Below are 57,671 nucleotides of genomic sequence, written 5' to 3'. Positions count from 1 at the left end.
CGTTTAAAACTGGCTGAAGCAACCCGTGCCTTTATGGCAGGTAAGGAAAAGGATCCAGAAAAGAAAAAAGAAGCCGGACAGCGCGGATATAATAAACTAATAGATGTTCCAATGTTTGTCGCGGTAGTAATGGAAGAAAACCCTAATCCGATGACTCGCGAAGAAGATTATGCAGCTACAAGTGCCCTGATTCAGAACTTCAGCCTGCTTGCCTGGGAACAAGGAATCGGAATGATTTGGGAAACATACGGCATGATTCATAGCACAGAGTTCCGTGAAGCTTTAGGCGTAAATCCTGGTGAAAAAATCGTCGGCAGTCTGCACGTTGGCTACCCCGATATGATTCCCACTCCACGTCCACGGAGATCGATTGAACAACTACTAACAGTTATGAACTAACTAAAAAGGAAAGCCTCCAATCTTCAATTTGGAGGCTTTCCTTTTCTTCATTATAGATGTCGATGACCTTTTATAAATAAAACGTCATATGAGACTTTTCCTGTTTATAATAATCCAGCCTCTCTTGTAGTGTTCCCGTATGGAATTCGAACTTATGACCATCTAAATCGGTAAAATAAATAGACCTTTTATCTCGCTCATTTCTCTTTCTGCCTTTAAGGATATTCACCTGTAAGCCTTCCAGCTTCTCATAGATTTCGTCAAAGTCTTTTTCATCAATTGAAAACGCCACATGTGTATATGAATCTTTTATTTCATTTCTTGATATATCCTTTTCTAAATTAAGAGCCATCCACATACCATTCAAATCGAAGTAGGCCGTGGAGTTTCCCTTAACTAGCAACTTCGCTCCAAAAACAGCTTCGTAAAATTCAATAGATTTGTCTAAATCAGAGACAGAAAATAAAAAGTGATTCAACCCTTTAATATTGATAATCTTCCTCTCCCTTCGTGTAGAAAAACATTTGCCACAAAAAGACTATTACATAATCGGATTTTCAATATTTTTGCTCTCTTTAAAGATTGATTTATGGCGTGATTGATTATCAAAACATCTTCCTTACAACTAGTAGCCTCATTGTCTCAATTGCTTTATTCTTTGCTGTATCAAGGATTTTATTTTTAAAGGACAAATGGATTTTGAATTAAAGTAGACGCGCTGAACTCTCAGCGCGTCTTTTACTTACTCGAACTTTATTTTCCTCATTCCTATAAATAAAAACACCAGTGCAAACACAAGTAAAATAGCTATCGACTCAAAAGGCAGCACGCCATTTCCAGCAATATCCTTTAATCCCTTCATGGCCCATGTCTGCGGCAAGAAATTAGCCATTTTCTGCATAAAGACAGGTTCTATCTCAAGGGGCCAGTAGACTCCAGCAATCATGCTGGTGGAAACGACAATGAGACTTCCGGCTGCAGACTGCTGCTCCACTGTTTTTGCTAATCCAGCAATCATGAGCCCAAGACCCACAATCGCGAACAGCATCACCGAAACAAAAATCATCAAAGAAAATGGATTCCCCCACTTCACGTCAAAAAAGAGAGTCGTAGCAACAATCAAGATTCCGAATTGAATCCAGCCAATCAAGAAAAAGGATAATAGGTAACCAGCTGCAATCTCAAATCGAGATGCTGGAGTAGAAATTAGCCGGTACCACACCCCATTGTTTCTTGCTTCTAAAATCGTACCTGTTACGCTCATCATCGTAATCATCAAGAACATGATGGAAAAACCGGCAGCACTGCCAGATAAACCACTCTGTTCCGAAACATTTCCTTCATCTGTGATAACCTTTTTGAGCTCTGTATTTTCTAATATCGAATTCAATTTTAATTTTTCATACATGACTTGCCAAGCTTCTCCGGTTTGTTCACTCCAGGCGAAGGCAGCCGTCGTTTCAATATTCAGCTTTGAAAGCTTATTTGATAATAATCCGGTAATCGCTTGATTCGAGGTGAATTCAGGAATATGCTGAAAATTAATCTTCGGAACCTCCCCCTCAGCCATTTCAGTCTCAAATCCCTTTTGGATGTGGATGACTCCCACGATTTTTTTTTCTTCAAGTTCATGAAGCGCTTGTTGATTCGTACCCTTTTCTAATTTAAACAAAGAGTTATCTTTGTGAAGCTCTTCAAATAACGACTTTGATAATATCGTGTCATCTTCATCAACTAATACAATGGCCGGCTTATTTTTCTCTCCATCTCCTAATAATGTGCCAAACAACATCGTAAACAGAAGAGGCATGGCAAACATAATCAGGTAGCTCTGAGGTTTTTTAAAAATCCTTTGAATTTCCCAGCTACAGATGTTCCAAATTTTCCTCAAACATATCTCCCCCTTAAACGCCAAGCCCCAATAAGCAACGACACGAACCCAATGACACCTAACACGAAGAATGGCAACAAAAGCTCACTCCACCCTACACCAGACATAATGTCAAGGAAAGTTGTCAATGCCCAATTATTAGGCGTGAAAGCAGAGATAATGTTAAACCCCTCTGGAAACGCGTAAATTGGCAGCATCGAACCTCCAATTATCGCTAAAATTTGGATACCAATTCCACTGATCATATCGGCTGTTTTCTCTTGTGTGATAAATCCAGCCAACAACATCGACAGACCTGCAACTGCCACAGAATAAGCAAATCCGGTCGCAATGACCTGACCTTTGTTTTCACCCCAGTTCACGTTAAATAGAACTGAAGTTGCTGTATAAAAAAGAAAAAACTGTATAAACGCAAAATAAAGTGTGCCCAAAAACTTCCCAAAGAGGATACTGTATATGCTCGTCGGTGTACTATTTAATCGTGCAAGAGTCTCTGTGTGGCGCTCCTGAATCATAGACTTGGCACCAAGTGTCACATTAAAAAGTAAAAACATCGCAAGCATCGCGGCTGCATAATATTGCTTCGAAGACACCGATTTTGCACCGATAGATTGATGGCTGATTTCCACATCTTCTTCACCACTATCCGTTAATGCCCTGATTACATTCTCGGATACTTCTCCTCTATTTTCTTCACTTGTTGAAACAGCCTGTGCAGCAGCTAAATCTCCCATTACAACTTGGGAAGCTGTTGAAACCATCTGTACCCGATCTGTAAAGGAAGTGATGATGGACTCGACGACCGCTGCCTTTATCTGTTTATCTTGATTCGTAAAAAGGACTGCTTCTTCAAGATTTGTACTCCACTCAGCAGGGATGGAGATTCCTACCTCTAGGTCCCCGGCTTTCACCATCTTTTCAAGCTTTTCTTCACTGTCTACACTTTTTACCGTAATGAATTTCGTCTTCTCTAACACATCGCGTTTCAATAATTCCGCCATATGATTTTTTTTCGCCACGTACAAACCGACTGACGTTTGCGGAAACCCTTCATCGCCGCCGACGATATCTTTCAGCGCTGCTCCAAGAATCATTGTTAAGATAATTGGCATGATCAGCATCATGGTAAATCCACGTTTATCAGTGGCCCGAACTTTAAAATCCTTCCACGCTATAAGAAAACCTTTCATTTCCATACCCCCTAATCACGCAGTGAACGCCCTGTTAATTGTAAGAAAAGACTTTCTAAGTTCGGCTCCTTCCTTTCAAAGGCCAACACCTTAACATTTGCCTTCACCGCACAGGAAATAATATCGGAAACAATATTAGGATGATTATTGACGACGATTTCTAACGTGTTTTTTTCCGAATTTGCGACGACCTTATCGACATTCGCTATATGTTCAAGTTCCTTAAACCAATTACCTTCAATGGAATCAACGTGCAATATAATTACGATTCCATCTGTTAACAAATCACATAACTCACCTTTCCTTCCAAGAGCAATAATTTTACCTTCGTCCACAATGCCTATACGGTCGCATAGATATTCTACTTCTTCCATATAATGACTTGTGTAGATCACCGTCATCCCGTCCGCATTCAGCTTCTTTACCGTTTCTAAAATATGATTGCGCGATTGCGGATCAATACCCACCGTCGGTTCATCCATAATCAAAAGTTCAGGCTCATGCATCAAGGCAGCCCCGATATTGATTCGTCTTTTCATCCCACCGGAGAACGTCTCGATTTTATGTTTGGCCCTATCCCGTAAACCGACGATTTCCAGTACCACTTCCGCCCTTTTCTTAGCCTGTACTCGCGTTAACCCATACATCCTCGCCCAGAAAAGTAAATTATCAACTGCAGACATCGTTGGATATAAAGCAATCTCCTGCGGAACAATCCCAATTTTCTTTTTGACTTTACGGGGTTCCCTTCTCACAGAAAGCCCATTGATAAGGATTTCTCCCGCTTCATAAGGTAACAAACCGCAAATCATTGCAATCGTTGTAGACTTTCCAGCCCCATTTGGCCCCAATAAACCGAATGACTCTCCTTTTTTCACTGAAAAAGAAACACCTTCAACAACCACATTCTTTCCAAATGATTTTTTAACCTCTTTCACCTCGAGCACCTATTCATTCCTCCCCATTTACCAATTTCTCTTAATCATATGTTGAAAGTAAAAATAAACCATCTACCTCAGGGTAGAACTTCAAAAAAAAAAATGACCTTCAGCTATGCTAAAAGTCATCTATATTTTGAAAGGTTTTACTTTCACTCAGAAAACGTGGTAATCCTATACCGAACAGCAAAGACGGCTGCCTGAGTTCTGTCACGTAATTCAAGTTTACTAATTATATTCGAAACATGGTTTTTCACGGTACCCTCGGTAATAGACAATGTAGCTGCAATTTCCTTATTATTTTTACCATAACCAAGATTCCTCAGGACATCATACTCCCGTTTTGTCAGATTCTTGAGGACAGCAGGCTTAATGCTCACCTTCGTTTCCCTTTTTCTCTTTAACTCTTGTAGCATTTGGGCGGTGATTTCCGGAGGAAGCACCACTCCGCCTGATTGAACGGTCTTGATTGCATTTGTAATCATGTCCGCTGACATATCTTTTAGCAAATACCCGCTTGCCCCTTCTTCCAACGCAGAGAAAATGAGCTCACTATCTTGAAAAGTAGTCAGCATCAGCACTTTCGTATTTGGAAGCTGGGATGTGATCAACCTCGTACCTTCTACACCATTTGTCCCAGGCATCCGAATGTCCATTAAGACGATATCAGGTTCCATTTCCAAAGAGCTCTCATATGCTGCCAATCCATTACTCTCCATCCCAATCACTTCAATCTCCGAACGTAAATTCAAAAGCGCCGCCAATCCCTCTCGAATGAGTGGTTGATCATCAACAATCAATACCGTTATCATGATGTTCCTCCTATCACCCATTTTTTCTCGGTTAGCGGAAACTCTACAAATATACGAAATCCCTCGTTCTCTACGCTTTCGTATAATAATTCTCCACCCATTTCAATGATTCGGTCTTTCATGTTTTTTAACCCGAACCCTGGAATAATCATGCTTGCACCTTTACCATTGTCTTCAATATTTATCATCACCTTTTCTGGCAAACAATCGAGTTTAATTGAACTTATCGATGCATCCCCATGGCGCTTTGCGTTCGTTAAACCCTCTTGTATCAACCGAATAATCGTTAGCTGAAGTGCGGTTGGAACATTGCTCGGGTCACCTCGAAGTTCAAGAGTCGACTGCAAGCCTGTTGATTGATAAAAACCATCAAGCAGTCTACGTACATTGGGTAAAAAGACTGCCTCTTCTTCCTCCTTCAATGCCCGGACGGAAAAACGGACCTCTTCCAATGCCCCCTGAGCCAAATCCATACAAACGTTCAATGTATCCTTCGTTTTTACCAAGTCATACTTGAGTAGCTCATTCGCAAGTTCCATTTGAACAAATAATGCCGTCATTTTATGTCCGACCGTATCATGAATATCCCGAGCAATTCGATTTCCTTCTCTGATTTTAGCTGCTTCCTCAACTTGGTGAGAATACGATTGTAGTTGCTGATGGGCCAATGATAGCTCTTCATGCGCCATATTCAATTGCAAGAATTGTTCGCTCATCACATCGCTCGCTTCAATAAGTTTCCTAATCAAATCACCGACCACAGCTGAAAAAACTACAAACGAGATACTCATCAAGTTATCAATGATATCTAGCTTCCCTGTTTGCAAGTAGGTTGCAGCCATAACCATAAACCATAGCAAAACAAAAATCAGACCATATATTCTATGTTTCTTAGATTCTGTGACAACAATAAATAAGGTAACGGTTATCACTCCAACTAGAATTAAATAGAGAGTTGAATTCGGAAACAAAAAACCGAACCCAAAACTAAGCAATCCATCCAGGTAGATGATCCGCAGCTTATAAGCGAATGATTCATTATGAAAAATCAAATAATGATTCAGCATAAACCCTACAGCAGCCACTATGACAAACCCTTTAAAAAACACATCAGAATCAGGGATTCTCCAGTAATAGAAAAAGCTAATCATCAAGAACATAACAATTCGTAGATTTATTAACCACACACCCATATCGTCAGCCCTCTTTCGTTTCCTCTCCCTTCATCATGCCTAAATTATGGGAGGAAATAAAGGGTTTAATGAAATAACCTCACTGGTTTTGCTTATTTGGGATATAAAATTGAAAATCCATCTTCCACACATCTCTCGTTAAGATCTCAAATCGCTATTCAAAGTCATCCTAATAAGACCTTCTATAGTTAGATTATTGAAGTAGTGTACAAAAAATTCTCGAATCTGAAGACCTAAAACTTCTTCCTTACAGACTCGCTTATTAAAATCTTCTTTAAAGCCGAAATTTGAAGTCAGTAAGATGGGAGCGTAAATATGTTGGCGAGAATTTTTGATTAACAGTAAAAAAACCTCCCTCTTCAAGGAGGTTTCAGACTGTAGACAAACTCGATGAAAATCGAGTTTGCCTACAGTTTTTTTATGGCTTGTACAATTTGAACGTTGATTTCCACTCCAGGCACTCGCTTTCCGCGGGCGGTCCGGGAGCCTCCTCGGCTTGCGCCTGCGGGGTCTCCCCAGACGCGCTTTTCCCGCAGGAGTCTCGCACCTTCCGCTCCAATCAAATTTGTTATAAAATTTAGATAGAACCTCTTTTGCCTACAGTCTTTTTTCGATGCAGGCGATGCTCACTTTCGCTGCCATGAATTTAAAGAAGATGGCCAATTGGACATGGCAAGGTCCAAAAATGGACTAACATAGTGGGCTCGTAGAGACCCATTTCCTTATTATTGAGCAAAATTCAAAGGAAATTTCAAAAGGGGTTCGGAATGTTTTAATTCCGAACCCCTTTTGTCTACAAACTGAAACCTCCCTTTTCAAGGAGGTTTCTAAAATCTCATTCTCAAAAAAACTCGTGATATAAAGCCTGAATTGCCGTCTCTTCACTATGAACTTTCACACCAAACATCATGCTCACCTCAGAAGAACCTTGGTTGATCATTTCGATGTTGACCTTAGCTTCAGCCAGCGCTTTTGATGCTCTTGCAGTTGTACCAACATTATGACGCATTCCTTCACCGACAACCATAATTAATGCAAGGTTATGTTCCACAATCACTTCATCAGCATGAAGCTCCTTCTTAATGCGCGAAACGATCTTCGCCTCAGCTTCCTCTGTCATTTGATCCTGTCTTAGTATAAGCGTCACATCATCTATACCGGATGGAATATGCTCATAAGAAACCCCGAAATCTTCAAGAATATGAAGCAGTTTGCGTCCAAATCCGACTTCACGGTTCATCAAGTATTTGCTAATGTAAATACTGCAAAACCCTTTGTCACTCGCAATCCCAATAACCGGGCCATTCGTATTATCTCGCGTGCTCACAATACGCGTCCCCTGAGCATTGGGGTTGTTTGTGTTTTGGATATGAACCGGAATTCCGGCACGAAATGCAGGAATTAACGCCTCATCATGGAACACCGAGAAACCAGCATAAGAAAGCTCACGCATTTCACGATACGTTAACTCTCGGATCCCCTTTGGATTGGAAACCACGTTTGGATTCACGGCGAAAACGGCATCCACATCTGTAAAATTCTCATACAATTCGGCCTTAACCCCATTGGCAAGAATCGAACCTGTAATATCCGAACCACTCCTTGAAAACGTTAAAACATCGCCATCTAACGTGTAACCGAAAAAACCTGGGAATATTACAATTCCCGGCTCATCACGTAGAGCATATAACCGATCATATGATTCGGGAAGCACTTGAGTATATCCATCTACATCTCTTACGATCAAGCCAGCCTTCCTAGGATCCATATACTGCGCCTCTACTCCACGGCTTTGAAAATAAGCTGCAACCAGCTTCGCATTATTATCTTCACCGCTTGCCTTTAATGCATCCAAATAACGCTTCGGATTATTTTGATCCGCACGTAACAACGTGTGCAAATCTTCACGAATCTCTTTAATGATATCCTCTGAAATATCTAATTCTTCAGCAATACTTGCATATCGAGTGACCACATCTTCTATCAAGAGCTGGCCGTTCTCCCCGCGAAGCTGCTGTTCAGCAACTTCGATCAATAAATCCGTCACCTTTATATCATCGGAATTGCGTTTTCCTGGAGCCGAAACAACAACAATCTTCCTCTCAGGATCAGAAACCACAATTTCGAATACCTTTTTTAACTGTTCACCTGACGCAAGTGAACTCCCGCCAAACTTAGCAACTTTCATCCCGACATCCCCTATTTTCAAAAATATTCTGTCAAAATCAACTCTCCCTATTATTACGTGTTTTGACAAAACAATCAAGAGTTAATTCCGTTATACAAGGACACTTGTATTTTTGATAAAGACAAAATTGATAAAATTATTGAATGAGAATGCAGAAAAACGTATAATAATCCCTCTTCTTTGTAGCACTTTTCACATTTTAAACGGTTCATTTTCAAAAAAAAACGTCAAAACAAAATACCTAGATTCTGTTTTGACGGGTTAAATTAAATATTTTAGGATCAGTGAATCCATGGAATCACTCGATAGGTTTCATCCTTGCAGCTGTGTTTTTCTGTGGAGCTTTCCCCTAACCTAGTACCTGTCAATAACTGCATAAGAGCCCCTTTCTTACTGAGCTCTGATTACAGAATGAAGAACCTCTTCTTCTGCATTCGGTGGTAGGTACATTGCAACTGCCAGGCATAGGCTTCGTAACAGTCATTTTCGAAAGATGACTAGGGGCTCCAACCACATTAGAGGCTCCTCTAATGTTTAGCGATTATCTACAGTTTCAGGATACAAGTCGTGATTCATCAAGCGAAAATTCGCCATTTCCTCAAACTTCGTCCCTGGTTTACCGTAGTTTGTGTATGGATCAATAGAAATTCCGCCCCTAGGTGTGAACTTGCCCCAGACTTCAATATATTTCGGATCCATCAACTCGATTAAATCGTTCATGATGATGTTCATGCAATCTTCATGGAAATCACCATGATTGCGGAAGCTGAACAAATAGAGTTTCAAAGACTTGCTTTCGACCATCTTCACACTAGGAATATAGCTGATGTAAATGGTCGCAAAATCCGGCTGGCCAGTAATTGGACATAGGCTTGTAAACTCCGGACAATTGAACTTTACAAAGTAATCCCGGTTCGGATGCTTGTTATCGAACGACTCTAAAATTTCAGGCGCATAGTCGAATGTATATTTTGTCCCTTGATTTCCAAGTAGTGTGATATCTTTTTTTAATTCTTCTTCTTTTCTTCCAGACATAAAAAGTCCTCCTCTTCCACGTTTCAGGGAGATTCATAAAATGGGCCTCTATATAACAAAAACCATATCTCCTCAAAGATATGGTTGATTCGCGAAAAATATCAAAGCCATAGTTTTTTTAAGAGGGTGATGCTATGAACCTCTCCCGTTTATCGGGAAATATTTTAAAATTGTCATAGTAAATATAGAAAAAAATATCTAATCTGTCAATCTTACTTTTTAAATTTGGTTTGATTCCTACATGCATTCAGCTTAAAATGTAGAAGAAGTTTATCCTATATGAAAGAAGAGATTACGTCAATGTGGATTTTTGCAGCCCTCATCACGAGTTTATGTTTCGGAATCAATAACAGCATTTTTAAATGGAGTAGCGGAAAGGGTTACTCAAAAGTACATATCCAATTTTTCTTTTATTTTTCAGCTTTTATTTTAGCCATATCTTATGGAGTATTTGTGGATGGTTTACAGTTTAACTGGCTGTCCATCATGCTTGGTGGAGCCATTGGGGTACTGAACGCTAATGGTAATATCCAGATGGCAAGCGCCTTTGAAAAAGGGCCGGCAAGCTTGACATCCCCATTAATCGCAGCGAATGCAATATTCCCCATTCTCTGTGCAGCTTTAATTTTTCACGAACATATTTCTACTTTGCAGTGGAGTGGAATTGTCTGCATGTTTCTTGCTACATTAGTCATTCAGTATACACCTAATGCTAAAGGTAACCATCAATATGTCCCTTGGATGATGCACACATTATTATCCATTTTATCTTTTGGTGTGCTCGGCATTCTTATGACGACATCAACACGTCTTCATTTAAATTCCCTTGATATCCTGGTATCAATGTATGGAGGCGGAACTCTTTATCTTCTTTCGGCTCTGGCCTTTAAAAAGGAAAAAATCAAGCTACAGGAAGTCAGAATCGGTTCCTTAGTAGGCCTTTTAAGCACTATAGGCTATGGATGTTATTTCTTTGCGTTGAACACCGGAATCGCAAGCATCATCTTCCCTGTCGTCAGCCTGAACTGTTTAGTTGTCGTATTCGCAGGATGTTATTTATTCAAGGAAAAACTAAAATCCTATCAAATTGCCGGAGTATTTGCAGCCTTAATCGGAATTATTTTAACTAAAATATGAATAATTAATTTACAATAACAACCTGGCTGTCATGCAAACTAGCCAGGTCATCTTTATTTAGCTGGGATATGGGGCCTGTCTCCAAAAAGTGTTGACATCTCTTTTTAAATATCAGATAATTATGAATATTAAATCTTCAACTTCACAATGTTTGAAAAACCTTCTTCTTTGGGAATAAAAGAAGTACGTACAACACTCCCATTTAATACTGAATTAAGAAAGGAAGGATGCATAATGGTAAAAGTTACAGTAACAGTTGATTTCCAAGGAAAATCCTATCAAACTAACGTCCTTACTAAACCAGGTACTAATCAAGAAGAAATTTTACAACAAGCCCTTCATCAAGTGGAAAAACAATGGAAAGCATAAAGAAGCAGGCCTCGTTTTAAATACCTGCTTTTTTTATTACAAAAAAACTTTTCACATGCACTTCGTTTTTATATTAATAAACAAATTAAACCCTTTTTAATCCTGATTTAGCAAATTTCCTCCCACTTAAAATCCACTTTTAATTGTTTTTTTCATATGATTTCAATACAAAGAAGTCAGTTCGTGAACGTTTAAGCACTCAATCTTAATAGCTGTAATTTAGAATTTTTACTAAAGAAGGAAAGAAAGATGTACCTAAATGAAAATGGTTTTATTACCTATAATTTTTACCATCGAATAAAAAAATGGATTTTACAATAAAAGATTTATAAAAAAAGACAGCCTTTTTAAAGACCGTCTTTTTTATATTCCTTTTAAACTGCATCCCTTATTACTGGCATACGGCGTTCTTGGAGGCTATCGGAAAGCAGACTATACGAAACTATTTTCTTCTTGTACTGTTTGACTACATCTACGTGGTCGTTGTAAATGTACACAAATAACCTAACATCCTTTTTTCCTCTTTTAGTATTAATGACTAATGGAGTCCCACTGTTCTCTGGATTCAAAAACAATTGCTCGTTACCTGGGAATATATGATTTTTTTTCAAAAATTTAGCTTTGTTAAAATAATTAATAACTTGAATTTTATCTTCACCTTCCAAGCGTTTTCCGTCAATGGTTACGATAGCATTCGCGTCACTAAGTTCCGAATGCAATTTAAATTTACTGATAATCCAATTCACTGCATCGGTTGGAAGACAGGTAACTAATAATTTTATCAAGCTTATGAGAATTGTCAAAATCAAAACAGGCAATGTCATATTTCATCATCTCCGCTAAGTTCTAAATTAATTAATATAAAACTTATTATATCAAAAGAGCGGACAGCTTTTTCTTAGGAGATGTGACCGTTCTATTAACGTTTCACTTTTGATGAAACATTGTACTTAAACTAACGGGCTTCCAATCGTAGATCCTTTTTAAATTGTCCCTACGGTCGCCTATGTAATGCTACCGGCAGGTTAGTTATATTAAATTTAATTGTTATGTTTCTTGTAGTTCCTTAAAAATTTTCCTGGAACTGAAAATAAAAATAAGTAGGTGGAATTTATTATGATGTAGGTGTTCATTGTATGAAGCAAAAAATTGTCAAAATAATCAAAGCTGGGGATCATTAAGTCCTAGTATTCAGTCTTAATAAATTGGTTTACCCATTGTAATATGAACCTCTTTTATTTTCAGATTTCCTCAAACCACTTTGAACATTAAATGCCTTTCCAGTTTTGGTCTGAAAGCTGAAATCAAACTTACTAGAGAGCCCTGAAAGGGAGACAAAATTTATTTCTTTCTTTTAGCCCTTCCACATATCTAGCTAATAAAGAATCGAGCAAATTACTTTCAGGTTAATTAAAGTCTTATCCAACCTATTTCCCAGCCACAGTAATATACGGATTGCTTATTTTACATTGTACTGGCATGTGTAAAGTCCTAACTTTGTTTAAACTTCCCCTATTGTTTACCCCTTACCTTTACCTTTCCCCTCTCCTCCAAATGAATATAAGAGTAAGCCCTTCGATAAGCCGATCAAACAGAAAGAGGCCCAACAAAGGGGCCGCCATCTCGTCCTAGAAATAATGAGCAATGATCGGGGTAAAAACTCAACATTTACTATTTAGATTATAATGAAAAAAGATGTATTTTGTTTGAAGACTCCTTAAATTTTCAAGGAATGCTTGTGTATAACGAATCTAGCTCCTACCTTCTTACCCATATTTTCTCCCATTCCCTGTAAATAAAATATACTGAAATGGTTATACTAAACAATATTGGTTCATCTACAACCTTCTTAACAATACAAATTTCTATGATGCAGTGAATAGAATGGTATATTATTTTCCACTCACTATAATTAAATACAAAAAAAACTGGGCGTCATCTAGACGCCCAGTTTTACCGGAATGGATTATTGATATCCCCAAATCATTGTTAGCATTGTACCGAAAATTGTAACCAATGCAACAAACAATCCGTAATAAACATTTGTGTAAATCGATGCTTTATCTTCAGACTCTCCTGCATGCATGAACATAACCAATTGAAGTGCTGCTTGCATGAAAGCTGTAACAAGTAGGATGATCACTGCCATTTTAAGTGAGAGATCAAACACTATAACTGATAGTGCAACCAAAGTTAGGATTAGTGAAAAGGCAAATCCCATAACTTGGCCCCGTGGGAATAATTCTTTCATATTACATCATTCCTTTCAGGTAGACGAAACTGAAGATGAAAATCCAGACAACGTCTAAGAAATGCCAGTAAAGAGAAAAGATGAACGCTTTGTTTGCAGTTTCTGGAATCAGACCGCGTTTTTTAATCTGCAGAATGATGAAGGTTCCCCAGAATAAACCAAGTGTAACGTGAGCTCCATGCGTACCTAGTAACGCAAACAAACTAGATAAGAAACCACTTGTTTGAATCGTTGCTCCTTCATGTACATACTCTACGAATTCATAGATTTCGACTCCCAAAAAGCCTAAACCAAGAATAAGAGTGATAATGAAGAAACTAAGCATCGCTTTCTGTCTACCAAGTCTCATTGCATTGATTCCAAGACCAATGGTAAAACTACTAGTTAAAAGAAAAATTGTTTGAAGCATTAGGGTTGGTACTTTAAAAAGCTCCTCCCCTGTAGGACCATTTCCAGTACCATGAACTAATACAAAATAAGTGGCGAACAGTGTAGCGAAAAGAGCTATTTCTGCCCCCAGGAAAATCCAGAACCCAAAAATCTTTAAGCGATTTTCTTCCGTGCTATATTCTAGTGGCAGCGAGTTATCTATTTTCATTACTTAGCACCTCGCAATTTATTTTCAGTTTCTTCAATCTCTTCAACCGAGATATAACGTCCGTGATCTTTTTCGAATGAACGGTGAGCCATACAAGCAAAGATACCGATTGTTGCAATGATTGCAATGATCCACATGCTGAATACCATTGCAAAGCCCCAAACGAAGAAGATACAACTCATGATAAACGGCACGCCACTGTTATTTGGCATATGAATCTTTTCTACTTTACCACCAAATAATTTAAAGCCCTTTTTCTTAGAATCCCAGAATGCTTCTGTGGAATCAACTGTAGGTACAATCGCAAAATTGTATTCAGGGATTGGTGTATGGGTAGCCCACTCTAGAGAACGTGCATCCCATGGATCTTTTGAAATATTTCTTGATGCATAACGAGTGCTCCAATATATGTTGTACACAATAAGTGCAAAACCTATTGCTAAGCCAATTGCTCCAACGAAAGAGAGCATATTCAATGGACCATAGCCCGTTGACTCAGAATACGTATACATACGACGTGCCTGGCCATCTAAACCAGTGATGAACATTGGGAAGAATGTTACATTAAAGCTGATTGTAATGAACCAGAACGACCATTTCCCAATCTTTTCGCTCAACATGAAGCCAAACATTTTTGGCCACCAGTACGTAAATCCAGCAAGTACGGCAAATACAGTACCAGGAATCAAAACGTAGTGGAAGTGAGCTACTAAGAACATTGTATTATGGTATTGGTAGTCAGCACTTGCCATGGCAAGCATAACCCCAGTTACCCCACCGAGCGTGAAAATCGGAATGAAAGCTAAAGAGTATAACATTGGGACGGTAAAAACGATTTTACCTTTCCAAAGTGTGAACAACCAGTTGAAAATTTTAACACCGGTCGGAACAGCAATTGCCATTGTGGTTATCGAGAAGATACCGTTAACCATTGCACCGTGACCCATTGTATAAAAATGGTGAGCCCATACAACGAATGATAGAGTAGAAATAGCTACCATAGAGATAACCATTGAATTATACCCGTACAGGTTACGACGTGCAAAAGTCGAAATGATTTCACTGTAAATACCGAAAGCTGGAAGAATAACGATATAAACTTCAGGATGTCCCCAAACCCAGAACAAGTTTGCCCAAAGCATATCACTACCGCCATTAGCCATCGTAAAGAACTGAGTTCCGAATAGACGATCCAATGTCATCAACGCAAGTGCCACTGTCAATACAGGGAATGCGAAAACGATAATAAAGTTTGTGATCAGAATAGACCATGTGAACATTGGCATTTTCATTAAGTTCATGCCAGGTGCTCTCATTTTCAAGATGGTTACGATAAAGTTGATACCAGTCAGTAATGTCCCGATACCAGCTATTTGAATTGCAATCGCGTAATAGTTCGAACCGACTGATTCACTGAAATCGCTACTTGCCAATGGGAAGTAAGATGTCCAACCTGCATCAGGAGAACCACCGACTACGAAAGAGATGTTAAATAGCATTGCACCCATAAAGAATAACCAGAAGCTTACTGCGTTTAGACGTGGGAATGCTACGTCACGTGCTCCAACTTGTAATGGTGTAACAATGTTCATTAACCCAATGATAAATGGCATAGCCATAAACAGGATCATGACAACCCCGTGTGTAGTAAAGATTTCATTATAATGCTGTCCATCCAACAAACCGTTATCAGGCATAGCCGTTTGAGCACGCATCATGATAGCATCGGCGCCACCACGGAAAAGCATAAGTAGTGCTGACAAGATGTACATGATACCAATACGTTTATGGTCAACCGTTGTTAACCACTCACGCCATAAGTAACCCCATTTTTTAAAATAGGTAATTCCAACAACAACCGCAATCATGGTTAAGCCAATAGCAACCATGGATGCATAAATCGCTGGACTTGGATGAGGTACGGCAAATCGATCAAAGTAATCCATACTTTTGTGACTCCTTTCAGGAAAATATTCCTTGGTAAAACTAATTGATTTATCGAACGAGAGTTTATTTCTTAATGATTCATGTTGCTGTGTTCTGAATGTTCCTCGTGTGAATCTTTGGTGGATTCATCGAATTTCTCAGAATCAGTTTTTTCATTATCAGATGATCCGTGCATACTATGACCAGCATGTTCCCCTTCAGGAGCTGGTGAAAACTCTAAGTGAGTTCCAGTGAACGTTGATTGCCCCACATGACCAGGTTCTAATAATTTATTGAATTTATCTTCAGTAATCGGTTCAGCTGTAGCTTTAATTTCATCTACCCACTTATCATATTCTTTTGTAGGCATTACCTTAACGTTGAAAGTTTGCTGAGCAAAACCTGAACCACTGAAGTTTGAATTTCGACCCATATACTCTCCTGGTACATCAGCTGCTAAGTGCAGTGTGTTAACCATGTCGGACATCGCGTATTTTTGTCCTCCAAGTTGCGGAATCCAGAAACTGGAGATTGGTCCGAATGAATAAAGTTTAAATTCAATTGGTCGGTTAGTCGGTAAAAACAGATAGTTAACTGTTTCGATATTTTCTTCCGGATAACTAAAATGCCATTTCCAGTTAGAAGATGAAGCGTAAATAACTAGCGGTTCTTGCTTTTCGTATCCTTTAGGTGTTGCTTCGACTTCATTTGTTGATTGAACAGTAACAACTGAAAGGAAAGCGACGATTAAAATTGGGATTGCAACCCAAATTATTTCAAGAACCTTACTTCCTTCAATATGAGGTGGTTCATAATCATCACGCTGTTTGGAAGCACGATATTTCATTATCATAAAGATATACAGTACGATTACGACAAGAACGACAAATGCCATTGTCCAAATCGAAATCATTATGACATCCGCTTGTTTTGCAGCTACTGGCCCTTTAGGGTCCAAGACCATTAATGGGTTATCACAACCGGTTAGCACAGTCGCAATGGTAAAAAGTATAGTTAATAAAGCCCATTTTATTTTCATAGTACTACCCCTTTCTTACATAATATAATTCCTATTGGTAATTATTCGGACAAAGTGTTACCATGTTCACAAACCCCGACATACCAATATTAATCCCAAGTGTAAAAAAAGACAATATAAAGTGACATCTGTCACATAAAGTTCATGAAAGAGCAGTAAGAAGATGGTAACTGAACTGAAATGTTCGAAAATCTTAATGAAATGAAATATAATAACTGTTTAATATCTTACTTACGGAGAATTCACTTATTAGTGAAGGATTTGCAAGTATTCCCGATCTATTTTCCATTTAATGTTACTTTAATATAATGAAATATAACCTTTCACACCATAGTCTCCGCATAAATTACCTCAAGACCGCATTTTAAATCACTGAATATTGTGGATATTACCCCTTCTGTTAATGAGGTACCTAACGACGGGATCATTAATGGTGTCGATGGTATTCAGGATTAAAAACGATTATTACTCACTCGACCATTGACGTGGGTAACGGCATTGTACACCATGTTGTTTTCCCTGCTTCGTTACCCTTCTGGTACAACACTGGTCAATATATATAAGGAAACAAAGAGTGGGAAATAAACATTCTGGTACTTTATGATACCTACTTGTTTGCCTTTCTAGAACATTTGCGGTGGCACTGTTAGCCATTCTAATAGGCTTGGTTGAAAATAGGGGAAAGGAAATAAGTCCATTTTCAAAGCACAAGGAAAATGGGGGAAAGTTTAGGGGGAAGGACGTGTACATTGGATTAGGACTAATCACAGGCACACTTGAGTTACTTTGCTCTACAACATGGTTACTTTTCTTAAAGAACTTTGATTAGTAATTGGGTTCTTTCTCCTCGCAATACTTATTGCCTTGTCATAATTACTTTTCCTAAAAAGCATTTCAGTCCTGCGCACCCTATATTTGGGAGAGCCTGCTATTTGTGTATTGTTGAATATGAGTGGGTGAAAAAGGGATATCCTTTTGCACATCAAACCTTGTAAAGTGACCAGGGGCAGGTCGTTTCACCACATGTTACTTCAAGTATATTCTCCCATCCACTTCTCTGGAATTCCCCCCTACGTATAACGGAAACCCAATACTTAAATATCCAATTTTGACGAACTGCAACCCTTTTGATTCTTCATACGCACAAAGAAAAACCACGAAAAAAATGGACTTTTTTAAGGTGTCCATTTTTCGTGGGTATAGTTCAGAATGTAGAGTGAGAACTTTTCATTCAGGAATGTAGTTAGTTTGGTTTGGATGGCCAAGCACATCATATTTACACATATTCTAAGTCGACTGGATTTGGAACATTGAATAGGCTTTCATTTGTTGGAGCACTTGGTTACACTTTAATCTCGTACAATATCCTGCAGCACTCGTTATGCACCAAGAAATATTTCAAGCGATCCTTTGAATACACGTCTCTAGAGTGAGCTACTCTCAGTTCCCAGTTTCAGAATACAACTTCACTTTCGTACCGACTGCTGATTCTTCACAAGCATTCTGGGATGTAGCTTCATCTACCTGAAAAGAATGATGTAATATAAGTATGAAACAGTTATTTCCATATGGAAATACAATGGGGTTCATATCCTCCATGGTTCTTACAGCCGTTGCTCTTGGTGTTGTTTTATATGACCTTTTTCAGAACAAGAATGATTGTCCTTTTGGCAACTGCATTCCTGCAAGCAGGCGAACAACTAGTAATGTTCATGTATGCTGGTGAACCTGATAAGAAAGCCATCTACACAAACGTTTATTACGCTTTACTCATTGCTTTAGTTACTGTATTCGGTACTTCTTTTTGTTTTAACTCTTGATTTTATTTTTATGATTTTAGTTGTTTCTGGTACAATTCTTTCACCCTTATGTGTGTTCATCACCATTTCTTCTGTTAGGACAAAAAATACACCAACTAGGAAAATGGCAGCTGCGCTTAGTGTAATGGCCATTCCAACAGCAGTTAATATATAATCCTTATTGTAATCGCTTACAATTAAACTTAAAGCAAAAATAATAATTCCGATTACACAACCTGTGCCTGATACCCACTTCACTGCATCTAACATCTTCTGATTAGCTTCCATTATTTCATCCCCTTTCTTTCTATTTTATTACATTTCACAAATTTGTCAAACTTTTTATAATTTTCAATATATTCACAATGAAAACCTTGACAAATATAAGTGATGACTACTCGCTTTTAGGTATTCAAGACTATATGGAAAATAAAGCAAACAGTAAAAATACACTACCTATTTTTTCCCACATTATTACTTTTCTATACTATCTATATTTTTTGTTAACTGAATATCTATAGAAATGACTCCTGCCAATTGCTCAGGAGTCATTTCTCTTTTTTTATGAATTTTGCAACGTAATCGTTAAGGTTTTCTCTTCGTTACCTCGATAAACTTTAACTTTTACTTTATCGCCGATTTTCTTATCTGTGTATAGGTGTTTCCTTAATTCTGCAGAGGTGCTAATTTTCGATCCATCAATCTCCACAATGATATCCTGTTGCTTAAGTCCTCCATTCGCAGCCGCCGATCCAGTTTCAATACTGGTTACCATTACACCTGACTTTGCAGCTTCAGGGACATTTTGAAGATAATACTGTGGAAGTTCCTCTGTGTTGGCCAAGCTGACCCCTAAATATGGCCGCGTGATTTTTCCATTTTCAATCAGTTCCGTTACAATCGGTATTACGTCATTACTTGGAATCGCAAAACCTAAGCCTTCCACACCGTTTTCAGATATTTTCAAACTGTTTATGCCAATTACTTCACCAGCAGTATTGATTAATGCACCTCCACTGTTGCCAGGGTTAATTGCCGCATCTGTTTGAAGGACATCAAGTTCCCACTCTCCTTCAGATGTATCAACTGAAATGGAGCGCCCAGTAGCACTTACAATTCCTTGCGTAACCGAACGTGAGAAATCAAGTCCGAGCGGGTTACCAATGGCCAAAACTTCTTCACCTGGACGCATGCTATCTGAATCCCCAAAATTAATTCCCTCCGGTGCTATCGAGGCATCAATCGTCAAAACCGCTAGGTCTGTTAGAGCATCGGCACCAACAACCTCTGCAGTTGCCTTTTGTCCATCATACAATGAAATTTCCACTTCCTTAGCACCTTCAATAACATGATTATTCGTTATGATATAGGCCTTCCCATTATCTTTTTTATAAATAACTCCTGACCCCGTGCCGCTCTCAACAGTTTCACTCTCCGTACTTTGCTGCTGGAATGGGTTCTGATTTTGCGTCTCTTTCAAATTTACGACACCTACAATCGATTTTGACGCTGATGCAACCATATCTGCTCTTTCATTTGAATCTGTGCTAGTCGATAACTTTTCTGCATTTACACTCTTATTCTTTTCCACGCTCTCGGTTTGTTCTGCTCCTGCCGTTTGTGATGATTCTGTCACTGTGTTTTTCTCTGTATTTATAAAATCTCCACCAAATACAAATACAGAGGATGTAACTAGAGAAGCAACAGTTCCAGAAACAAGACTAGTTACCCAAAGCGACTTGCCCTTTTTCGATTCAACCTTTACCTGAACTTGCTCATCTCCATTATAATTCTCCATCCTTTACCCCTCCTATGAAAGTCTTTTACTTGGCTCCATCATAAACAGTATTTATTAAAAAATTCTTAAGAAATAAAGAATACGGCAAACTTTTTACAAAAAATATGATATTAAAACGAATTTTGACCAAAAAAAAACAATATTGACTGTAATTGCTCTGAGATTTCTTGCGCCTTATACGAAAAAGATGCCTCGATAACAAGGCACCTTTTTTTATCTATTCTATTTCTTACATAAGCTCATAGACTTCTTTTGTATTCTTATTCACGCCATACCAGGCCCAAGTAGCAGTATGCCCACTTCCCTTACTGTCATTGACCATTTCAAAGACTTGGAATATGTAATCACCCTTTTCATCTTCACGATCATATTGGATTTGTAACTGAGGATAGTTTTCCATGTCAGCGTAGTCTTTCACCAGATCTTCCGCCTGAGCTTTCGTCAATGTCGTATCCGAATCCTCGTTACTCTCGTTATTTCCTATATCAGCTGGCTTAGATGTGCCAGGGGCCTCATCTTTTTTATTTGTTTTGATTTCTGTTTCTACTGGCCCCCCCTCTGCGTCAGTGTCTTCAACTGCCTCTGCACTGGCTTCTCCTGCTTCTGAGGACATTCCAAATGCCTTTTGTACCATGTGCTTACCTTCCTCATGATTTGCCTTATATCTAGCAGCTTCTTCAAAAAACACTTGAGCCGCCTCAAAATCTTGTTCCTCGTATTTCTTCATTCCATCAGCCAAAAGACCGCATAGGCTCATCAACTCATTCGCTTCATCTGTTTGGTCTTCTTTATACGCTAATTCAAATGCCTCATAGGCTTCTAAATAATTTTCCTCTTTTACCTGACTTTTTCCTAGCTCCATATTGGAATCGTAATCCCTTGTTATACAGCCTGAAACAATGAATGCAGTCATTAAAATAAGTATGAATAATTTCTTCAAAATGTCACTCCTCACTTTTGTTGAATGCACAATGCTACCATATTATTCTATAAATCTATCTTACCTGATTTCACAAGAAATATCTGACATCTTTATCTCTATCGATTTATTATAAAGAATGTTCACTTTTATGATTATATTTTTACAGATAGTGGTACATCATAGATAAAAGCTTGAAAGGGTGATGAAAAAATGATGCAGGAAAAACAGACCTAACTTGTGGATTTGGCCAGCGGCGATGTACTAGGACAAAAACTTGAGGAAAATCCAAGTTTTACGATACATGCAACAGATGAGGAACTAGTAGAATTAAAGCTATGCCTAGAGGAACATCGAACAGATGACTTGGAGGCATATGCCCGTTCTCATGTACCGTATCTTCTCTATCATCATGACCGAACAAATGATAAATACGGTGCAGCTATGAAAAAGCTGTAAGCCATCATTTATAAATTAGGCGACGAAACAGCCCGAAACCATATCAAAGAAATCGGCATATTGGGAGATAACAAATTCAAAGGCAAAGATGCAACCCAAAACTTTAAATAGGAGAATACTTAAGCAGAACCTGAAATAACAAGGTTCTGTTTTTTTAAAAAGAAAGAGGATGAACGCATCCTCGAAAGAAAGTGAATTAAAACATGGGGTACATCAAACAATCGGATGGGTTGGAGTTTTACAGGATGAAGAATATGATGGGATTAGTTTTGGAAATGGATAAACTTAAATAAAAATATACCAGAAATGTTTCATTGAATAGGTAACGATTCTGGTATATTTAACGTTTTGCGGATTACTTTACGTAAAGAAGATGGCATTCACATATAAATCTAGTGTTTTTGTTTATAATAGGTAACCGCTAGCGCAAGAGCCAGTACGGTTCCTTTAACGATGTCCATCGCGTAGTATGGGACAGACATCATAATCAGCCCGTTTTGAAGGATTCCAATCAGGACTGCACCGATAAAGGTTCCGAAGGCATTCGGTTTCCCTGCTCCTAGAACAGATGAACCGATAAATGCAGCCGCAACAGCATCCATTAAGTAAGGAGACCCGGAATTGATTTCGGATGTCATGACGCGGGAAGCAAGGACAATTCCCCCGATTGCGGCAAAGAGAGCCGAAAGGAGATAGGCCAGTACTTTGTATTTATTTACCGAAATTCCAGAAAGCCTGGCAGCTTCCTTATTTCCCCCAATAATGTACATATAACGACCGTGCTTTGTATAAGTCAAAAAGATATGGGTAGCTATCACAATGACTGCCATGATCAAGATAATCCAAGGGACCTGTCCAATCTTAGCGAAAAATGGGCTGATCAGTCCTTCAGCGAACGTTCCATCAGGCATGACCATATTTTGTGAAACCGTTGCTCCTTTTGTATAGGTAAGTGCGATTCCCTGGATGATGAACATGGTCGCTAATGTCATCAGCATGTCAGGGATTCTCAATTTTACAATCATGAATGAATTTAATGCTCCTACTACAAGCGACGCACCAATTGCAGCTAATATCGCAATAAAGGTATCCTGAGAAAACCAAACAAACATCGAAATGACGATCGCATTAGCCAATGATGCGACAGAACCAACGGATAGGTCAAAACCATCCACAGTTAAGGAAATCGTAATTCCAATCGCAATGATGGTCACGATTGAAATAGAACGTAGAATGTTAATTAGATTATTAGCTTGTATGAAAGATGGATTCGAAACGGCAAATATCCCAATCAAAATGATAATCGTCAAGATTGTGCCGTATTTATAGAAAAAGTCGAATAAGTCTACTTTTTTCTTCGCTTTTGTTGTCTGTGTGTGAACAGGAATCGGTGTGCTCATCCTATTTACCTCCTGTTGAGTAGAATAGTAGTTCTTCTTCATTGGTTTTGCTTGTCTCTAATTCGATGACTGTGTTTCCGCCATATAACACATAAGTCCGATTAGTAATACCCATGATTTCGGACAACTCAGATGATGCATATATAATTGCCTTCCCATTCCTCGCGAGTTGGGCAATCAATTCGAATATGTCCTTCTTGGCCCCTACATCGACGCCTTTTGTGGGTTCATCGAATATGTACACATCCGCATCAGCAATCAGCCACTTTCCGATAGCTACCTTTTGTTGATTACCACCTGACAAGTTTTCAACTTTAGCATCCTCTGAAGGGGTTTTAATACCAAGACTCGTAATAAGTTCCTTCGCTTTTTTCTTTTCCGACTTACGATCTACAAAACTGAATATCTTGCTGAATTTCCCGATACTTGCTGCAGTCAGGTTCGTTACAACTGATTCGTGAACAAGAACGCCTTCTTTCCTGCGTTCTTCCGGTACAAGTGCCAGGCCACTTTTTACTGCATGGTGCGGTGTTTTCAATGAAAGCTTTCTACCATTCATCACGACTTCCCCTGTTGTGATAGAAGTATGACCGAATAAGGTTTTACACAGCTCTGTTTTCCCTGCTCCGACCAATCCTGCCAAACCAACAATCTCTCCTGCTTTTAGATAAAGGCTAACGTTTTTAACTTTTTCGGCATCAGACAGCCCCTTCACTTCCAGAACAACTTCACCAATCGTAGCATTTACAACAGGGAACTGTTCATCCATTGTTTTCCCGAGCATTCGCTCGACCACTTCGTTTTGGGTAATATCCGCTACTTCTCGACAAGTAACACTCTTCCCATTCCTCATAATCGTAATTTCTTCACAAATTTCAAAAATCTCCGGAAGACGATGGGAAATGAAAATGATGCCAACGCCCCTTTGCTTTAATTCATTTACAATTCGAAATAGTTCTGTCGTTTCCGTATAACTTAACGGAGCAGTTGGTTCGTCGAGAATCAGGAATTTGCATTCCGTCGAGACGGCTCTTGCAATCAGAACCATCTGTTTTTCAGCCAAGGTAAGATCTCTTACCAGCTTTTTCGAAGAGACACCAATTTTCATATCTGCCAGAATATACGTCGCTTTTCTATGCAACTCTTTCCAATGGACCATCTGTTTTTTGCCCATGTTTTGCACTGTATCATTCAACATTACATTTTCCCCAACAGTTAAATAAGGAATGAGTGCCGTATCTACTTCCTGATATACAATTTGAATACCTTGTTCCTGCGCAACCTTCGGTGAACGGATATCCAGCTTCTTTCCATCCAGAAAAATTTCACCTGTATAATGGGCATGAGCGCCCGATAAGACCTTCATTAGCGTCGATTTCCCTGCTCCGTTTGCACCGACCAATGCATGGGCTGTCCCTGATTGGACTGAAAAATCAACTTCACTAAGCGCCTTTACTCCTGGAAATTCAATCGATATCTTTTTCATTTCTAGTTGTGTGCCCATGCCCATTCCCCCTATTAAACAGACACTCTCTTCACTAGAAAGAGAGTGTCTAATGACTCTGCTTTTTACTTTTTATAATGATCTTTCAATACTTTCATCCATTCTTCTTCAAATTCCGTTGATACTCCCCATCCTTCGACAATACCAGACAAGTTGGCCATGTTGACCGCTTCTTTTGAAGCTTGAATCTGCTCTTGTGAAATAAGTGAAGCTTCTAAGTCATATGTTTGCGGTGTTTCTTCACCCGCTAATTTTTTTGCCAAAATCCTCATATTCACTGCACCAATCAACTTCGGATCGACAGCTGCTGTGTAAGACCATGAACTGCCTTTCGCTTGAATCTCCTGTAGATCAGCATTAGATACGTCGATTCCGTATATCTTCACTTCATCGCGGCCAGCTTCTTTAATCGCACGAGCTGCTCCGATAGCGAATGCATCCCATGTTGCGAAAATCGCATCTAGTTTACCTTTGGGATATTTATTCAACATTGCGGCTACTGCATTTTGTGTCTGAACCGAAGTATCTGCAGATGCTATTCCGAATCTTTCGACTTCTTTAATCCCGGGATTTTCTTTTAATTTTTCCTGATACACCGCATTTCTTCTCACCATTGGTGGGAAACCATCTACCCACAGGTATGCAATCGCCGCTTCACCTTTTTGTTCTTCTATCAATTTATCAAAAGCCAGAGTTGCCAATGCTTCATCATCCTGTGAAGTTAATGTCACACCGTCAATTTTAGATAAGTCGTTAATAGAGTCGAATGTGACAACGCTTTTTCCTGCATCAACCAACTTTTGAACGTCATTCACCGTTGCTGCATCATCACCATGGGAGATGATATAGCCATCATAATCTTCCTGTAAAGCCTGGGCGATTGCATCATGGAATTTAGCCGTATCGCCATTCGCTGTATACGTATCCACTTGAAAACCTAATGCTTCTCCTTCTTCCTTCGCTCCAGCTAAATATTGCGCAGTATGATCATCTCCGCCAATTTTACGAATGACTTTGATTTTGGCACCTTCCCCTTTTGCAAATCGTTCTGGAACATTTTTAAAAGATACTTTTTCATCCTTCTTTGATTCTGTTGAACTTTGTCCTGAAGAGCAGCCCGTTAAAAGCAAAGCCGAAGCTATGACCGAAACGAAAACCCTTTTAAAAATTGACTTCCTCATTGTAGTTCCCCCCTATTTTTTACACATTAATCTTATCAGTCAGGTTGGTGTAAATCCCAAAATAAAAACCTCTCTAGAATAGAGAGGTTTAATCAGCTGATTTGCAGACTTGTCCCTCTCTTATCTGTCAAAACATTTCTGTTTTGCAGGATTTAGCACCAATTCCTAATGGAACGGTTGCTGGGCATCTTAGGGCCAGTCCCTCCGCCACTCTTGATAAGAGAATATATTGTGTTACGTTTTTCGTAATTATCACTTTATAGGGATATAGTCGTAAAGTCAATAGATTTTTGAATATTTAAAATGTTGCTTACTACACTTATTTTCTTTGTAGCTTAGCCAGACGCTTTTTCTCGATTTTTTCAAGTCTCTCTAACTGACGCAGTTTCACTTCAAACAGAGTAATCGGGTCACGGTATACTTCCGGATTTTCTCTCATATGCTCCAGTGCTGCCTGATGGTCTTTGATTTCCGTCTGTGTTTGTTCTATCGTTTTTTGAAGTAAGGCAAATGAACTGCGATAGAAAAGTGAGATATCTCGATCCAAAGATTTTTCAAACAACCCGAATTGTGTAAGGAAACGTTCACTGATCATCTCTGCGACATCCTGGTAGTCTTCATTTTCTAAGTACTTCTTATAACGGTTGTACATATTAGTTTTATTTTGTGGAATAGCTCCAAACAGTTTCCCTGCCCCTTTAAGCAGCAATTGTGATGGTGTCCGGCGTAATAAAATATTAACGTTTTCAATGCGGATACTGCTTGTCATCCGATCCGCATCACGGCGCCAGTCATCCAAAACTCTAAAGTCTCCGGCAAGTGTAATCCGCTCTTCTTTGTACAATTCATTGAACCCTGCACTCATCTCATCCATAAACTGTTGAATTTGTGTAAATTCCAACTGGGATGTAGCAATCCAATCTTGTAGAGAACGGTAATATTGCGGCATAATCTTGTCTGAGATATATGCCTGAATCTGCTCATTCATTTCTTCGTTCAACTGTATATGAACTTGGCTAAAATCGCTACTTTCCGTTAATGATTTAGAACATTCTCTCAGTAATTCAGGGATTCTTGAAGAAAGCTGATTTTTCACTTCTTCTTTAATTGAACGATACGACCTTATGATATTTTCACTTTTTTCTTTTTCCAAATCAGCCAGTTGATTGACGGCTCCATTCAATTTGACTTCCATCTGCTCATTCCAAGAAATGGAGTGCTCGCATTTCCGCTCATTAGCTGCCCGTTTTTCTAGCAGGTAAGATAACGTTTTGCGAGTGAATGCAAGAATCTTCTCAGATCTTCTTTCCTTCCAATTATCAGTTTGATAATTCGAATCAAGGAAGGATGAAAGGTCCTTTAACTGCTGTTTGCTGTCATAAAGTTTGGAGAAAGCAAATACTTTTGCGTTCGGGAAATACGCATTCACTTTATCCCATGTTTCATCTTCCATGCGGACTGCGACTTGGTCACTGTAAATCGTATCCATCTTATTTAGTAAGAAATGAATCGGAAGCTTCGGTGCCATCATTTGAATTTCCAATAACAAATCTCGTTCACTACCGGTGAAAGGTGCACGTGCATCGAGAACAAACATCAGTCCATCGCTGCCTTGTAAATACCCTTGGAAATCAGAATCTACACTTTTTTCCCCATTGAACCCTGGTGTATCAAGTAAACGCAGACGATTATTTCTTAGATAGTCACTAATAAGGGTCACGTCGACAATGGTTCCACGTTGGCGTCGTGTTTCATCCAATTCGGTTAACTCACCAACGACTTTGTGATCAGTATCTGTAATTTCATAGATTTCCAAATTATCCCCATCTTTGACACTGACAAGGGACGAATGGTCTTCGGCAGCAATACTCTCTCCAGCAAGTGACTGAATAAAGGATGTCTTGCCATTGCCTGTGCTTCCCACAAGAAGAAGATTGAAATTTTCGGTATCCTTAAGTCCGTCTACCATCCACTTCAGCTTATTGCCAACTGTTAAGTTATTCTCTTCAGCCCACTGAATAATGGAATTGAACAGTTTTTCGCCCGCTTCCAATCCGCCTCCCAATTTAGGCGATTTTGCTAATAGACTTTCCGCATCCTGAACAACCAGTGCATTAATTGTATCAGGGAAAATTTCATTCCATGACAGAACGGACGCCGCTGCAAATAACGAAAGCTCTCCATCCGCGATTTTTAACCAATTTTCCAACAATCTCGGCACAACAGGACTCAAATCTTTGATTAAGTGTGTTCCTTCAAGCAAGCCGGCATAAGCATCCCGGTAATAGACAGAAAGCTCATCCCATACATCGCCTGGATGTAATTCAATGCCATCTATCAAATTATTAATGACTTTAAGCCATTCAAAGTAGGAATCTGTATATTTATAATTTTTCCAAAGTGCAACCGTCATTTTCTCAAAACGATCCTGATCAAGGTTATATAAAGCCCCGAGAACATTTGAGAAATAATCCGGAGCCATCGATTGAGCAACACCCTGCTGGATATACGTTTTCAGAACATCAAACCAAATCATTGATTCCGTACGGATACTTTCATTCGCGGCTAAAACTACAGCACTGTTCCAATCCTTTTGTTCTTCAAAGAAGGAGCGTGCAATTGCCGTGACATTCGGGTAATCAGGTTGAAAGTCGACTGCTTCCTTAGCAACTTTAGATGCCAAATCATTTCTTGATTCTACTATGTAAAGAGAGAAAAGCTGTAGAAGGACTTCCGTTTTCAATACAGCTTCATCCGTACTGACGGATTTATAGATATCCTCTGCGGTCGAATACATCTCTAGTTCAAAATAAGCATCAGCAATATTCTTCTTCGCCCATGAACTGAGTTCACCCTCTATGTTTTCCCACTTAAAAATGGCTGCTTCATAGTCATGATGCTGGAAGTACACTTCTCCTTGAGCAAACCGTACTGCAGTTAAATCCGCTCTTTCCTTTTTTTGTTCCACGAGAAACATTTCACCTAGTGCTTGAATTGGATGCTTGCCTGTATCCTCAATAATTGTTTCATAAAATTTTTTTCCAATCAGTCGTTCATCCATCTTTATTCCCCCGATATATTTCATATTTTCAATTAAAGGATAATCATCGATTTGTTAAGTCTTTATGAAAATCGAATAATAACTTTTCTCAAGACTTTGTCTACGAAAAGAGATTTATAGGTTCCTTTAGTTAAGAAAATTATTTTTAAAACCTTTAAAATATTATTTTAACAAAACAATATGGTAACAACATGTCATGACTCTTACAATTTTAAAACAGAAACTAATAAATTTGTAATGAATTTAATATAAAGACCTGAGAAGTAATTTCTACTTTTGTAAAAATATGTTTTATTTAGTTTTGCCAATATCCGAAGAGGTAGGAGGGAACAATTCTTATACCATTAAATTACCAGAATTCCCGACCATAAACTACCTATAAGTAGTAAAAACAAAAAAATTCACCTGAATACTTCCTATAAGCGAAAGTAAATCCTATCCCTAATAATAAATTCCTATTTGAAAGTTCATATAAAAAAAGCAGTACCTTTATTCATGAAAGGTAACTGCTCTCTGATATGCACCGAACAGTAATTGTCCTTTGACAAATTGGGATTATACCCCTGTACGCTTACGTTGGTTATTTGGCTTTTTAGTTAACTGGCTTTTCAGCTGTTTCGTTTTTTTCACAACGCCGGTTTCCAATTTATCTTGACTTGAACCTGCTTGCTTTTGCGCCAATTTTTGTTTGACTGCATCCGCTAGGCTTAACTTTTTATTTTCAGACATAATGTTGTCTCCTTTAGTGTTCTGACTTCTATTATAATATATATGCCGTTAGAAAGATAATAGGGAGTTATATCCGATTCTTTTCACTAAACATATCTCCAAATAAAGGAAGGATCGATTATAGGGGACTAATCTCCTGCTCTTGAATAATGAAAATGGAATGATTTGTACTGTCAAAATATGTTGACTTAATAATTAGAATTTGCTAAATTATCTTTATATTATAAAATCTATGAAGAGAAAGAGTAAGATGAGAACCCTGTTCTACAGAGAGTCGACGTATGGTGGAAGTCGATGTCCAAGGCCTATCCGAAAATCATCTCTGAGATGCAAAGCTGAAAATGAAGTAGGCTTTGACGGGCTTTCCGCCGTTACAATGGATCACGTATGAATTCGTACGTTGACTGAGTGCCGTAGCTTCTTATGAAGCACGGAATATGGGTGGTAACGCGAGCACAAACTCGTCCCTGATTATTAGGGGCGAGTTTTTTATTTGCAAAATAACTCTATTAATAGCCTTTTTGGTCCAGTCGGCGGGTTACATCATTATTAAAAAAGGAGAAATCACCATGAAAAAAACAGACACATTATTTATTGGCCTTATGCTTTTCTCGATGTTTTTCGGAGCTGGAAACCTTATTTTCCCTCCATTTTTAGGAGCTTCATCAGGGACTTCCTTCTGGCCCGCCATTGCTGGTTTTGTCGCCACCGGTGTCGGCCTTCCAATTTTGGTACTCCTCGCCGTTTCACTTGTTAAAGGTGGGGCGCAAACAATTGGAGCGCGTGTGCATCCTATATTCAGCACACTGTTCATGGTCGTCATCTATTTGAGCATCGGACCGTTTCTAGCGATTCCACGGAATGCGAACGTTGCCTACGAAATGGGATTCAAGCCGTACCTTGGTGACTCGATGAATCAATCCCTATTTCTATTCTTATTCACGGCCGTATTCTTTACCATTGTTTATGTCATTTCTTTGAATCCTAAAAAAATGGAAACTTTTATGGGACGCTGGATTACGCCTACCCTGCTTATGGCCATGGTCATTCTCTGTGTCGTTGGATTTGTAAAACTTGATGGTCCATTCCAAGCTCCAACTGATGCGTATGCAACAGGAGCATTTTCAAAAGGTTTTATCGAAGGCTATAACACAATGGATGCTTTAGCTGCACTCGCTTTCGGGATAGTTATCCTGACTTCGATACAGCAAAGAGGGATCTCAGATCGGAAACAATTGACGAGATATACATTAAAAGCAGGCCTCATCGCCGGCGTATTGCTTTCTTTAGTTTATATCTCCTTAGGTGTAATGGGAGCGCGTATGGCGGCAGATGGTTCATTTGAAAACGGAACAGATATCCTGACTGTCGCATCTACCCTTTTACTTGGAACAGGTGGGAAGATCCTATTAGGCGTTATTTTCACCTTAGCTTGCTTCACAACCGTCGTCGGTTTGACAACTGCCTGCGGACAGTATTTTTCAAATCTTATTCCCAAGACCAATTACAAAACCTTAATTCTGATTGTAACACTTGTCGGCTTCATTCTTTCAAACATGGGTCTGAATCAAATTTTAAAAGTATCGGTACCATTCCTTGTGATGGCTTACCCATTAACAATTGTCCTGATTGTTTTAACGTTCTTCAGCCGTCATTTTAAAAACCCGAAAAAAGTATATCGGAGTGCAATGATCTTTACCGGCGTTTTTGCCCTAATAGATGGATTAAACGCATTCGGCTTACCATTAGGACTCGTACAAACGTTTAGTGATGCTCTTCCTCTTTCTTCATACGGAATGGAATGGATCATCCCAGCTCTCGTAGGTATTGCCATTGGCCTTCTACTAAGTCAAACCGGACAAGCAGCCCCATCTGAGGAATTGGAAAGCGCAACATTATAATAGGAAAGCAGATGATTTTGTACAAATCATCTGCTTTTTTGCACGGTAGAGTTTTTCAACAGTTCCCACTGCTACTCACATTGCTTTATTTTGGTATTTCCCTGCCACTTTTTGTTATGATAAGGCTGAAGGAGATGATTAGTAATATGCCGAAGCAAACGCGTATTGGAAAAACAGATCTATATGTGAATCCGATTGGTCTTGGCACGAATGCCATTGGCGGACATAACCTTTTTCCTAATCTAAGCGAAGATACAGGAAAAGATGTCTTAATAACTGCTCTTGATGAGGGAATTAACTTTTGGGATACAGCTTTCATTTACGGTCCAGAGCGTTCAGAAGAAATTATCGGTGATATTCTTAAAGAGACCCGCAAACGCGAGGATGTAGTCCTTGCTACAAAAGGGGCGCATAAATTTGTCGATGGGAAAGTCGTATTAGATAACTCTCCGGCCTTTCTGAAAAACGCAGTAGAATCGAGTTTAAAAAGACTCCAAACCGAGTATATCGACTTATTTTACATTCATTTTCCTGATGAAGATACACCAAAGGATGAAGCGGTCGGTGCCTTAAAGGAATTGAAAGATGCAGGTAAAATCAAGGCAATCGGTGTCTCAAATTTTTCCTTTGAGCAATTAAAGGAAGCGAATAAAGACGGCTATATCGATGTCCTGCAATCCGAGTACAACCTATTCAGACGGGAAGCAGAGCAAGATTTACTGCCCTATACGGCTGAAAATCATATTTCCTTTATACCTTATTTCCCGCTTGCTTCCGGTCTGCTCGGTGGCAAATATACTAAAGATTCGACATTTGATGACGGCCGTGCAAAAAGTCCACTTTTCCAAGGACAAGCCTTTGTTAGCAACCTGCAAAAAGTAGAAGAAGTCCGAGAGATAGCAAACAGAAGAAATGCCGATGTTGCTGATGTGGTACTAGCTTGGTATTTAACTCGGCACTCGATAGATGTCCTAATTCCTGGAGCGAAAAAACCAGAACAGGTCACACGCAACTTAAAAGCGTTAGAAGTGGAATTAACCATAGATGAAATTGCCGAAATCAGCGCGATTTTCGCTTAAATAAGAGTTTAATAGATACAGAAGGCCAAGGAAAAAAACAATAAATTCTATGTTTCTAACAAATATGTTTTGTTAGAAACATAGAACCTCTTTCATTTATGAATTATTATACTACTCATATTTATGTATGAATTAAATCTCGCTTTGGACATACTTCCTCTCTTCTTGAAGTTGTCCTTTTTTCAGCATATACATCACCTCTACTTTACAGATGACCTGTTGGCTAACCCCCTATTTAATCAATATTTCTTGCAGCAATCCCCTATCATTAAAATAGAAAATAGCATCATATTTTTCCCCATGATATAGAATCGCCTTGTGCACAAGCTGTATACTTGGAGTACCAAACAATTCAATCATTTCTTCGATAGACCTACTTTGTTGATTAGTATCTATACTTATCCCTTTTATGTGTTCATCATCGGTATAGGTAAACTTCACAATTTCATTTAATTCAGTGGCGTTACTTTCATCTTTACTTTGCCCAATGAACGATAATAATTGTTCAAGGTTATCTACCTGAAACATATTACTAATATTCTCAAATAACTGCTCTTCTTCAATCGTATTAACTTCCTTGGACATAATCTGTTCACTTACCCAAACAGATTGCTCATTTTTCATAATTTTCAACCAATTGAAATCTTCCACTGGATCTTTTTGAATTTCTTCGATAATATAATAATCTCCAAAAATCACCATACTTATTTTTTCACTTTTCGACAAATCCGGATTATCTCTAACATATCCTGCATTAACATTCACATATCGAATGTCCTTTTCTTCTGGGATTGGTGCATCAGTACTAGAACCTACATGTTTATCCGGGTATTCTGCAATTTTAAGATCCTGACCATTTTGTTCTTTCTGAATAATGGCAAAAAGACTCTCCAATTGTGAAAAAAGAAGAGCCGCCGTTATAATTCCTATCGCTAAAAAAGCACTGGCTATAAGCCTTTTTCTTTTTCCCTTAGCTTTTCTTTTCATTTGTTTCTTATAAACATCAGTTCTCGTGATCATCCCACCATTGTCATCGATAGCTCTGTTAAGCTTGTTTCTCTTTTCCATAATCATTTGTTTAAAGTTCTTTTTTGCTTCAGGAGACAATTCCTTGTAGTCTTTTAAAAACTTCTCATAAGCGGGCGCTACCTCTTCGATTGGCCCATACGCCTTTATCTCTCCTGCCTCCATCCATATCGCCTTTTTACAGAATTTTTTCACCTGACCAATTGAATGACTGATAAAAAAGATCGTCTTCCCTCTTTCTTGAAAACTATTAATTTTATTCAAGCACTTTTCGGCAAAAGTCTGATCCCCAACAGAAAGAGCTTCATCAATGACCAAAACATCAGGATCGATATTTACAGAAATAGCAAACCCTAACCTCGATTTCATACCACTTGAGTATTTCTTCACCGGCTGATCAATAAACTTCCCAAGCTCCGCAAATTCAATAATCTCAGGCATCAATTCCTCTATTTCCTTTTTGTTAAATCCTACCATTAAACATTTCAGTTCAATATTATTCCTACCTGTCAATTGATTATTTAATCCAGATGCAATGGCAATCAAAGACGCTTCCCCTTTAATTTCAACACTCCCCTCACTAGGAGGAACAACACCCGTAATTAAATTTGATAAAGTCGACTTCCCTGCTCCATTTACACCAATAATTCCAATCACATCACCCTTTTCTGCCACAAAACTAATGTTCTGTACAGCAAAAAAATCTTCCCCATAACCTCTGGGCAAAACCAAATCCAAAAACTTCTCAGAATTATTTTTATACATTTTATAACGCTTCGTAACACTTCTAAAGACAACAGCTTTGTTCATAAGAACTCCTTAATAATCTTTATTTACTTAATCAACTTCGCACCCACACAATTAGTGAGCAATAAGTTGGCTGTAGTGATTATATGTAAGAACCATTAGATTATTTAACATAGTGATTAAAAGGTGAAACCATCTCGTTCTTCGATATAATAAGATTGTCGAAAAATGGTTACAAAATAGAAGAAAGCTTTCACTTCCTCCTATTCATCAAAAAAGAGGTAATATACTTTTATTACCTCTCCCACCTTCTATTTTATTGAATGGCTATACTTTGGGACTTTTTAGCATTATCAAACAATAAAATACTGCCATCTTCTTTTATATATTTATCTGTGAATCTACCCTTGTGTAAGATAACTTTTGAGTATGGAACAAAATATACGTCTGAAAAGAAATCCTAAAATTATATAGTCATTTTCCAAACATGACTTTATATACCCAAACCTCTTAATAATATATAAATTATTCACCTTTATAGTACCATAGACTTACTTATTGTAAATATTTTTTAAAGTTTTCCTCAAATCCGCCAAAATAAGAATATATTAATGTTTTTGCTAATTTCCAAATTACTCCTCCAGCAATTACTGATTCATAGTCTCCTATTAAATCTGCTTCTCTTTTTAGATTGCTTACATTTTTCTATTTTGATATATTTAGTGAATATTCGTTTAATTCAGAAAGAGGCTACCTTATGAAAAAAACCTATATTCTCTTATTTCTCATCTTGGCCAATCTGTTTTGGGCCGGTAATTACATATTTGGCAAATACGTTGTGACCGAACTTTCACCAATCCAACTAACATTTACCCGCTGGCTAATTGCCGTTTTCTTATTATTCCCACTAGCCCATTGGATTGAAAAACCAAACTGGAAAAGTGTATGGAAAGCCTGGAAAGTCCTTTTGATAATGGGCATACTCGGCATCATCAGTTATAATTTTTTCCTTTATTGGGCTCTGACCTACACAACATCCATGAATGCAGCTCTTGTCAATTCAATTAATCCTGCATTAATCGTTCTTTTTTCTGCATTGCTGTTAAAGGAGAAAATTTCAATCCATCATGTACTAGGTCTTATCATTTCATTATTCGGAGTATTATTAGTTTTAACAAAAGGTCATCTCCTGGAAATTTTCCATCTCACTTATAATAAAGGCGACCTGTTGATGATTCTGGCTATTCTTGTTTGGACCTTCTATTCAATAATCGGGAAAAAGCTGAAAAACATTCCGATTATTTCAGCCACAGCCGTTTCTGTATTTCTCGGATTGATTCTCGTTGCTCCATTTGCCATTGGCTCAGGACTGAACTTTGATTTAAGTAGCCAAGCAATCACAGGACTTTTATATATTGGAATCTTCCCATCCGTCGGCTCCTTTATTTTCTGGAACATTTCGCTTCGGCATATCAATGCCAGCCAGGCTGGAATTTATCTTAATCTGATTGCCGTCTTTACCGCCATTCTAAGCCTGATTTTAGGACAATCGATTACTATCGTCCAAATCCTGGGCGGGCTCCTTGTCTTCACTGGCGTCTATTTGACAAGTAAAAAGAAAAAGCAACAACTAGCTGTCACGAAGACCATGTAAAAGTAATCAGAAAATCGAATCCATGAACGCTTTCTTGTCTTTCCCCCTTGTCTATCCAGCGTGATTTACGTTATCCTTTAAAGAAGAAAATCTGAATGTAAAGGTGTGCTTTAGTTGAGGATCAATAAATATATTAGTGAGTCCGGGATTACTTCGAGACGAGGCGCGGATAAATGGATTGCCGAAGGCCGAGTAACGATTAACGGTTCTGTAGCCGAGCTTGGCAGTCAGGCTAAACCAGGCGATGATGTTCGAGTTGATGGCAAACCCATAAAAGTAGAACAGCAAAATGTCTATATTGCTCTGAATAAGCCGATAGGCATTACTAGTACCACTGAAAAACATATTAAAGGAAATATTGTAGACTTTGTTAATCATCCACTAAGGATTTTTCATATTGGACGTCTTGACAAAGACTCAAGCGGCCTCATCCTGCTTACAAATGATGGAGATATCGTGAATGAAATTCTACGTGCAGAGAATAAGCATGAAAAGGAATACATTGTAACTGTGGATAAGCCACTTACCTCTTCTTTCATACAAGATATGGCATCCGGCGTGGAGATTCTAGGTACGAAGACACTGCCTTGCAAGATCGAACAGCTGAACAGATATACGTTTAACATTACATTAATGCAAGGATTGAACAGACAAATCCGCCGTATGTGCTCAGCGCTAGGCTATGAGGTCCGCGATTTACATCGAATTCGGATCATGAACATCCATTTAGACGGGTTAGCCCTCGGACAATGGCGCGACCTAACAAAGGATGAATTGACGGAACTGTATACGGAGTTGGATTATACTCCTAGGCAGAGATAACTAAGGAAGGATGCCCCTGGGTTCGGGGGCACCCTTTTTTTCATTGTTCCAGACTTTTTAACAAAGGATTTTAACTTTACTCGTGAATTTTGCTTATTTACTCGTGAATTTTGCGCATTTACTCGTGAAATTGACTATTTTACTCGTGAATTTTACGCATTTACTCGTGAATTTTACGCATTTACTCGTGAATTCCGATGATTTACTCGTGAATTCCAAAAAAAAAGCAACCCGCTTAAGGCTGCTCGTTATCGGTCATATTTTACACCCACCATAAATCAGTGGGGCTTTCGTTGATAAGGACAGTTTTCAAATTGGTTACTGCACGTTGAAAACCTTCTTCAACTGACATGAGCGGGTCTTCATGTTCAATGCTAACGACATAGTCATAGCCATATGTGCGAAGTGCACTCATGATGTCGGACCACTCCTGAAGGCTATGGCCGCAGCCCACCGAACGAAAGTTCCAGGCACGGGTTTGGATGTTTCCATATGGCTGCATATCGGTAAGTCCATACATATTGATGTTATCCTGATCCAAGTATGTGTCTTTTGCATGGAAGTGGTAGATTGCTCCCGCTTTCCCTAGGATTTTGATGGCTCCCACCGGTTCGATCCCCTGCCACCAGAGATGGCTTGGGTCAAGGTTAGCCCCGATTGCGTCCGATGTAGCTTCCCGAAGTTTTAGCAAGGTGTAAGGTGTATGAACGAGAAAGCCTCCGTGCAGTTCGAGTCCGATTTTTATATTATGTTCATCAGCAATTGCCGCTGTTTTTTTCCAATAAGGAATCAATTTTTCTTCCCATTGCCATTTCAAAACGTCTGTATACTCATTCGGCCATGGGGCAACAGGCCAGTTTGGATATTTGGCTCCTTCATGATCACCCGCAGTACCGGAAAATGTATTGACGACTGGGACATTCAGTAAGGACGCAAGTTTGATTGTTTTAATGAGCGTTTCATCGCTTTCTTTGGCAAATGGTTCATCTGGAGAGATGGGATTGCCATGGCAGCTGAATGCACTGATAGTTAGGCCTCTTGTTTGAATAGATTCCAAGTATTTTTTACGCTTTTCTTCACTTTCCAACAGTTCATCCAGCGGACAGTGGACATTACCTGGATACCCGCCTGTACCGATTTCAACTGTTTTTAAACCAGAGGCTGCCACATAATCAAGCATATCCTCGAATGATTTTTGTGCGAATAGTACTGTAAAAATTCCTAACTTCACTAGCCCCACCTCACCTTTTCATTAGTAGATGCTCATAACTTTTCCACTTGCTGAGCTTTGATAAATGGCTTCAATTATCTTCGAAACTTTCATGGCCTCCGACGGTTTTACCAATGGTTCTGCAAATCCAAGGCAGCTATCAATAAAATTCTCGGCTTGTTGGAGATCCGGTGTATCCTCTCCTGGCATCCATACCGCTTCGCTATTTAAAAGCATACCGTGTTTTGCCTGATTCAAAATTAACGGGAACACATCCAGTCCGCCCTGCGTTCCGGATAAACTCAAGACTGTTGCTTCTTCACGGATATTCGCGGCCCATGATGTTTCGAATAATAAAGATGCACCGTTGGCAAATTTGATATACGCGGTTGCATGATCATCTACTTCAAATACAGAGGCATCGAAATTGCCCCATAGATTGACCTGATCCACACCCTTACTGACATAATTATATGTCGAACCTACAATTTCAATCGGCTCCGGGTCATCCATCAGCCATAAGGCCAAATCAAGTAAATGGCAGCCGTAATCAATAACGCTTCCTCCACCCTGCAATTCCTTACTCGTAAAAACTCCCCACCCAGGAACTTTCCGACGTCGGATTGCCTGTACACGAGCTACATACGGCTCACCAATTTCACCGGCCTGGATCATTTTCTTCGCAGCCTGAGCTTCCTTCATAAAGCGGTAATGGTAAGCAATTGAAAGTACTTTTCCTGATAAGTTTGCAGCCTCGGTTATTGTTTTACATTCCTCGGTTGTAATCGCCATAGGCTTTTCGCACAACACATGTACACCTGCTTGCAGCGCGGCGATAGAAATTTCCGCATGAAACTTGTTTGGCGTGGCAATCGTAACAGCATCCACTTCCGCGAACATTTCTTCATAGTTGGTAAAGACCTTTTCAATATGATATTCACGCGCCACTTCTCTCGCCTTCAGTTCATCTATATCCTGAATTGCGTATAAAACTACCTTGTCTTGAAATTTTTGAAAAGCCGGGATATGCCTTTTTTGAGCAATTCCCCCAGCACCGATTATTCCCATTTTTAATTTGTACATGATGACTATTAACCCCTTTATAAGCGGATGATTTTTCTGGATGCATTCGATTCCATCGCGCCAAGAATGACTTTTAATGATTTTAATCCTTCAACTCCTGAGACGAGAGGGACCTCATTGTTTAACACACATTTTACAAAGTGGCTGATTACTTCAGAATCATGCTGTCCTTCAGAGTCATTTGTCTGGATGCTACCTAATTGAATGGTTTCTGTCTTACCATTATCATGATGAATAATCAGTGAGTATTTAGGATCGTCTTCAAGACGTAACACAGCTTTTTCCGCATAAATGACCGTCGCATTGTCTTCTTTCGCATAAGACCAGCTGGCTGTGAGAGTACCAATGATACCGCTTTCCGTTCGCAGAATACAGGCAGCACTGTCATCAACATCTGTATTTTTCTTAGCAGTCGTTTCTACAAATGCCCCTACTTCTACAAATTCTTCTCCCAGGATATAACGCAATAAATCAGCTTTATGAACGCCTAAATCGCCCATAGCACCGATAGCTGCCTGATCCTTTTTAAAAAACCAACTATCCCGTCCGTCCACGCTCCATGTCTCTGGTCCGGAATGTCCAAAAGCCGTCCGGAAGCTGTAAACCCTCCCTATCTCACCACTATCAATAAGCTGTTTCGCTTTTTGATGAGAGGGGACAAAACGCTGATTATGACCAATCATTAATATTTTGCCGCTTTTTGCAGCAGCTAAATTCATCTTTTCTGCGTCATTTAAAGAAGTTGCCATTGGTTTTTCACAAAGAACATGCATACCTGCTTCCAAGGCAGCAATTGTGATTCGGGCGTGCAGGTAATTTGGTGTACATACACTGACAGCCTCAATCTCCTCATTCTTCAAAAGTTCTATATAATCAGTATATGCTTGTGCGTTATACCTTTGTGCTGCTGCATTCGCCCGGTCTTGCACAATATCACAAACGGCAATTATCTCTGTTTCCTGAAGCGCTTCGTATTCTGGAAAATGCCTGTTTTTTGCAATACTGCCGCATCCAATGACTCCTACTTTCACTCTGCCCATTCTACTCTCTCCTTCACTTCATCTCTTTATTGAGATAGTTTCCAACGGTTCGGCTTTTCCATATACCGATTTATTGTTAACTTCCGGCTTGACCCACTCAACGGCATTCTTAATCACCCGTTGTATTTGCAGATTATGGTATGTTGGATATGTTTCATGACCTGGCCGGAAATAAAAAATCTTACCTTTACCACGCTGATACGTACAACCGCTTCTGAATACCTCCCCACCTTCAAACCAGCTGATAAATAATAGTTGGTCCGGCGTAGGGATATCGAAATGTTCCCCGTACATCTCTTCCTTTTCAAGTTCTATATATTCTCCGATTCCCTCAACGATCGGGTGACTTGGATCAACAACCCAAAGCCGTTCCTTTTCATCCGCTACCCGCCATTTCAAATCGCAAGTCGTGCCCATTAATTGTTTGAAGATTTTTGAGAAGTGTCCAGAATGGAGGACGATAAGACCCATTCCCTCGAGTACCCGCTTATGAACCCGTGTGACAATTTCATCATGAACTTCTTCATGTGCGACATGCCCCCACCAGAGAAGTACATCCGTTTTCATCAGTATCTCTTCAGTTAACCCATGCTCTTCTTCATCGAGTGTAGCCGTCTTCACCTCGATTTGTTCGCTTTGTAAAAAGGCAGCAATCGCACCATGGATTCCATCCGGATAAACTTCAGCAACATCAGGTTTTGCTTTTTCGTGGCGATACTCATTCCATACTAGAACTCTCATGAACAATCTCCTCCATAACAATTTGTCGGCAACTTGCTCTATATGTTTAACTAGTACCTCTTAATTTCGAACGCAAACGTTTGCGTTAGGAATAATAAAAATTCAGTGATTATAAGAACATACTTGCCATTTCGAAAAAGTATGAATTTTAAAAATTATTAGTGATAATCTATATTGTAAATTTATGTTAACAAAAATCAAGCATTAATTGGCAAAACATTTCTACATGTTTCATTTATTTTCCTTTTTAACAACAAAATGCGACTCTCGCTTTATAATTTTGGTTGGAATCCTGATACTTTTTTCCATCATTTCGGGATTTGCAATTAAATCAAACACACATTTTGCCGCTTCAAAACCTAACTGATACGTATGAATATCGACTGTTGTAAGTGGCGTACTTAAAAATTCAATAAACTCTGAATGATTAAAACAGACGACACTAACTTGCTGAGGTACTTTTAAATTCTTTTCCGCCAAAACCCCTAATAAAAGTACTCCCAATAAAAGATCCATAACCATAAAAGCAGTTGGAGCTTCCGGTAGATTCAATAATTCCTTGATTGCCTTTATCCCATCTGCTCGATTTAAAGGAATCAGCTTGATATATTCCTTAGGCACATTTAATTCGGCCTGTTCCATCGCTTGTTGAAACCCTCTTAAACGGGCTTGAATTACTTCAAACTCAGGGCTGCCCCCTAAAAAAGCGATTCTCTGATGACCAAGATTGATTACAAACTCCGATAATTCCCTGGCTGCTTGAACATTATCGTTATCAATGAAGGTGATTCCGCTCAGGTTCGTGCTTGGTTTCCCAATCAATACAAATGGAAATCCCTGCTTTAATAAATAGGGCACCACTTTATCATCCTTTTTCGAATACAAAACAATCATACCGTCCACTCGTCTACCCTGAACCATTTTCACGACGTCTTCAAAAATATCATCCTCGGTTTCACCGGTCGTTAGAGAAAGACTGTATCCCTCTTTATTACAAAAATCCCCGATGCCACGGATAACCTCTGGAAAAAAAGGATTGTAAAGCGATTCTCTGGCTGAATTTTTCATGACGATTCCAATAGCCTTCGTGGATTTCGTGACCAAATTCCGGGCATTTTCATTCATATGATAGCCCATTTCCTTTAATACCTTTCGTACCTTACGCTTTGTCTTTTCACTGATTGCTGGGCTGTTATGGATTACACGCGATACCGTTGATGGAGCAACATTCGCTTTTTTGGCAACGTCCTTTATCGTAACAGACATATTCATCACCACTTCCCGTTCACCGCACATGGCTTAATATTCCCTATATTTAAATAGTTATTTAACGGCTCCATCCGCAATTCCTTTGATAATTTGCCTTTGAGCAAAAAAATACGCGATAATGACTGGGATAATGGATAAAGTAAGACCAGCCAAAGCAAGATGCCATTGTTTCGTATACTGTCCAAAAAAGAAGAATAATTTAAGCGGAATGGTCTCCGAGCCAGCGCCTCCAATAACAAGGGATGGCAACAGGTAGTCGTTCCAAATCCAAATAACATTTAAGATTCCAACTGTAATCGACATTGGTTTTAATAAAGGAAAAATGATATACCAAAATACTTGAAACCGGTTCGCCCCATCTATTTTCGCTGCTTCGTCAAGCGAGATGGGAATCCCTTTTAATGTACCATGATATAAGAATATCGAGAGACTGCTACCAAAGCCTAAATACATGAAAATTAACCCGGCCTTATTCAACATCCCAAGCTGTCCGAATTGGGCAACAAGCGGTATCATCACAGATTGAAATGGAATCAACATGGCTGCCACAAACACGAAGAAAAGCAAGGAACTGACTTTACTCTTATTTCGTGAAAGCGCATAAGCCGCCATTGCTGAAAAGATAATAATTATTACTACGCTGACGCCCGATATCAATAAAGAATTAAATAAAGTCCGAAGGAAATCCAATTGTTCGAAAGCTTGAGTAAAGTTTTCGAATGTCCAAGTTTTAGGCAAACCCAGCGTGTCGGCAAAAATATCACGCTTCATTTTAAAAGCATTAACAATCATTAAATAAAAAGGAGCGAGCCATAATAATGCCAAGATGAAACCGATGAAACCCACCAGCCATAGCTTCCACTTTTTTCTCATTACAGCTCAACCTCCCTTTTCTTATTGATATACACTTGTGTTAGAGAAACTGCTGCTACAATTACGAAGAAGATAACAGCCTTTGCCTGCGCATATGCCATATCATTTTCGGTAAAAGCGGATTTAACAATGTTCATCGCGACCATTTCAGTTGAGTTATAGGGCGCTCCGTTCGTCAAAGAAAGATTTTGATCATAAATTTTAAAGGAGTGGGAAAGCGTTAAGAACAAACTAACGGTAAAAGCCGGTGCGACAAGCGGAAAAGTAATATGACGAAAACGTTGAAAGCTGTTGGCCCCATCAATTTTAGCCGCCTCGATAAGGTCTTCAGGAACCGCTTGTAAATAAGCAATATAAATGATCATGATATAGCCAGCCATTTGCCATGACGTTAAAATGATTAAACCCCAAAAACCGGTTTCTGTCGTTGACAACCAGCCATTAAAAGCTTCAATCCCTGTCAAATCACCAATTGCGCCGAATACTTTAATAAAAATAAACTGCCAAATAAAACCTAGAATCAATCCACCAATCAAATTTGGCATAAAGAAAACTGTTCGAAGTATGTTGCTTGATTTAATTTTCGATGTCACGATAAGCGCCAAACTCAAGCCGATAATATTAATTACCACAATAGCTACTACTGAAAATTTAATGGTGAACCAAAATGTATCCAGAAACCCTTTATCCGTAAACAAGTCTATATAATTTTTAAGTCCTATAAAGTCTGGAGTTCCAAGACCGTTCCAATTCGTAAATGAATAATAAAATCCGTAAATGAGTGGCACAATCACCACCAAAATGAGTGCAGCAAGAACAGGTGTCAAAAACAGCCAATATGCGGCATCCCGATTTCTCAATGAAACCGACCTCCTTATGAATGATATATTAGTAGAAAATGAGTTTTATTTTTGGAATGGAAAATCGAAGAATATCTAATAACCGGACTTTCCCTATGACGACTTTCTTGTAACAAGGAACAACCAATCGACACAGCTTACGACGGCGATTGGTTGTTCCCCATTTACGGAATACTTATTTACTATGAATTTTCTCCCAATTTTCAATATTTTGTTGGACAAGTTCATCCCATGTTAATTTACCGGTTACGTATTTTTGGACACTTGCACCTAGGTCATCATTCCAACCAACCGGATATCCATTAAAAACCCAGCCAGTCGTCTTTCCATCTTGTGAATATTTATAAATTTCTTTTGAAAGTGGATCGGCGATTTTTTCTACGTCATACCCTTCATAAGCTGGAATGAATTTAAAATCCTCCAAAACAGCTTTTTTTCCTTCATCAGATGTATACATCCAGTCGAGGAATTTCTTCGCTTCTTCCTGAACTTTTTCATCTGATTTTTTGTTCACTGCCCAATAGTTTGGAACCCCAACTGGCATCCCCGCGGCTGTATCCCCATTCGGAATCGGAATAATGCCAATACCGTTTTCGGCTAACTCAGGATCCATATCGTACACTGTGTTATACACCCAGTTTCCTTGCTGAATGATTGCAACCTTTTCAAGCGAGAATAACTCTTCCACTTGTTGAGAATAATCAAGACTTGCTGTCGGCTGAACAGAATATTTATTTTGAATATCGACCAGTTGCTTAAACTTGTCTCCATCCGTAAATTTAACGGTTGGCGACTTGCTCGCAGTTAACACATTCCCATCAAACTCAGGTGCTAAAAAGACATTGGATAAGTGGTTTCCTGTTACCCACTTCTCTTTAACCGGATAAGCGAAAACTGCCTCGATTTTCAATTTATCTTTCTGTGAATCCAGTTTTTTAACCGCAGTCTCTAGAGCTGTATAACTAGTAATTTCTTCAGGTTTAATTCCGGCTTCTTCAAAAATTCGTTTGTTATAAATCAAGCCATATCCTTCTTGGTTAAATGGAAGCCCTAGAACTTGCCCGTCCTCTTCCACGCCATCCAATGTACCATCAAGCGCAGCAGCTGCAGCCTTTGTATCCTTTAAATCTGATAATCTATCTTTATATTGTTCAACATCTATTGGTCCGCCAATGTTAAAAACTGATGGCTCCTCACCGGAAGCGAACTTCGCAGTAATGGCTGATTTATAATCATTCCCACCACCAACTGTTGAAATCTTGATTTTTACATTTGGGTTTTCTTTTTCATATTGTTTTGCCAAATTCTCAAATTGCTGCTTAAACTCTACTTTGAATTGAAAAATATCCAGCGTCACTTTATCTTTGTCTTTAGAGTTACTGTCTCCGCCTGTAGAAGAAGAGCATCCAGCCAAAATTACACTAAAAATTAATAAAACAGAAAAGATTCCCCCGTACCATTTTTTACGTCTCATGCCTACCAACTCTCCCTTTTTCATAAGATCTTATGCAATTTTAAGAAAACGTTTGCATAAAATGGTAAAAAATATACACATCTAAATCTACTATATTATTATTCTATCCAATCTTTTATACATCACCTCCTTACAGAATTTGTGTAAACGTTTACATTTGTGTGATTTATATTACCACTAAATTCCATAATTTACAATTAAATTGTATTATTTTGTAAATAATACGTATGATATAAGCCTTGTCTACCTATTTATATGATTCACAAACCTAAGATTATTCCTTTATTTGATTATAAAATTTTTTCGTAATGGGCATTATACTTTCTTAGCAAGTTTTAATAGGGAAACCCAAAGGCTCCCCTCTATTCACTTCAATACCATCTTCACATTGGATGAACCATACTCATCCTTCAGTTCATAATATTTATCACTTGCTTGTCCAAATTCCTCAAATACACCACTAATGATCAGTTCATTCGTTTCCTTATCAACTATGCTGTACTTGATATTGCTTTTCCCAAACTTTCTGTCATCCACTTTTAAAAGGATCATATTGGACACACCTCCATATTTAATGGCTGCACTCCTCAGGGTGTTTGGATTCTTACTTACATAATATAACAAATTATTCTTAATTTACAGATTTTTCTCCTTTTGGAAAAATAAAAAAAGCCTATTTAGGCTCTTTGCATTTATTTCCTTAGTTTCAAATCAAATGTTTCAAAAATACTATATAGGATTTCTCACAATTAAAAGGAGCCTCATTTGGCTCCTCAATATGGTTTTAAGACTTCGAAATATCTAAGAATCCTTCCCCAAATACATCACGAACATCATGTATGGCTATAAAAGCACTTTTATCAGTAGACTGTACAATTCTCTTTAACTTGAGTACCTCTTGCTTACTAATAACAATATATAGGATTTCTTTGGAGTCTTTTGTATAGTATCCATGACCACTAAAAACAGTCACCCCTCTATCCATCAATACGGTTACTTGTTTTGCAATCTGATCTGCTTCTTTTGATATGATGGTAATCGCTTTTTTCGGGTTCAATCCCTCAATGATGAATTCCATCGTTTTTGTTCCAATATAAAGCATTAGGATAGTAAGCATCAGACCTTCTGCGCCAATGATGAAATAAGATGAGAACGCAACGATTAAATCGAAAAACAGAAGTCCATAACTTAAGCTCCATCCCAAATATTTATTCGTAATTCGGGCTAGGATCGTTGTACCGGCAGTCGTGCCTCCAACACGAATGATTATACCGATCCCTGCTCCGGCAAAAACCCCGCCAAATATCGCATTGATGACCATTTCATCGGAAGAAATATTCCAACTTTCGGTTAAATGAAGGAAAAGCGAGTTGAATGCAACGGCGATGATGGTATAAATCGTTGTCATTTTCGACAGATATTTATAACCGACAATGAGCAGGAAAGCGTTAATGATCAAACTTAACAGCCCTGGTGACCATTCAAAAAGATAAAATAAAATGATAGTTATCCCCGTGACTCCTCCCTCACCAAGTTCATTGGGAATAACGAAAAGATTTATTGCCAAAGCGAAAATAAAAGCTCCTATTAATATAAATAAAACATCTAAAGAAATCTTTTTCATATTTAATTACCTTCCTTTATGTAATTGTTAATGTGAAAAGAAATAGGTTAATTTCACTGCTCTATAGTAACATGGAATTCCACTTAATCCTTCAAAGATTTGAAGGTTTAACAAAAAGAATACCTTGGAGGTTAGAATATCTTAAATGAACAAGCCTAATGCATAATAAGGGCACTAATTTTTGGTTTAGATTTTTAGACACTAGCCGAAAAAAGAAAAAAGCTACTGTCCAATTGGATTACAGTAGCTTTTCTTTGTTATTAAAATAATTCAATTCAGTTAAAGAAGAACCTGCTATAGAAAGAAAAGTACTTTTACCTAGCTTGATGGGCCAACGATGGCCACAATCGAGAAATACGGTCATGAGCAGTCACCATATTAGTTCCTTCTCCTTAAAACTTACTGACATTATCAAATGTTAGTTTTTAACTCATTACGCTACCCTCCCAATTGGTTTAAAAGCATCAATTTTCCGCTACTCAATAAAGTGAAAAAATGATCTGAATTTCATCAATTCGAGCCCATACCACTTAAGATTTCTTTTTAATCTGCAGCTAGTTCCTTTCCAAAGAATCTTATTTGCCATCATGATTAGTTATATTCTCCCGCCATTAGATACTCGGAATCCATCGAGGTCTTCATTATCTACGAATAAATTAATTATTAATGATGATTTATATTATCTCGAGTTATGTTCCTTTTCAAAGCTTGACAGTTTCATGGAGTCATGATTAGATGATTTTATATGTTAACTAAAATTACTTTTAGTTAACATATAACAAAAGGAGAATTGTCATTCACATCGAAAAACAATTGCACTGGGAAGTAAAAATGAAGGCTGTAGCAGCTCTTCTCAATAAACAAGATCTTGAATGGGCAGTTAAAAAGGATTCAATTTTTGGAAAAGAAATGGGTGTTATTGAATGAAACAGCTAAATTTAGTCATGCTTCCTGGCTGGGGAATGGAAAAAGGAGCGTTTCAACCCTTAATCAAACCTCTGTCTGAAGTATTTCACCTTTCATTTATAGAATGGAGAGATATTAAAACACTTAATGACTTTGAAGAACGAGTCATAGACACAGTCTCTACTATTGATGGTCCTGTGTTTTTACTTGGTTGGTCATTAGGGTCTCTAGTAACACTTGAACTTGTAAGTTCGTACCGAGAAAAAATAATAGGTTTTATACTTATTGGCGGAACAAGTCGGTTTACAACGGATGAAAACTATTCATTTGGCTGGGATCCACGCATAGTAGAGCGTATGAAGAAACAACTACAACGAGATAAAAAGAAGACTTTGACTTCTTTCTATGAAGCAATGTTTTCCGAATCTGAAAAAGAAGAAGGTTTTTACCACCAATTTACCAAGATGATTCAACGCGAGTTTCATGGAGATAACGTGTCTTCTCTACTTATAGGTTTGGATTATTTACTTCAGAAAGATGTTAGAGTAAAGCTCGACCAGATTGAAACCCCTTATTTATTGATTCATGGGAGTGAAGACAAAATTTGTCCAATTGAAGCCCCTTCTTTCATTGCTGAAAATCTAGGGGAAAAAGCTAATTATCATATTATAGAAGAAACAAGTCATATTCCATTTTTCCCAAAATCACAGGAATGTGTGCAGCTTATTAAAGCATTTATTCAAAAAGGAGTACATTCATGATTGATAAACAATTGTTAAGTAAGCGGTTCAGTGAACATGCGAAAACATATGCTGCGTATGCCAATGTTCAAAAAAACATGGCGAAACAATTAGTAGATTTACTTCCTCAAAAAAACAGCAATCAAAAAATTAACATTCTTGAAATTGGCTGCGGCACTGGTTACTTAACCAGGTTACTCGTTAAAACATTTCCTAATGCTTCTATTACCGCTGTTGATTTAGCACCAGGAATGGTTGAAGTGGCGAAAGGAATAACAATGGAAGACCGTGTTACTTTTTTATGTGCTGATATCGAAGAAATGACGCTTAATGAAAATTACGACTTAATTATTTCTAATGCAACGTTTCAATGGCTGAATAATCTTCCTGCAACCCTTGAAAAATTGTTTACACGATTAACGACTAAAGGAAGCCTGATATTTTCAACCTTTGGAATTAAAACCTTTCAAGAGCTCCACATGTGCTATGAACGTTCCAAAGAAAAACTTCAACTGTCCATTGATAGTTCACCAGGCCAAGAGTTTTACTCTCTTGAAGAATTATCTCAAGTTTGTAAAGAAGCAATCACTTTTTCAACAGTTTCACCATTTGAAATAACAGAAATAGAAATGCTTGAACTAGAGTACTTTCAGACAGTACGTGAATTTTTTACTTCAATTAAAAAAATTGGTGCAGCTAACAGCAACAAAGAAAACTACTGCCAACGCCCTTCTTTTTTTCGAGAGTTAATCAACATATACGAAACAGAATACCGAAATGATTCAGGCGTGAAAGCAACCTATCACTGTTTGTTTTTTAAGATAAAAAAACATGCAACCCTCACAACTTAATCCAAAAAAAACGGACTGGGATACCAACATAGTATCCTTTTCTTATAGCCGCATATAAATTCCTTACATAATTGTAGTCCAACTATCGACTACTAGTTCCATCTAGTATTCAGCTGCTCGCTGTCCATTAGGATTAGTTTTTCTCAAATAGTAAAGTTCATCTTGTTTTTGAATTTAACTAAACAAGGTTTCAAAAATTCAGGCCGCCACCTCTCCTAATTCCTTTGGAGAAGCGGCGGCCTATTTATCTGTTACTCGGAATATATCAGCGCTTATTGTAATTACTCAAATCATGAGAAAGTGTTTTACGTTTAACTTTTTCACCCGAAAACCTTGCCATCTGTAATATTGACCACTCGATCACATAAATCTAACATTCTTTCATCGTGCGTTACCATGATGGCCGCTTTATTTCTTGACTTCACCTCATGAGCAAGCATTTCAACAACATCCCTGCCTCTTTTGGAATCAAGACTTGCGGTTGGTTCATCCGCTAAAATGATTTCAGGATCATTCATCAACGAACGGGCGATGGCTACACGTTGACGTTCCCCGCCCGACAGTGCTTCTGGTAAGTGATCTGCACGATGTCCGAGTCCAAGGTTGCTAAGCAATTCTTCTGCTTTTTTTACTGCTTTCTTATCGCGTTGACCAATCAATTCAGAAATAAGTAGAAGCTGATCTCGTACGGAAAGATATGGTACCAGATTCGACGATTGAAAAACAAACCCAATCTTCTCAAGGCGTACGCGTGTCAATTCCTTTGGAGATAGTGATGTAATATCCTCATTATTCAACAGTAGGCGACCTTTACTCGGAGAAAGTAAAGCACCTGCAATAGAAAGAAAAGTACTTTTTCCTGAGCCTGATGGGCCTACGATGGCCACAAATTCACCCGCTTTTACATTTAGGGAAATATGGTCAAGGGCTGTCACCTTATTATTGCCTTCACCGTAAATCTTACTGACGTTGTCAAATAATAGTTTATCCCCCATTACGATACCCTCCCTATTGCTTCAATCGCATCAATCTTCGCTACCCGATATAGCGATAACAGTGAACCTAATACCGATACAAATAATAGTAAAACGGAATATTTAATAACCAGACTGGTACTTAACTCAAATGGCATTCCCTCTGGCATAATTAAAGTGACACCATATGTCAGTGCAACACTAATAGCAATGCAAGCCACAGCAAGTAGCATAACCTGACCAACTATACTTTTTGCAAGGTAACTCGTATTAGCTCCAAGTGCCTTAAGGACACCAAATTGATTCGTTTTTTGTAAGGTAATGACATAGAAGAACACTGCCAAAACAAATGCTGCAATAACAAACAAGAAGGCAATCATCATCGTCAATGTACCCTGTTCCTCTTTGAACCCTGGTATACTCTGAAGTGATTCATCTTTCGAAATGAGCGTTAGGTCTTCAGGCAATGATTCACGTACATTCTCTTCTGCCTTTGAATCCATTTGCACGGCTATCGTGCTGATTGAATCATTCCCTTGATTTTTCAATGCTGGGTTAATCTCCTGCCATCCCTTAACATTCATGTAAACTACCGGTGAATGGCTGTAAGACTGCTTTTCAGTAAAACCAACAATGGTTAATACTTTTCCTGACATGTCATCTTTTAATGAATCACCTAATTTATAGCCAACCTCTTTTAAAGAACGATCAGCAACAACTTCACCTTGTTTCTTATTATTATAGTTCCTTCCTTCAATGACCTTCGGTGCTAATATACCATTGGCATTGGTCGCGAAAATCGTGACATCGGTTTTTTCCGTTGAGCCGATTTTATTCAATGTGGTCATCATTTGCCCAAGACCTTCGGCAGCTTTAACATCCGACGAATCACGGATTTCATCTAGCTTTTCCATGGATATGATCGATCGGTTCAATTTATTTTTAGAGTCATGCTCCATAACGAAATAGTCGGCATTCATGTTTTGTATAGATGAAGCGTTATCTGAAGATAGTCCATTAGCTAATCCTGAAATAATAAAGACAAGCAAAGCGACCAAAATCATGATTAATCCAATAAGCAGATAACGTAACTTTGAATGTTTTAGTTCACGTATTGCTAAAAACATTATTTCATCTCCCATTCCTTTTGTTACCGATTGAGATGAACCTAATGTCATAATGTGCTTGACGTTCAATCGGTATGAATTGATTGTAATCAATCAATATGAATGGAAGATGAACGAAAGATTACATAAAGGGCAACCGGATATAAAAAGTGGTCCCTTTGCCAAGTTCGCTTTGAACCTCAATTGTTCCTCCATGAAGTTCAACCGTCTTTTTCGTTATAGAAAGTCCTAGGCCACTACCTGTTTCACTCCGGTTTCGCACTTTGTCGACTTTATAAAAGCGGTCCAGGATATAAGGGAGGTCTTCTTCTGGAATTCCCATCCCCGTGTCCGCGATCATCACTTCAACAAGACTGCCTATATTTTTTATCCGAATATCGATCGAACTGCCGCTTTCGGAGTATTTAATACTGTTGGTTATCAAATTGGTCCATACTTGGTTTAATAGTTTCTCATCAGCAGAAATGATGGTTGATGGTAAATCCATTTCAATCACCATATCTTTTTCACGCCAATTCCATTCCAACATAAACATCACTTGCCTTATTTGTTGTGATAAATCAAAACTAGACCGTTGCAGCGGGTCATCCTCTTTATCCAAGGAAGCAAGCATTAGGAGCTGTTTACTCAACAAGGACATGCGCCGGCTCTCTTTTTCAATAATAGACAAGTACTTATTTCTATGTTCCTTTGTCAATTCCTCCGATTGAAGGGTTTGAGAAAAACCTTGTATAGATGCGAGCGGAGATTGAATTTCATGAGAAACATTTGAAACGAATTCCTGTCTCATATCATCTAACCGCTGTATACTTTGAGTCATTTTCGAGAAATGTTGGGCCAAATCCCCAATTTCATCACTGCGGGAGACATTCAATTTACTACTATAATCCCCATCAGCGATTCTCTTTGTAGCCTCTGTTAATTTCGTAATTGGCTTAACAATGAAACGCGTGTTAATAATAACAAATAAAAAACTGAGTAGGAGCGTAAGTACGAGCAAAACAGAAAGGTAAAAGCGGAACTCTCCAAACTGCAGTTCTATATTCGGCCTTACAAACAAGGCATATTTCTCGCCATCCACATTAATTGGGACCCCAACGCTATTGATTAATACATCCTCAAAAAAACCCGTAATAAATAGTCCATTATTATAATTAGCTATCCCTTGATAGGTTTTCCCGTTCAAAACTCCTGAAATCGTGTCTGAATCCAAAGCTGTTTCCCGAAACGGCTCCCCATATAAAGTCCCTTCACCCTGCTCATTAAATAAATACATTTGATAGTGCAATCCTGCTATATGATTTAAATACGCATCAATATCCTGACCTGGATTTTCTTCATATAAAGAGACGATCTCACCAGCAACTTTGCTTATCTTCTCGCCATTGTGTGGTTTCTGAACCTTATGATAATAGACATTGGAAATTATAAAAGCGATGACACTGGCAAGCACCATGATCAAAATGGTTTGAATGACAATCCTGAAATAAAGTGTTTTCACTTCTTATTGACCTCCAGTTTATAACCTAAGCCACGGACAGTCTTTATCACAAAATCATCGGTCCTTTCGGTGAATCGTTCACGTAACCGTTTTATATGAACATCAACCGTCCGATCATCTCCTTCAAAATCAGCACCCCAAACCAGTTCAATAAGCTGATCACGCGTAAAAACCTGATCAGGAAAACTTCCTAATTGAGCTAATAGCTCAAATTCCTTGAGTGGCAGAAGTAATGTATTTCCCTGTATCCTCACTTCGTAACTTTTACGATCAATAATCGTTTGATTCAAGGAAATTAGTTCAGAATTAACCATGCGATACCTGCGCAAAAGAGCTTTAATTCGAAACAACAGCTCTCTTGGTTCAAATGGTTTTACGAGATAATCATCAGTACCAGCATAATATCCTTTTTCTTTGTCAATAAGTTGATCTTTAGCCGTCAGTAAAATAACGGGTAAATCATATTGACCCCGTATTTCCTTACAAAGATCCAGTCCGTTTTTATATGGCATCATAATATCTACAACAGCAAGATGGATTCGTTCTTTCTCTAGTATTGATGAAGCTTCATTTCCATCCTTCGCTTTGAACACCATGTACCCTTCTTTTTCTAAGTGAAATTTTAATAATTCTCTAATATGACGATCATCATCAGCAATTAATATATGTATCAAAGAAACCACATCTCCACTTCTTTTAATAACCCTAGCTATTCATACAATAGCAATAATTGAGCATTTAAAACAACAAATACTGACTAGTGCTCTAGAAAACCGGTGATTACTTTCCTTATAAATTAGTTTGCCAATAATATGCAGGCCTATCTAAAGAAAAAAACGAACAAAGTTTTTAAAAGCCTTGTTCGCTTTTTTCATATACCTATCGTAACTCCCCTGCTTATTCTGCTCTTGGCAAGTAAATGGGTTAATATTAGTCATTATTTATTTCTATCATTCAAGTGGTGATTATCCCACTGATACTTGGATTTGTTGTTAAAATGTTTTCGGCAAACAAGCAGAGGCTGGTGCAAAGGCTTTGCCTCTAGTATTTGTCATTTCTATCGTTCTGATCGTATCTGCCGTAGTGAATATTCATGATTATAGGTCCAATTCATATTTAGATGCATTTTTAGGTTTCATTACCTAATATGTGAAATGCCTTTCCCCTGAATAAATGAACTTACTGCCTATGTTGGGGGTATTTTTTTGAACTACCTGCTATACTACTAGATAAAAGTAAGACATAAAGCTCTTGCTCATGACTTGGTTATAGTAATTGAATTTCATTTTAAGGATGAGGGAATATAATGTCACCAAAAATAAAATCGTCACGAAAAATTGCTAGATATTCATTAATGATCATGGGGGCGGGTTATATTGCAACCACTCCATTTCAAGGTTCGTTGCCGTTAGATTTATTACATGGAGGGTTTGAGGCAGGTCTAGTCGGTGGATTAGCAGATTGGTTTGCAGTCACTGCATTATTCCGCCATCCGCTTGGATTACCAATCCCTCATACAGCTCTTTTGCCCAATAATCGTAAAAGAATGACAAATGCACTTGTTTCGATGTTAAAAAATGACTGGCTTTCTAAGGAAAGTATTCAAGACAAAGTAAAGCATATTCCTTTTACAGAAAAGTTGATCCCTATTTTAGTAAAAGAGATACAAAGTGATACATTTAGAAAAGTCCTTATTAAACTTATCAAGCAAATGATTTGTTATATAGATATTGAAAAAATTACACCTTTCGTTGCAAAAAAAATTGAAGCATCACTTTCTAACATAGAAATGAGTAAGTTTCTTCATTTAGTAAGTTCACAGCTACTTAATGAACAATTTGATAAAAAAGCTTTAGATCATGTTTTGAAAAAAGCTGAAGATTGGTTAAGAGAAAAACAAACCAGTCACCAACTAGGTACTGTTTCCATGGATGTACTTAGTAAGATTGAACTAGATGGTATGCTTCAGTTTGCCGTTAAATCCATTCAAAGTCTACTTAACGAAGAGAAACTTGGAAATATCATACAAAACCTTTTATTAAGTGTTATAAATAATTTACAAAACGAGGAAGAACCAAATAGAGAGGCTTTAATCTTATATATCAGGAAAGAGATACAAGGCATTAACCATAACCAGGAGCTGTTAGAAGGGGTTGAAAAATGGAAAAAACAACTTCTAACAAAATGGGAGCCTGAGGAAACAATAATGGGAAGTCTTCAACAAATTCAACAAGATGCATTAGATTTCGTAGAAGATGAACACTTCATGGATGCTTACCTGACTCCAATGATTCATCACATACTAGACAACATACAAGAAAATAGCACCCACATTGATAATTGGATACAGAAACAAATTACTGTTCTCATTGAAAATAATCATACGCAGATCGGTAATCTTGTACAAGAAAATTTAGATAAGCTAGACAATGAAACGCTGATTGATATGATGGAAAATGGTGTAGGAAAAGACTTACAATGGATTCGTGTGAACGGAGCAGTCTGTGGTTTTATAATAGGGCTTATCTTAACAGGTGCGCAGGCTCTACTTAGGCTGTTATAATTCTGGCACCGGTGGCCGATTTGGTTTCAGCAGTTTGCTGCTGTTACCCGATTCAATCCGGTTTCTAGTTTGTTATTTATGCACGTGATTCTCTCAGCTTCGGAAAGTTTCAGGCTGGGTCTGATTCGCTGCTTCAGTCGCTCTCTCATAAGCAAAATAGCCAGTGATTCCCCACATTAATAATGATAATAAAAAAGGCCCTTAGAAATTTATATTTAGGTTAGATAAGTAACACAGTAGACAGTAAAAGGACCACACATTTTAGATATGTCTAATATGTGTGGTCTTATTTATTATTAGGCCATGTTAAAGTTATTGGCTGATTTTGAATAAATCATAATCAGTTGTGGATTCCTGATTTGTAATTTATGAATGAAGGGGTAATTCAAATGACTGTGGCGACCCATACCCGCTGATATTTAGAGGGATAAAGAATATATCTTAGGGTTTCTTTCCCGCCAATTTACTCCATCTGCTTCTCAACAAGGAGCTTTAATAGGTGAATGAAGGGTTTTCTCAAGCTTTCATTGTCGTCATCAAAGTTAATCTTCTTGCATCTATTTATGGTCCATAAAAAATCATAAATAGCATTAGAAATATGTCTACTACTAACAATATCTTACCAAAGAGATTTTTTATGGCTAACACAGAAAATACAATAGAAATCAAGAATGAAAAAATTGCGAGTTTTGGTGAAAAATATGCAAGGTCTAAAATACTTATCATAGGAAGGAAAATACAAAATTAAATAGCTAACAATTATAAATATCATTGAAAAAAGTAATGCTATCGTCATATAAATAAAAGTCCTGAGTTTTTTCAGTTGTTGTTTCTCATAACTATTATCAACCATTTTTTCCTCCTGATATTAAGTTTGCTTAATCCTTAAAAATCAACCTTTACCGAATACTATTCTCTATCTGAACAATAAATACATAAATCACTCACCATTTTTAATCCACTCCTAATTAGACAATTCTACTTACATTAGTAAAAAGTAGCTGCAATACCTGTAGAGCTTGCATCCGAAAAGTTATTTCATAGCATTGGATGTAAGTGCCATGTATCTTATACGATTAAACCAGAACGCTTTTCAAAAGGCTCTGTTAAAGGGTTTTGTTGATTTTTTTGATGAACTATCGGGGCAGATTAGTTTAGTAAGATACCTTCCATCTGTTTAATTGAGTGCCAGCTCATGTTATAATGGACAACCTAGGATAATTACCACTTTTGAACGGATGCCAAGAAAAGCCTCCGCATAGCGATAAAATATGGAGGTGTAAGAGAATGAATAAACAATGGACGATAGGTAAAATTAAAGAATTTGTAGAGAACAATTCGGAAAGTAAGTTGCTAACGACGGAATATCACGGTTTTTCTCAAAAGTTACTATTTAAATGTACATGTGGTAGCAACTTTGAAAAAACATTTACGAAATTTAAAAATAAAAACCAACGTAAATGTGACGTGTGCCAACCGCCTAAAGCGTCACGATAATAGCGAATAAACGAAGTGCCGATTTCTATCAAAGAGAAGTTGGCACTATTTTTATTTTATTAGGGGGAATAAAAGTGGATTTCACTATAGGGGATAACAGGTGCGTTAGCTGAAGATCAGAGCTGTCTTTACGGCAGCTTTTTTGTATGAAATTACTTTAGTGAAAGGCCATACTTAAATAAGCCCACCATATTCTCATTTTTTTGTATGAAATTACTTTAGTGAAAGGCCATACTTAAATAAGCCCACCATATTCTCATTTTTTTGATGGGCGTAAATGTACTATGTCGTTA

At 38.2% G+C, this 57,671-nt stretch carries 48 protein-coding genes, 2 pseudogenes, 2 riboswitches and 1 other annotated feature (1 of these 53 running past the window's edge); of the genes and pseudogenes, 14 read left to right on the top strand and 36 right to left on the bottom strand.

Going from position 1 to position 57,671, the window contains the following annotated elements; translation table 11 throughout:
- A protein-coding gene (locus ACQKMR_RS08190; protein WP_427696852.1) for a nitroreductase family protein crosses the window boundary here: on the top strand, positions 1 to 399 show its 3' portion. It extends 162 nt beyond the left edge of the window; the window shows 399 of its 561 coding nt (coding positions 163-561); the start codon falls outside the window, past its left edge; it ends in the stop codon at positions 397 to 399.
- A gap of 70 nt (positions 400 to 469) precedes the next feature.
- On the opposite strand, the gene fosM is transcribed toward ACQKMR_RS08190, so the two are convergent.
- The 8 genes from fosM to queF all read right to left on the bottom strand — a co-directional run bounded on the left by fosM (position 470) and on the right by queF (position 9,646).
- Complete coding sequence (gene fosM / locus ACQKMR_RS08185) at positions 470 to 892, bottom strand: FosM family fosfomycin resistance protein (RefSeq protein WP_427696945.1); 423 nt, start codon at positions 890 to 892, stop codon at positions 470 to 472.
- Positions 893 to 1,141: 249 nt separating this feature from the next.
- Positions 1,142 to 2,290 (bottom strand): ABC transporter permease, encoded by a 1,149-nt coding sequence (locus tag ACQKMR_RS08180; RefSeq protein ID WP_427696851.1) that lies wholly within the window; start codon positions 2,288 to 2,290, stop codon positions 1,142 to 1,144.
- Complete coding sequence (locus tag ACQKMR_RS08175) at positions 2,287 to 3,480, bottom strand: ABC transporter permease (RefSeq protein WP_427696850.1); 1,194 nt, start codon at positions 3,478 to 3,480, stop codon at positions 2,287 to 2,289. Before ACQKMR_RS08175 ends, ACQKMR_RS08180 begins: the two co-directional genes overlap by 4 nt.
- 11 nt (positions 3,481 to 3,491) lie before the next feature.
- Positions 3,492 to 4,427 carry an ABC transporter ATP-binding protein gene (locus tag ACQKMR_RS08170; RefSeq protein ID WP_427696849.1) on the bottom strand — a complete coding sequence of 312 codons (936 nt, stop codon included), beginning with the start codon at positions 4,425 to 4,427 and terminating at the stop codon, positions 3,492 to 3,494.
- Positions 4,428 to 4,570: 143 nt separating this feature from the next.
- Positions 4,571 to 5,230 (bottom strand): response regulator, encoded by a 660-nt coding sequence (locus tag ACQKMR_RS08165; protein WP_427696848.1) that lies wholly within the window; start codon positions 5,228 to 5,230, stop codon positions 4,571 to 4,573.
- Positions 5,227 to 6,423 carry a sensor histidine kinase gene (locus tag ACQKMR_RS08160; RefSeq protein ID WP_427696847.1) on the bottom strand — a complete coding sequence of 399 codons (1,197 nt, stop codon included), beginning with the start codon at positions 6,421 to 6,423 and terminating at the stop codon, positions 5,227 to 5,229. Before ACQKMR_RS08160 ends, ACQKMR_RS08165 begins: the two co-directional genes overlap by 4 nt.
- 841 nt (positions 6,424 to 7,264) lie before the next feature.
- Positions 7,265 to 8,611, bottom strand: a complete 1,347-nt coding sequence (locus ACQKMR_RS08155; protein ID WP_427696846.1) for an aspartate kinase — start codon at positions 8,609 to 8,611, stop codon at positions 7,265 to 7,267.
- A 534-nt stretch (positions 8,612 to 9,145) separates the two neighbouring features.
- Positions 9,146 to 9,646, bottom strand: coding sequence for a preQ(1) synthase (gene queF / locus ACQKMR_RS08150; protein WP_053344304.1), 501 nt, complete (start codon positions 9,644 to 9,646; stop codon positions 9,146 to 9,148).
- A gap of 103 nt (positions 9,647 to 9,749) precedes the next feature.
- Positions 9,750 to 9,795: riboswitch (PreQ1 riboswitch) on the bottom strand.
- 130 nt (positions 9,796 to 9,925) lie between these two features.
- Between queF and ACQKMR_RS08145 the strand changes: the two genes are divergently transcribed.
- Together ACQKMR_RS08145 and ACQKMR_RS08140 are read left to right on the top strand one after the other, a co-directional pair.
- Positions 9,926 to 10,783: an EamA family transporter gene (locus ACQKMR_RS08145; protein ID WP_427696845.1), complete on the top strand. Its 858-nt coding sequence runs from the start codon at positions 9,926 to 9,928 to the stop codon at positions 10,781 to 10,783.
- A gap of 234 nt (positions 10,784 to 11,017) precedes the next feature.
- Positions 11,018 to 11,152 carry a BA3454 family stress response protein gene (locus tag ACQKMR_RS08140; protein ID WP_098176965.1) on the top strand — a complete coding sequence of 45 codons (135 nt, stop codon included), beginning with the start codon at positions 11,018 to 11,020 and terminating at the stop codon, positions 11,150 to 11,152.
- Positions 11,153 to 11,526: 374 nt separating this feature from the next.
- Here the strand turns inward: ACQKMR_RS08140 and ACQKMR_RS08135 are convergent, their stop codons facing one another.
- The 5 genes from ACQKMR_RS08135 to qoxA all read right to left on the bottom strand — a co-directional run bounded on the left by ACQKMR_RS08135 (position 11,527) and on the right by qoxA (position 16,966).
- Positions 11,527 to 11,976 carry a YfmQ family protein gene (locus ACQKMR_RS08135; RefSeq protein WP_427696844.1) on the bottom strand — a complete coding sequence of 150 codons (450 nt, stop codon included), beginning with the start codon at positions 11,974 to 11,976 and terminating at the stop codon, positions 11,527 to 11,529.
- Positions 11,977 to 13,118: 1,142 nt separating this feature from the next.
- The gene (gene qoxD, locus ACQKMR_RS08130; RefSeq protein ID WP_427696843.1) at positions 13,119 to 13,403 is read right to left on the bottom strand and encodes a cytochrome aa3 quinol oxidase subunit IV; all 285 of its coding nucleotides are present in this window, start codon (positions 13,401 to 13,403) and stop codon (positions 13,119 to 13,121) included.
- Between the two features lies 1 nt (position 13,404).
- The gene (gene qoxC / locus ACQKMR_RS08125; RefSeq protein WP_427696842.1) at positions 13,405 to 14,001 is read right to left on the bottom strand and encodes a cytochrome aa3 quinol oxidase subunit III; all 597 of its coding nucleotides are present in this window, start codon (positions 13,999 to 14,001) and stop codon (positions 13,405 to 13,407) included.
- Positions 14,001 to 15,947 (bottom strand): cytochrome aa3 quinol oxidase subunit I, encoded by a 1,947-nt coding sequence (gene qoxB, locus ACQKMR_RS08120; RefSeq protein WP_427696841.1) that lies wholly within the window; start codon positions 15,945 to 15,947, stop codon positions 14,001 to 14,003. Before qoxB ends, qoxC begins: the two co-directional genes overlap by 1 nt.
- A 71-nt stretch (positions 15,948 to 16,018) precedes the next feature.
- Positions 16,019 to 16,966, bottom strand: coding sequence for a cytochrome aa3 quinol oxidase subunit II (gene qoxA, locus ACQKMR_RS08115; RefSeq protein ID WP_427696840.1), 948 nt, complete (start codon positions 16,964 to 16,966; stop codon positions 16,019 to 16,021).
- Positions 16,967 to 17,351: 385 nt separating this feature from the next.
- On the opposite strand from qoxA, the pseudogene ACQKMR_RS08110 reads away from it, so the two are divergent.
- Positions 17,352 to 17,548, top strand: a pseudogene (locus tag ACQKMR_RS08110) (nucleoside recognition domain-containing protein); the annotation flags it as partial.
- Between the two features lie 1,196 nt (positions 17,549 to 18,744).
- On the opposite strand, the gene ACQKMR_RS08105 reads toward ACQKMR_RS08110, so the two are convergent.
- From ACQKMR_RS08105 to ACQKMR_RS08095, 3 genes are all read right to left on the bottom strand, one after another.
- A complete protein-coding gene (locus tag ACQKMR_RS08105; protein WP_427696839.1) occupies positions 18,745 to 19,053 on the bottom strand; it encodes a hypothetical protein in 309 nt (102 codons plus the stop codon).
- 274 nt (positions 19,054 to 19,327) lie between these two features.
- Positions 19,328 to 20,563, bottom strand: a complete 1,236-nt coding sequence (locus tag ACQKMR_RS08100) for a S1C family serine protease (protein ID WP_427696838.1) — start codon at positions 20,561 to 20,563, stop codon at positions 19,328 to 19,330.
- Positions 20,564 to 20,792: 229 nt separating this feature from the next.
- Positions 20,793 to 21,503 carry a hypothetical protein gene (locus ACQKMR_RS08095; protein WP_427696837.1) on the bottom strand — a complete coding sequence of 237 codons (711 nt, stop codon included), beginning with the start codon at positions 21,501 to 21,503 and terminating at the stop codon, positions 20,793 to 20,795.
- Between the two features lie 219 nt (positions 21,504 to 21,722).
- Between ACQKMR_RS08095 and ACQKMR_RS08090 the strand changes: the two genes are divergently transcribed.
- Positions 21,723 to 21,941, top strand: a complete 219-nt coding sequence (locus ACQKMR_RS08090) for a hydrolase (RefSeq protein ID WP_427696836.1) — start codon at positions 21,723 to 21,725, stop codon at positions 21,939 to 21,941.
- A gap of 392 nt (positions 21,942 to 22,333) precedes the next feature.
- Here the strand turns inward: ACQKMR_RS08090 and ACQKMR_RS08085 are convergent, their stop codons facing one another.
- The 5 genes from ACQKMR_RS08085 to ACQKMR_RS08065 all read right to left on the bottom strand — a co-directional run bounded on the left by ACQKMR_RS08085 (position 22,334) and on the right by ACQKMR_RS08065 (position 29,816).
- Entirely contained in the window at positions 22,334 to 23,341 is a 1,008-nt protein-coding gene (locus ACQKMR_RS08085) for an ABC transporter permease (RefSeq protein WP_427696835.1), read from the bottom strand.
- Position 23,342: 1 nt separating this feature from the next.
- Positions 23,343 to 24,845: a sugar ABC transporter ATP-binding protein gene (locus ACQKMR_RS08080; RefSeq protein WP_427696834.1), complete on the bottom strand. Its 1,503-nt coding sequence runs from the start codon at positions 24,843 to 24,845 to the stop codon at positions 23,343 to 23,345.
- A gap of 65 nt (positions 24,846 to 24,910) precedes the next feature.
- Positions 24,911 to 26,026: a sugar ABC transporter substrate-binding protein gene (locus tag ACQKMR_RS08075; RefSeq protein WP_427696833.1), complete on the bottom strand. Its 1,116-nt coding sequence runs from the start codon at positions 26,024 to 26,026 to the stop codon at positions 24,911 to 24,913.
- A 117-nt stretch (positions 26,027 to 26,143) separates the two neighbouring features.
- Positions 26,144 to 26,249, bottom strand: a riboswitch (SAM riboswitch).
- Between the two features lie 96 nt (positions 26,250 to 26,345).
- Positions 26,346 to 29,087 (bottom strand): GTP-binding protein, encoded by a 2,742-nt coding sequence (locus ACQKMR_RS08070; RefSeq protein WP_427696832.1) that lies wholly within the window; start codon positions 29,085 to 29,087, stop codon positions 26,346 to 26,348.
- Between the two features lie 555 nt (positions 29,088 to 29,642).
- Positions 29,643 to 29,816: a hypothetical protein gene (locus ACQKMR_RS08065; RefSeq protein ID WP_162878730.1), complete on the bottom strand. Its 174-nt coding sequence runs from the start codon at positions 29,814 to 29,816 to the stop codon at positions 29,643 to 29,645.
- Positions 29,817 to 30,039: 223 nt separating this feature from the next.
- Positions 30,040 to 30,288, top strand: a binding site (T-box leader).
- Positions 30,289 to 30,385: 97 nt separating this feature from the next.
- Between ACQKMR_RS08065 and brnQ the strand changes: the two genes are divergently transcribed.
- Together brnQ and ACQKMR_RS08055 are read left to right on the top strand one after the other, a co-directional pair.
- Positions 30,386 to 31,717, top strand: a complete 1,332-nt coding sequence (brnQ, locus tag ACQKMR_RS08060) for a branched-chain amino acid transport system II carrier protein (protein ID WP_427696831.1) — start codon at positions 30,386 to 30,388, stop codon at positions 31,715 to 31,717.
- A gap of 146 nt (positions 31,718 to 31,863) precedes the next feature.
- Positions 31,864 to 32,796, top strand: coding sequence for an aldo/keto reductase (locus ACQKMR_RS08055; RefSeq protein ID WP_427696830.1), 933 nt, complete (start codon positions 31,864 to 31,866; stop codon positions 32,794 to 32,796).
- 231 nt (positions 32,797 to 33,027) lie between these two features.
- Here ACQKMR_RS08055 and tagH read toward each other — a convergent pair whose 3' ends face one another.
- Positions 33,028 to 34,632 (bottom strand): teichoic acids export ABC transporter ATP-binding subunit TagH, encoded by a 1,605-nt coding sequence (gene tagH / locus ACQKMR_RS08050; RefSeq protein ID WP_427696829.1) that lies wholly within the window; start codon positions 34,630 to 34,632, stop codon positions 33,028 to 33,030.
- Positions 34,633 to 35,326: 694 nt separating this feature from the next.
- Here tagH and ACQKMR_RS08045 point away from each other — a divergent pair.
- Together ACQKMR_RS08045 and rluF are read left to right on the top strand one after the other, a co-directional pair.
- Positions 35,327 to 36,223 (top strand): DMT family transporter, encoded by an 897-nt coding sequence (locus ACQKMR_RS08045; RefSeq protein ID WP_427696828.1) that lies wholly within the window; start codon positions 35,327 to 35,329, stop codon positions 36,221 to 36,223.
- A 114-nt stretch (positions 36,224 to 36,337) separates the two neighbouring features.
- Complete coding sequence (rluF, locus tag ACQKMR_RS08040) at positions 36,338 to 37,045, top strand: 23S rRNA pseudouridine(2604) synthase RluF (RefSeq protein ID WP_427696827.1); 708 nt, start codon at positions 36,338 to 36,340, stop codon at positions 37,043 to 37,045.
- Positions 37,046 to 37,307: 262 nt separating this feature from the next.
- On the opposite strand, the gene ACQKMR_RS08035 is transcribed toward rluF, so the two are convergent.
- The 10 genes from ACQKMR_RS08035 to ACQKMR_RS07990 all read right to left on the bottom strand — a co-directional run bounded on the left by ACQKMR_RS08035 (position 37,308) and on the right by ACQKMR_RS07990 (position 47,219).
- A complete protein-coding gene (locus tag ACQKMR_RS08035) occupies positions 37,308 to 38,276 on the bottom strand; it encodes a sugar phosphate isomerase/epimerase family protein (RefSeq protein ID WP_427696826.1) in 969 nt (322 codons plus the stop codon).
- A gap of 21 nt (positions 38,277 to 38,297) precedes the next feature.
- Positions 38,298 to 39,338 (bottom strand): Gfo/Idh/MocA family protein, encoded by a 1,041-nt coding sequence (locus ACQKMR_RS08030; RefSeq protein WP_427696825.1) that lies wholly within the window; start codon positions 39,336 to 39,338, stop codon positions 38,298 to 38,300.
- Positions 39,339 to 39,355: 17 nt separating this feature from the next.
- Complete coding sequence (locus tag ACQKMR_RS08025; protein WP_427696824.1) at positions 39,356 to 40,378, bottom strand: Gfo/Idh/MocA family protein; 1,023 nt, start codon at positions 40,376 to 40,378, stop codon at positions 39,356 to 39,358.
- Positions 40,379 to 40,396: 18 nt separating this feature from the next.
- Positions 40,397 to 41,119, bottom strand: coding sequence for a ThuA domain-containing protein (locus tag ACQKMR_RS08020; RefSeq protein ID WP_427696823.1), 723 nt, complete (start codon positions 41,117 to 41,119; stop codon positions 40,397 to 40,399).
- A gap of 231 nt (positions 41,120 to 41,350) precedes the next feature.
- Complete coding sequence (locus ACQKMR_RS08015) at positions 41,351 to 42,385, bottom strand: LacI family DNA-binding transcriptional regulator (protein WP_427696822.1); 1,035 nt, start codon at positions 42,383 to 42,385, stop codon at positions 41,351 to 41,353.
- A 57-nt stretch (positions 42,386 to 42,442) separates the two neighbouring features.
- Positions 42,443 to 43,261 carry a carbohydrate ABC transporter permease gene (locus ACQKMR_RS08010; protein ID WP_328113329.1) on the bottom strand — a complete coding sequence of 273 codons (819 nt, stop codon included), beginning with the start codon at positions 43,259 to 43,261 and terminating at the stop codon, positions 42,443 to 42,445.
- The gene (locus tag ACQKMR_RS08005; protein ID WP_427696821.1) at positions 43,261 to 44,121 is read right to left on the bottom strand and encodes a carbohydrate ABC transporter permease; all 861 of its coding nucleotides are present in this window, start codon (positions 44,119 to 44,121) and stop codon (positions 43,261 to 43,263) included. Before ACQKMR_RS08005 ends, ACQKMR_RS08010 begins: the two co-directional genes overlap by 1 nt.
- Before the next feature lie 175 nt (positions 44,122 to 44,296).
- The gene (locus ACQKMR_RS08000; RefSeq protein ID WP_427696820.1) at positions 44,297 to 45,595 is read right to left on the bottom strand and encodes an ABC transporter substrate-binding protein; all 1,299 of its coding nucleotides are present in this window, start codon (positions 45,593 to 45,595) and stop codon (positions 44,297 to 44,299) included.
- 366 nt (positions 45,596 to 45,961) lie between these two features.
- Entirely contained in the window at positions 45,962 to 46,147 is a 186-nt protein-coding gene (locus ACQKMR_RS07995; RefSeq protein ID WP_056522652.1) for a hypothetical protein, read from the bottom strand.
- A 232-nt stretch (positions 46,148 to 46,379) separates the two neighbouring features.
- A complete protein-coding gene (locus ACQKMR_RS07990) occupies positions 46,380 to 47,219 on the bottom strand; it encodes a YitT family protein (protein ID WP_427696819.1) in 840 nt (279 codons plus the stop codon).
- A gap of 923 nt (positions 47,220 to 48,142) precedes the next feature.
- Here ACQKMR_RS07990 and ACQKMR_RS07985 point away from each other — a divergent pair.
- Both ACQKMR_RS07985 and bioC read left to right on the top strand, forming a co-directional pair.
- The gene (locus ACQKMR_RS07985; RefSeq protein ID WP_427696818.1) at positions 48,143 to 48,886 is read left to right on the top strand and encodes an alpha/beta fold hydrolase; all 744 of its coding nucleotides are present in this window, start codon (positions 48,143 to 48,145) and stop codon (positions 48,884 to 48,886) included.
- Positions 48,883 to 49,716, top strand: coding sequence for a malonyl-ACP O-methyltransferase BioC (gene bioC, locus ACQKMR_RS07980; RefSeq protein WP_427696817.1), 834 nt, complete (start codon positions 48,883 to 48,885; stop codon positions 49,714 to 49,716). Before ACQKMR_RS07985 ends, bioC begins: the two co-directional genes overlap by 4 nt.
- Before the next feature lie 320 nt (positions 49,717 to 50,036).
- Here bioC and ACQKMR_RS07975 read toward each other — a convergent pair whose 3' ends face one another.
- The 4 genes from ACQKMR_RS07975 to ACQKMR_RS07960 form a co-directional block, all read right to left on the bottom strand.
- On the bottom strand, positions 50,037 to 50,711 hold the full coding sequence (locus ACQKMR_RS07975; RefSeq protein WP_427696816.1) for an ABC transporter ATP-binding protein: 675 nt from the start codon (positions 50,709 to 50,711) through the stop codon (positions 50,037 to 50,039).
- Positions 50,711 to 51,817 (bottom strand): ABC transporter permease, encoded by a 1,107-nt coding sequence (locus ACQKMR_RS07970; RefSeq protein ID WP_427696815.1) that lies wholly within the window; start codon positions 51,815 to 51,817, stop codon positions 50,711 to 50,713. The genes ACQKMR_RS07975 and ACQKMR_RS07970 overlap by 1 nt, the downstream gene beginning before the upstream one ends.
- 121 nt (positions 51,818 to 51,938) lie before the next feature.
- Entirely contained in the window at positions 51,939 to 53,318 is a 1,380-nt protein-coding gene (locus tag ACQKMR_RS07965; RefSeq protein ID WP_427696814.1) for a sensor histidine kinase, read from the bottom strand.
- On the bottom strand, positions 53,315 to 53,992 hold the full coding sequence (locus tag ACQKMR_RS07960) for a response regulator transcription factor (protein ID WP_427696813.1): 678 nt from the start codon (positions 53,990 to 53,992) through the stop codon (positions 53,315 to 53,317). The genes ACQKMR_RS07965 and ACQKMR_RS07960 overlap by 4 nt, the downstream gene beginning before the upstream one ends.
- 204 nt (positions 53,993 to 54,196) lie before the next feature.
- Between ACQKMR_RS07960 and ACQKMR_RS07955 the strand changes: the two are divergent.
- From ACQKMR_RS07955 to ACQKMR_RS07945, 3 genes and pseudogenes are all read left to right on the top strand, one after another.
- A pseudogene (locus tag ACQKMR_RS07955) lies at positions 54,197 to 54,404 on the top strand (bile acid:sodium symporter family protein); the annotation flags it as partial.
- 220 nt (positions 54,405 to 54,624) lie between these two features.
- Entirely contained in the window at positions 54,625 to 55,881 is a 1,257-nt protein-coding gene (locus ACQKMR_RS07950) for a DUF445 domain-containing protein (RefSeq protein WP_427696812.1), read from the top strand.
- A gap of 1,287 nt (positions 55,882 to 57,168) precedes the next feature.
- Positions 57,169 to 57,378, top strand: a complete 210-nt coding sequence (locus tag ACQKMR_RS07945; RefSeq protein WP_289318034.1) for a hypothetical protein — start codon at positions 57,169 to 57,171, stop codon at positions 57,376 to 57,378.
- Positions 57,379 to 57,671 lie beyond the last annotated feature (293 nt).

The organism is Peribacillus sp. NPDC096540 (assembly GCF_050278525.1).
Lineage (GTDB): Bacteria > Bacillota > Bacilli > Bacillales > DSM-1321 > Peribacillus.
The sequence above is the reverse complement of the archived record's forward strand: the minus strand, read 5'-3'. Positions and strand labels throughout refer to the sequence as shown.

Coding starts and splice junctions, on each gene's coding strand:
- ACQKMR_RS07950 (WP_427696812.1), top strand. CDS start 54,625: ATGTCACCAAAAATAAAATCGTCACGAAAAATTGCTAGATATTCATTA.
- ACQKMR_RS08140 (WP_098176965.1), top strand. CDS start 11,018: ATGGTAAAAGTTACAGTAACAGTTGATTTCCAAGGAAAATCCTATCAA.
- ACQKMR_RS08055 (WP_427696830.1), top strand. CDS start 31,864: ATGCCGAAGCAAACGCGTATTGGAAAAACAGATCTATATGTGAATCCG.
- ACQKMR_RS07970 (WP_427696815.1), bottom strand. CDS start 51,817: ATGTTTTTAGCAATACGTGAACTAAAACATTCAAAGTTACGTTATCTG.
- tagH (WP_427696829.1), bottom strand. CDS start 34,632: ATGAACAAAGCTGTTGTCTTTAGAAGTGTTACGAAGCGTTATAAAATG.
- bioC (WP_427696817.1), top strand. CDS start 48,883: ATGATTGATAAACAATTGTTAAGTAAGCGGTTCAGTGAACATGCGAAA.
- qoxD (WP_427696843.1), bottom strand. CDS start 13,403: ATGAAAGAATTATTCCCACGGGGCCAAGTTATGGGATTTGCCTTTTCA.
- ACQKMR_RS08030 (WP_427696825.1), bottom strand. CDS start 39,338: ATGTACAAATTAAAAATGGGAATAATCGGTGCTGGGGGAATTGCTCAA.
- ACQKMR_RS07945 (WP_289318034.1), top strand. CDS start 57,169: ATGAATAAACAATGGACGATAGGTAAAATTAAAGAATTTGTAGAGAAC.
- ACQKMR_RS08100 (WP_427696838.1), bottom strand. CDS start 20,563: ATGGAGAATTATAATGGAGATGAGCAAGTTCAGGTAAAGGTTGAATCG.
- ACQKMR_RS08145 (WP_427696845.1), top strand. CDS start 9,926: ATGAAAGAAGAGATTACGTCAATGTGGATTTTTGCAGCCCTCATCACG.
- ACQKMR_RS08020 (WP_427696823.1), bottom strand. CDS start 41,119: ATGAGAGTTCTAGTATGGAATGAGTATCGCCACGAAAAAGCAAAACCT.
- queF (WP_053344304.1), bottom strand. CDS start 9,646: ATGTCTGGAAGAAAAGAAGAAGAATTAAAAAAAGATATCACACTACTT.
- ACQKMR_RS07990 (WP_427696819.1), bottom strand. CDS start 47,219: ATGAAAAAGATTTCTTTAGATGTTTTATTTATATTAATAGGAGCTTTT.
- ACQKMR_RS08155 (WP_427696846.1), bottom strand. CDS start 8,611: ATGAAAGTTGCTAAGTTTGGCGGGAGTTCACTTGCGTCAGGTGAACAG.
- qoxC (WP_427696842.1), bottom strand. CDS start 14,001: ATGAAAATAGATAACTCGCTGCCACTAGAATATAGCACGGAAGAAAAT.
- brnQ (WP_427696831.1), top strand. CDS start 30,386: ATGAAAAAAACAGACACATTATTTATTGGCCTTATGCTTTTCTCGATG.
- ACQKMR_RS07985 (WP_427696818.1), top strand. CDS start 48,143: ATGAAACAGCTAAATTTAGTCATGCTTCCTGGCTGGGGAATGGAAAAA.
- ACQKMR_RS08105 (WP_427696839.1), bottom strand. CDS start 19,053: ATGGAAGCTAATCAGAAGATGTTAGATGCAGTGAAGTGGGTATCAGGC.
- qoxA (WP_427696840.1), bottom strand. CDS start 16,966: ATGAAAATAAAATGGGCTTTATTAACTATACTTTTTACCATTGCGACT.
- ACQKMR_RS08010 (WP_328113329.1), bottom strand. CDS start 43,261: ATGAGAAAAAAGTGGAAGCTATGGCTGGTGGGTTTCATCGGTTTCATC.
- ACQKMR_RS08015 (WP_427696822.1), bottom strand. CDS start 42,385: ATGTCTGTTACGATAAAGGACGTTGCCAAAAAAGCGAATGTTGCTCCA.
- ACQKMR_RS08080 (WP_427696834.1), bottom strand. CDS start 24,845: ATGGGCACACAACTAGAAATGAAAAAGATATCGATTGAATTTCCAGGA.
- ACQKMR_RS08000 (WP_427696820.1), bottom strand. CDS start 45,595: ATGAGACGTAAAAAATGGTACGGGGGAATCTTTTCTGTTTTATTAATT.
- ACQKMR_RS08070 (WP_427696832.1), bottom strand. CDS start 29,087: ATGGATGAACGACTGATTGGAAAAAAATTTTATGAAACAATTATTGAG.
- ACQKMR_RS07995 (WP_056522652.1), bottom strand. CDS start 46,147: ATGATCCTTTTAAAAGTGGATGACAGAAAGTTTGGGAAAAGCAATATC.
- ACQKMR_RS08085 (WP_427696835.1), bottom strand. CDS start 23,341: ATGAGCACACCGATTCCTGTTCACACACAGACAACAAAAGCGAAGAAA.
- ACQKMR_RS08165 (WP_427696848.1), bottom strand. CDS start 5,230: ATGATAACGGTATTGATTGTTGATGATCAACCACTCATTCGAGAGGGA.
- ACQKMR_RS08160 (WP_427696847.1), bottom strand. CDS start 6,423: ATGGGTGTGTGGTTAATAAATCTACGAATTGTTATGTTCTTGATGATT.
- ACQKMR_RS08025 (WP_427696824.1), bottom strand. CDS start 40,378: ATGGGCAGAGTGAAAGTAGGAGTCATTGGATGCGGCAGTATTGCAAAA.
- ACQKMR_RS07975 (WP_427696816.1), bottom strand. CDS start 50,711: ATGGGGGATAAACTATTATTTGACAACGTCAGTAAGATTTACGGTGAA.
- ACQKMR_RS08065 (WP_162878730.1), bottom strand. CDS start 29,816: ATGTCTGAAAATAAAAAGTTAAGCCTAGCGGATGCAGTCAAACAAAAA.
- ACQKMR_RS08175 (WP_427696850.1), bottom strand. CDS start 3,480: ATGAAAGGTTTTCTTATAGCGTGGAAGGATTTTAAAGTTCGGGCCACT.
- ACQKMR_RS08075 (WP_427696833.1), bottom strand. CDS start 26,026: ATGAGGAAGTCAATTTTTAAAAGGGTTTTCGTTTCGGTCATAGCTTCG.
- qoxB (WP_427696841.1), bottom strand. CDS start 15,947: ATGGATTACTTTGATCGATTTGCCGTACCTCATCCAAGTCCAGCGATT.
- ACQKMR_RS08135 (WP_427696844.1), bottom strand. CDS start 11,976: ATGACATTGCCTGTTTTGATTTTGACAATTCTCATAAGCTTGATAAAA.
- ACQKMR_RS08045 (WP_427696828.1), top strand. CDS start 35,327: ATGAAAAAAACCTATATTCTCTTATTTCTCATCTTGGCCAATCTGTTT.